This is a genomic window from Stenotrophomonas sp. YJH_SMC_54, assembly GCF_059368435.1.
Map to the genome: position 1 here is coordinate 226795 of NZ_JCAFRS010000003.1, position 57051 is coordinate 283845.

The 57051-nt window shown below is 67.4% G+C and carries 48 protein-coding genes (2 of these 48 cut by a window edge); 33 read left to right on the forward strand and 15 right to left on the reverse strand.

Annotated elements, in window-relative coordinates:
* Positions 1-206: the beginning of a penicillin-binding protein 1A gene (locus AC5P5S_RS05105; protein ID WP_012481143.1), read on the reverse strand. The gene continues 2218 nt to the left of window position 1, outside the view; the window shows 206 of its 2424 coding nt (coding positions 1-206); the start codon lies at positions 204-206; its stop codon lies off the left edge, out of view.
* Positions 207-425: 219 nt separating this feature from the next.
* On the opposite strand from AC5P5S_RS05105, the gene AC5P5S_RS05110 reads away from it, so the two are divergent.
* The 13 genes from AC5P5S_RS05110 (at position 426) to tkt (ending at position 16280) form a co-directional block, all read left to right on the forward strand.
* A complete protein-coding gene (locus tag AC5P5S_RS05110; protein WP_005410860.1) occupies positions 426-1484 on the forward strand; it encodes a pilus assembly protein PilM in 1059 nt (352 codons plus the stop codon).
* The gene (locus AC5P5S_RS05115; RefSeq protein ID WP_005414347.1) at positions 1484-2356 is read left to right on the forward strand and encodes a PilN domain-containing protein; all 873 of its coding nucleotides are present in this window, start codon (positions 1484-1486) and stop codon (positions 2354-2356) included. The genes AC5P5S_RS05110 and AC5P5S_RS05115 overlap by 1 nt, the downstream gene beginning before the upstream one ends.
* Positions 2353-3009 (forward strand): type IV pilus inner membrane component PilO, encoded by a 657-nt coding sequence (locus AC5P5S_RS05120; protein WP_005410857.1) that lies wholly within the window; start codon positions 2353-2355, stop codon positions 3007-3009. Before AC5P5S_RS05115 ends, AC5P5S_RS05120 begins: the two co-directional genes overlap by 4 nt.
* A 26-nt stretch (positions 3010-3035) precedes the next feature.
* Positions 3036-3539 (forward strand): pilus assembly protein PilP, encoded by a 504-nt coding sequence (locus AC5P5S_RS05125; protein WP_043035665.1) that lies wholly within the window; start codon positions 3036-3038, stop codon positions 3537-3539.
* Between the two features lie 21 nt (positions 3540-3560).
* On the forward strand, positions 3561-5528 hold the full coding sequence (locus AC5P5S_RS05130; protein WP_005410855.1) for a type IV pilus secretin PilQ: 1968 nt from the start codon (positions 3561-3563) through the stop codon (positions 5526-5528).
* Positions 5529-5726: 198 nt separating this feature from the next.
* Positions 5727-6752 carry an AAA family ATPase gene (locus tag AC5P5S_RS05135; RefSeq protein ID WP_005410854.1) on the forward strand — a complete coding sequence of 342 codons (1026 nt, stop codon included), beginning with the start codon at positions 5727-5729 and terminating at the stop codon, positions 6750-6752.
* 8 nt (positions 6753-6760) lie between these two features.
* Positions 6761-7690, forward strand: coding sequence for a DUF58 domain-containing protein (locus AC5P5S_RS05140; protein ID WP_005414346.1), 930 nt, complete (start codon positions 6761-6763; stop codon positions 7688-7690).
* A complete protein-coding gene (locus AC5P5S_RS05145; protein ID WP_076739771.1) occupies positions 7687-8136 on the forward strand; it encodes a DUF4381 family protein in 450 nt (149 codons plus the stop codon). The genes AC5P5S_RS05140 and AC5P5S_RS05145 overlap by 4 nt, the downstream gene beginning before the upstream one ends.
* A complete protein-coding gene (locus tag AC5P5S_RS05150) occupies positions 8133-9137 on the forward strand; it encodes a vWA domain-containing protein (protein WP_024958482.1) in 1005 nt (334 codons plus the stop codon). The genes AC5P5S_RS05145 and AC5P5S_RS05150 overlap by 4 nt, the downstream gene beginning before the upstream one ends.
* Positions 9134-10978 (forward strand): VWA domain-containing protein, encoded by a 1845-nt coding sequence (locus tag AC5P5S_RS05155; RefSeq protein ID WP_062605741.1) that lies wholly within the window; start codon positions 9134-9136, stop codon positions 10976-10978. The genes AC5P5S_RS05150 and AC5P5S_RS05155 overlap by 4 nt, the downstream gene beginning before the upstream one ends.
* On the forward strand, positions 10975-12690 hold the full coding sequence (locus AC5P5S_RS05160; RefSeq protein WP_099472649.1) for a BatD family protein: 1716 nt from the start codon (positions 10975-10977) through the stop codon (positions 12688-12690). The genes AC5P5S_RS05155 and AC5P5S_RS05160 overlap by 4 nt, the downstream gene beginning before the upstream one ends.
* Before the next feature lie 57 nt (positions 12691-12747).
* Positions 12748-14067, forward strand: coding sequence for a dicarboxylate/amino acid:cation symporter (locus AC5P5S_RS05165; RefSeq protein WP_005410848.1), 1320 nt, complete (start codon positions 12748-12750; stop codon positions 14065-14067).
* A gap of 215 nt (positions 14068-14282) precedes the next feature.
* The gene (gene tkt / locus AC5P5S_RS05170; protein ID WP_005410847.1) at positions 14283-16280 is read left to right on the forward strand and encodes a transketolase; all 1998 of its coding nucleotides are present in this window, start codon (positions 14283-14285) and stop codon (positions 16278-16280) included.
* Between the two features lie 125 nt (positions 16281-16405).
* Here the strand turns inward: tkt and AC5P5S_RS05175 are convergent, their stop codons facing one another.
* Together AC5P5S_RS05175 and AC5P5S_RS05180 are read right to left on the reverse strand one after the other, a co-directional pair.
* Positions 16406-18358 (reverse strand): acetyl-CoA hydrolase/transferase C-terminal domain-containing protein, encoded by a 1953-nt coding sequence (locus tag AC5P5S_RS05175; RefSeq protein ID WP_099562531.1) that lies wholly within the window; start codon positions 18356-18358, stop codon positions 16406-16408.
* A 34-nt stretch (positions 18359-18392) separates the two neighbouring features.
* Positions 18393-18950, reverse strand: a complete 558-nt coding sequence (locus AC5P5S_RS05180) for a flavin reductase family protein (protein ID WP_005414339.1) — start codon at positions 18948-18950, stop codon at positions 18393-18395.
* A gap of 118 nt (positions 18951-19068) precedes the next feature.
* Here AC5P5S_RS05180 and AC5P5S_RS05185 point away from each other — a divergent pair, with 118 nt between their 5' ends.
* Genes AC5P5S_RS05185 through AC5P5S_RS05195 form a run of 3 tightly spaced genes read left to right on the forward strand, consistent with a single transcriptional unit; the run spans position 19069 to position 21186 of the window.
* Positions 19069-19434 carry a BlaI/MecI/CopY family transcriptional regulator gene (locus AC5P5S_RS05185; RefSeq protein ID WP_012481135.1) on the forward strand — a complete coding sequence of 122 codons (366 nt, stop codon included), beginning with the start codon at positions 19069-19071 and terminating at the stop codon, positions 19432-19434.
* Positions 19427-20626: a M56 family metallopeptidase gene (locus AC5P5S_RS05190; protein WP_231336627.1), complete on the forward strand. Its 1200-nt coding sequence runs from the start codon at positions 19427-19429 to the stop codon at positions 20624-20626. The genes AC5P5S_RS05185 and AC5P5S_RS05190 overlap by 8 nt, the downstream gene beginning before the upstream one ends.
* The gene (locus AC5P5S_RS05195) at positions 20623-21186 is read left to right on the forward strand and encodes a hypothetical protein (protein ID WP_088431135.1); all 564 of its coding nucleotides are present in this window, start codon (positions 20623-20625) and stop codon (positions 21184-21186) included. The genes AC5P5S_RS05190 and AC5P5S_RS05195 overlap by 4 nt, the downstream gene beginning before the upstream one ends.
* A gap of 55 nt (positions 21187-21241) precedes the next feature.
* On the opposite strand, the gene AC5P5S_RS05200 is transcribed toward AC5P5S_RS05195, so the two are convergent.
* The 3 genes from AC5P5S_RS05200 to AC5P5S_RS05210 all read right to left on the reverse strand — a co-directional run bounded on the left by AC5P5S_RS05200 (position 21242) and on the right by AC5P5S_RS05210 (position 23733).
* Positions 21242-22042, reverse strand: a complete 801-nt coding sequence (locus tag AC5P5S_RS05200) for an MBL fold metallo-hydrolase (protein WP_165710954.1) — start codon at positions 22040-22042, stop codon at positions 21242-21244.
* 11 nt (positions 22043-22053) lie between these two features.
* Positions 22054-22872: a S1/P1 nuclease gene (locus AC5P5S_RS05205; RefSeq protein ID WP_165710952.1), complete on the reverse strand. Its 819-nt coding sequence runs from the start codon at positions 22870-22872 to the stop codon at positions 22054-22056.
* 231 nt (positions 22873-23103) lie between these two features.
* A complete protein-coding gene (locus tag AC5P5S_RS05210; RefSeq protein ID WP_005410839.1) occupies positions 23104-23733 on the reverse strand; it encodes an OmpW/AlkL family protein in 630 nt (209 codons plus the stop codon).
* Between the two features lie 191 nt (positions 23734-23924).
* On the opposite strand from AC5P5S_RS05210, the gene gap reads away from it, so the two are divergent.
* The 8 genes from gap (at position 23925) to AC5P5S_RS05250 (ending at position 35787) form a co-directional block, all read left to right on the forward strand.
* Positions 23925-24929 (forward strand): type I glyceraldehyde-3-phosphate dehydrogenase, encoded by a 1005-nt coding sequence (gene gap, locus AC5P5S_RS05215; protein WP_005414333.1) that lies wholly within the window; start codon positions 23925-23927, stop codon positions 24927-24929.
* Between the two features lie 125 nt (positions 24930-25054).
* On the forward strand, positions 25055-27718 hold the full coding sequence (locus AC5P5S_RS05220; protein ID WP_197596194.1) for a DUF2339 domain-containing protein: 2664 nt from the start codon (positions 25055-25057) through the stop codon (positions 27716-27718).
* Positions 27715-29091: a DUF3999 domain-containing protein gene (locus AC5P5S_RS05225; protein WP_062605756.1), complete on the forward strand. Its 1377-nt coding sequence runs from the start codon at positions 27715-27717 to the stop codon at positions 29089-29091. The genes AC5P5S_RS05220 and AC5P5S_RS05225 overlap by 4 nt, the downstream gene beginning before the upstream one ends.
* 710 nt (positions 29092-29801) lie before the next feature.
* On the forward strand, positions 29802-30977 hold the full coding sequence (locus AC5P5S_RS05230) for a phosphoglycerate kinase (protein ID WP_043034327.1): 1176 nt from the start codon (positions 29802-29804) through the stop codon (positions 30975-30977).
* The gene (locus AC5P5S_RS05235) at positions 30974-31627 is read left to right on the forward strand and encodes an HAD hydrolase-like protein (RefSeq protein WP_005410834.1); all 654 of its coding nucleotides are present in this window, start codon (positions 30974-30976) and stop codon (positions 31625-31627) included. Before AC5P5S_RS05230 ends, AC5P5S_RS05235 begins: the two co-directional genes overlap by 4 nt.
* 217 nt (positions 31628-31844) lie before the next feature.
* The gene (gene pyk, locus AC5P5S_RS05240) at positions 31845-33311 is read left to right on the forward strand and encodes a pyruvate kinase (RefSeq protein ID WP_005410833.1); all 1467 of its coding nucleotides are present in this window, start codon (positions 31845-31847) and stop codon (positions 33309-33311) included.
* A 196-nt stretch (positions 33312-33507) separates the two neighbouring features.
* On the forward strand, positions 33508-34512 hold the full coding sequence (locus AC5P5S_RS05245) for a class I fructose-bisphosphate aldolase (RefSeq protein ID WP_005410832.1): 1005 nt from the start codon (positions 33508-33510) through the stop codon (positions 34510-34512).
* A gap of 129 nt (positions 34513-34641) precedes the next feature.
* The gene (locus AC5P5S_RS05250; protein WP_043034326.1) at positions 34642-35787 is read left to right on the forward strand and encodes a hypothetical protein; all 1146 of its coding nucleotides are present in this window, start codon (positions 34642-34644) and stop codon (positions 35785-35787) included.
* Between the two features lie 92 nt (positions 35788-35879).
* Here AC5P5S_RS05250 and AC5P5S_RS05255 read toward each other — a convergent pair whose 3' ends face one another.
* Both AC5P5S_RS05255 and cysK read right to left on the reverse strand, forming a co-directional pair.
* Positions 35880-36479 carry an O-acetyl-ADP-ribose deacetylase gene (locus AC5P5S_RS05255; RefSeq protein WP_005410830.1) on the reverse strand — a complete coding sequence of 200 codons (600 nt, stop codon included), beginning with the start codon at positions 36477-36479 and terminating at the stop codon, positions 35880-35882.
* A gap of 268 nt (positions 36480-36747) precedes the next feature.
* Complete coding sequence (cysK, locus tag AC5P5S_RS05260; protein WP_062605758.1) at positions 36748-37707, reverse strand: cysteine synthase A; 960 nt, start codon at positions 37705-37707, stop codon at positions 36748-36750.
* Between the two features lie 207 nt (positions 37708-37914).
* On the opposite strand from cysK, the gene AC5P5S_RS05265 reads away from it, so the two are divergent.
* From AC5P5S_RS05265 to AC5P5S_RS05300, 8 genes are all read left to right on the forward strand, one after another.
* Entirely contained in the window at positions 37915-38898 is a 984-nt protein-coding gene (locus AC5P5S_RS05265; protein ID WP_024958695.1) for a LysR family transcriptional regulator, read from the forward strand.
* 599 nt (positions 38899-39497) lie between these two features.
* Entirely contained in the window at positions 39498-39929 is a 432-nt protein-coding gene (locus AC5P5S_RS05270) for a DUF2946 domain-containing protein (RefSeq protein ID WP_062605760.1), read from the forward strand.
* A gap of 71 nt (positions 39930-40000) precedes the next feature.
* Positions 40001-42064 (forward strand): TonB-dependent copper receptor, encoded by a 2064-nt coding sequence (locus AC5P5S_RS05275; RefSeq protein ID WP_062605762.1) that lies wholly within the window; start codon positions 40001-40003, stop codon positions 42062-42064.
* A 274-nt stretch (positions 42065-42338) separates the two neighbouring features.
* Positions 42339-43445, forward strand: coding sequence for an efflux RND transporter periplasmic adaptor subunit (locus AC5P5S_RS05280; RefSeq protein WP_049448774.1), 1107 nt, complete (start codon positions 42339-42341; stop codon positions 43443-43445).
* Entirely contained in the window at positions 43442-46567 is a 3126-nt protein-coding gene (locus AC5P5S_RS05285; RefSeq protein ID WP_099474759.1) for an efflux RND transporter permease subunit, read from the forward strand. Before AC5P5S_RS05280 ends, AC5P5S_RS05285 begins: the two co-directional genes overlap by 4 nt.
* The gene (locus AC5P5S_RS05290; protein WP_062605766.1) at positions 46560-47156 is read left to right on the forward strand and encodes a GNAT family N-acetyltransferase; all 597 of its coding nucleotides are present in this window, start codon (positions 46560-46562) and stop codon (positions 47154-47156) included. Before AC5P5S_RS05285 ends, AC5P5S_RS05290 begins: the two co-directional genes overlap by 8 nt.
* Before the next feature lie 168 nt (positions 47157-47324).
* Positions 47325-48845 (forward strand): alanine/glycine:cation symporter family protein, encoded by a 1521-nt coding sequence (locus AC5P5S_RS05295; RefSeq protein WP_005414320.1) that lies wholly within the window; start codon positions 47325-47327, stop codon positions 48843-48845.
* On the forward strand, positions 48838-49671 hold the full coding sequence (locus AC5P5S_RS05300; protein WP_062605768.1) for a TrmH family RNA methyltransferase: 834 nt from the start codon (positions 48838-48840) through the stop codon (positions 49669-49671). Before AC5P5S_RS05295 ends, AC5P5S_RS05300 begins: the two co-directional genes overlap by 8 nt.
* 161 nt (positions 49672-49832) lie before the next feature.
* On the opposite strand, the gene AC5P5S_RS05305 is transcribed toward AC5P5S_RS05300, so the two are convergent.
* The 4 genes from AC5P5S_RS05305 to AC5P5S_RS05320 all read right to left on the reverse strand — a co-directional run bounded on the left by AC5P5S_RS05305 (position 49833) and on the right by AC5P5S_RS05320 (position 53011).
* Positions 49833-51254: a M28 family peptidase gene (locus AC5P5S_RS05305; protein ID WP_012481115.1), complete on the reverse strand. Its 1422-nt coding sequence runs from the start codon at positions 51252-51254 to the stop codon at positions 49833-49835.
* 224 nt (positions 51255-51478) lie between these two features.
* The gene (gene mscL / locus AC5P5S_RS05310) at positions 51479-51883 is read right to left on the reverse strand and encodes a large-conductance mechanosensitive channel protein MscL (RefSeq protein WP_005410819.1); all 405 of its coding nucleotides are present in this window, start codon (positions 51881-51883) and stop codon (positions 51479-51481) included.
* A gap of 54 nt (positions 51884-51937) precedes the next feature.
* On the reverse strand, positions 51938-52654 hold the full coding sequence (locus AC5P5S_RS05315) for a fumarylacetoacetate hydrolase family protein (RefSeq protein ID WP_005410818.1): 717 nt from the start codon (positions 52652-52654) through the stop codon (positions 51938-51940).
* Between the two features lie 75 nt (positions 52655-52729).
* The gene (locus AC5P5S_RS05320; protein ID WP_005410817.1) at positions 52730-53011 is read right to left on the reverse strand and encodes a hypothetical protein; all 282 of its coding nucleotides are present in this window, start codon (positions 53009-53011) and stop codon (positions 52730-52732) included.
* Between the two features lie 178 nt (positions 53012-53189).
* On the opposite strand from AC5P5S_RS05320, the gene AC5P5S_RS05325 reads away from it, so the two are divergent.
* Complete coding sequence (locus AC5P5S_RS05325) at positions 53190-53525, forward strand: Rieske (2Fe-2S) protein (protein WP_062605770.1); 336 nt, start codon at positions 53190-53192, stop codon at positions 53523-53525.
* Between the two features lie 381 nt (positions 53526-53906).
* Here AC5P5S_RS05325 and AC5P5S_RS05330 read toward each other — a convergent pair whose 3' ends face one another.
* The 3 genes in view from AC5P5S_RS05330 to AC5P5S_RS05340 are tightly spaced (at most 27 nt apart) and all read right to left on the reverse strand, a layout consistent with a single transcriptional unit that may run on beyond the window.
* Positions 53907-55754: an SLC13 family permease gene (locus AC5P5S_RS05330; protein ID WP_005414317.1), complete on the reverse strand. Its 1848-nt coding sequence runs from the start codon at positions 55752-55754 to the stop codon at positions 53907-53909.
* Between the two features lie 27 nt (positions 55755-55781).
* Positions 55782-56516, reverse strand: a complete 735-nt coding sequence (gene trmB, locus AC5P5S_RS05335) for a tRNA (guanosine(46)-N7)-methyltransferase TrmB (protein WP_005410814.1) — start codon at positions 56514-56516, stop codon at positions 55782-55784.
* On the reverse strand, positions 56516-57051 hold the 3' portion of the coding sequence (locus AC5P5S_RS05340; protein ID WP_005410813.1) for a thiazole synthase. 259 nt of this gene lie beyond the right edge of the window; only the last 536 of its 795 coding nucleotides appear in the window; its start codon lies off the right edge, out of view; the stop codon is at positions 56516-56518. Before AC5P5S_RS05340 ends, trmB begins: the two co-directional genes overlap by 1 nt.

Below are 57051 nucleotides of genomic sequence, written 5' to 3' on the forward strand. Positions count from 1 at the left end.
CGGGTCTCGCCGAACACCGCCATCAGCTTGCCGTCGGCAGCATAGACGTACATCGGCTCCTGCATTTCCACGTCGCGCAGGGTCTGCACGTCGGGAAGCTTGGAGGACACAGCGTAGTACAGACCGCCCACGGCGGCCGCGCCGATCAGCGCCAGGACCAGGACAATCAGGAAGATCCAGCGCAGCCAGCGGCGGAGTCGAGTCATCGGGTTCAGATTCCGATTGCGAATTTCGTGGTCGCAGAGTATAGATTACGCAAGGTGGCGGCTGGGGTCGGCACCGGGGAGCGCAAGGGGAACAGTCAGGGGCTGCATCGTGAATCCGTGAGGAACTTCACAGCAGGGCCGTTGCCATTTGCTAAGAATACGTTATTAATGCTCGGGCGCAGGTCTTGCGTCCAAGTGCCCGTCGGCAGGGGAGAAACCGTGGGGCTCATCCCAAAAAGTCAGTCGCCGCTTGTAGGCGTCGACATCAGTTCGACTGCGGTAAAGCTTTTGCAGCTGTCCCGCAGCGGCAATCGTTTCCGTGTGGAACATTACGCTGTGGAACCTCTTCCGCCGAATGCGGTGGTAGAGAAGAACATCGTGGAAGTGGAGGCCGTGGGTGAGGCCATCCGCCGTGCGATGAACCGTTCAGGCAGCAAGGCCAAGCTGGCCGCTGCCGCCGTCGCCGGGTCGGCGGTGATCACCAAGGTGATCCCGATGCCGGCCGAGCTCGACGAGAACGACATGGAAGCCCAGATCGAGCTGGAAGCGGTCAACTACATTCCGTACCCGATCGAGGAAGTGAACCTGGACTTCGAGGTGATCGGGGCGATCCCGAACAACCCGGAGATGGTCCAGGTGCTGCTGGCCGCGTCGCGTTCGGAGAACGTGGAACTGCGCCAGTCGGCCCTGGAACTGGGTGGCCTGCAGGCCAAGGTGATGGACGTGGAGGCCTTCGCGGTCGAGAACGCCTACGCACTGGTCGCCAGCGAGCTGCCGGTGTCCATCGACGGCGTGGTCGCGCTGGTCGATATCGGCGCCACCATGACCACCCTCAACGTCCTGCGCGGCGGCCGCAGCCTGTACAGCCGCGAACAGGTGTTCGGTGGCAAGCAGCTGACCGACGAGATCATGCGCCGTTACGGCCTGAGCTACGAGGAGGCCGGCCTGGCCAAGCGTCAGGGCGGGCTGCCGGAAAGCTACGAGATGGAAGTGCTGGAGCCGTTCAAGGAAGCCACGGTCCAGCAGATCAGCCGCCTGCTGCAGTTCTTCTATGCAGGCAGTGAGTTCAACCGCGTTGATCACATCGTGCTGGCCGGCGGCTGCGCCGTGCTGGGCGGGCTGCCGGAAATGGTCGAGGAACAGCTGGGCGTGCCGACCGTGGTCGCCAACCCGCTGGCACAGATGACCCTGGGCCCGAAGGTGAACGCACATGCGCTGGCCCAGGATGCCCCCGCGCTGATGATCGCCACCGGTCTGGCGCTGAGGAGCTTCGACTGATGGCACGCATCAATCTATTGCCCTGGCGCGCCGAGCGGCGCAAGCAACGCCAGCGCGAGTTCTACGCAATGCTGGGCATGGCCGCGATCGGTGGCCTGCTGCTGTCGCTGCTGATCTGGTTCTATTACGACCGGCAGGTGAGCGGCCAGATGGACCGCAATGCCTATCTGGAAGCCGAGATCGAGAAGGTCAAGGAACAGAACAAGGAGATCGATCGCCTCGATGCGCAGAAGGACCGCCTGCTGGCCCGCAAGAAGGTGATCGAGGAACTGCAGGCCAAGCGCTCGCAGATGGTCCACCTGTTCGACGCGTTGGTGCGCACGATTCCCGACGGCGTGGTGCTGACCGCCCTGCAGCAGGAGGGGGACATGCTCACCCTCGAGGGACGCACCCAGTCCAATGCCCGCGTGTCGGCTTACATGCGCAACCTGGAAACCTCCGGCTGGATGACCAACCCGGAGCTGTCGATCATCCAGGCCAGCGCCGGAGACAAGAGTGCAGCCGGCCCGGTATCGGACATCAAGGCGCTGCCGTACATGTTCAAGGTCACGGTGAAGCTGCCGGCGCAGAGTGAAGAGACAGGCACTGCCGGTTTGAACGCGGATGGCAGCGTGGCGGCCGCCCCGGCTGCGACGCCCGCCGTGGCGCCGCTTGCCGCCGGCCCCGATGCGGCGGCCCCGGCTGCTGCACCAGCACCGGCCCCGGCCCAACCGGCGGCGGCCCCGGCCGCAGCACCCGCCAGCGCACCGGCGCCTGCACCGGCCAAGCCGAACCAGCCCGCCGCACCGGCCCCGGCCGCCAGGCCTGAGGGCAGCCGCCTGGCGCAGCCGCCGCAGGCCTCTTACGCCCCGCTGCAGGGGGACCGCGCATGAGCCAGAAAATCGATCTGAAGAACCTGGATTTCAACGACATCGGCAACTGGCCGCAGAAGGCCAAGATCGTCTTCTGTTCGTTGCTGGCCCTGGTCATCATGTTCGTTGCATGGATGCTGCTGATCAGCGGCAAGCGCGATGAACTGGCCAGCCTGGAATCGAAGGAAAGCGATCTGCGCACCGAGTTCTCCAAGCAGCAGGAACGCGCGGTGAACCTGGGGCCGCTGAAGCAGCAGCTGGCGCAGATGGAGCAGGTGCTGCAGCAGATGCTGCGGCAGCTGCCCAGCAAGACCGAAATGCCGGACCTGATCATCGACATTTCGCAGACCGCGCTGTCCAGCGGCCTGACCAGCCAGCTGTTCGAACCGGAACAGGAGCAGGTCAAGGAGTTCTACGCCGAGAAGCCGATCAAGCTGAAGATGGTGGGCAGCTACCACCAGTTCGGTGCGTTCGTCAGTGGCGTGGCCTCGCTGCCGCGCGTGGTGATCCTGACCATGCACGACATCAACCTGAAGCCGGCGGACAAGGCTGGCGGTGGTTCGCGTGCCGGTGCGCTGGAGTTGTCCGGCACGGTCAAGACCTACCGGTATCTCGACGAGACCGAGGTGCAGGAACAGCAGAAGGCTGAAGCCGGCAAGGAGGGCAGCAAGTGATCCGTTCCTTCTTTGCACGTTGCGGGATGGTCGCTGCCGTGTTGCTGCTGGCCGCCTGCGGCCGTGGCGTGACCAGCACGCCGGGCGACGCGCCGAATCTCGAGAAGTGGGTGGAAGGCGAACGTGCCCGGCCGGCGCAGCCGCTGGAACCGTTGCCTGTGATGCAGCAGTTCGAGACCTTCGAGTACTCCGCGCAGGGCCTGCGTGATCCGTTCACCGACGCCTGGACCAATCCGCAGGGGAATGGCGGATTGCGGCCGGATCCGAACCGGCGCAAGGAGCCCCTGGAGGGCTTCCCGCTGGACGCACTGGACATGGTCGGTACCATCGGCACCGGCGGCGGCACCGTCGCACTGGTGATGGGGCCGGACAAGGTGACCTACCGGGTGCGCCCGGGCGGTTACCTGGGGCAGAGCGACGGGCGGGTCACTGCGGTCTTCGAAGACCGTGTGGAGCTGATCGAACTGGTGCCGGATGGCGCGGGTGGCTGGCTGGAACGGCCGGCAACGCTCTCGCTTGAAGATCAATGATCGTTTACTGGGGATAGCACGATGACCTTTCACCAAGCCAAGGGGCTGCGTCCCAACCGGCGCTCTACCTTGAACCGTGTCAGCGCGTTGGGAGTCGCGCTGATGCTGGCCTGCGCTCCGGCGCTGGCCGCCGCACCGGCGGAGAAGCCGGTGGGCACCACCGTCGCACCGGCCGCGGCACCGGCCGGCCTGTCGGTGGCCAAGATCGATTTCAAGCGCGGCGATGATGGCGCGGGTCGCCTGATCGTGCAGTTTGACGGCCAGGGCGCGATCCCGGACCTGCGCACGCAGGGCAACAGCGTGGTGGTCGACGTGGGCAATGCCCGCCTGCCGGCCAACCTGCAGAAGCCGTTGAACGTCGTCGACTTCGCCACGCCGGTGCAGCGCATCGACGCCAAGCCGTCCGGCGCCGGCACCCAGCTGGTGCTGAGCACCGGCGGTGCGGTGGAGTCGCTGGCCTACCAGAGCGGCAACGAATACGTGGTGGAGATCAGCGCGCGGCAGGCTCCGGCCGCCGTCGGTGCAGTGACCGCCGGCAGCGTCACCCAGGCCGCAAAGGCCGTCGGCCAGCGTGGCTTCACCGGCAAGCCGGTGACCTTCAATTTCCAGGACGTGCCAGTGCGCACCGTGCTGCAGTTGATCGCCGAAGAGTCCAACCTCAACGTGGTGGCCTCCGACTCGGTGCAGGGCAATGTGACCCTGCGCCTGGTCAACGTGCCGTGGGACCAGGCACTGGACATCGTGCTGCGTGCCAAGGGCCTGGACAAGCGACGCGATGGCAGCGTGATCTGGGTCGGCCCGCAGGCCGAGCTGGCCAAGTTCGAGCAGGAGAAGGAAGACGCGCGCATCGCCATCGAGAACCGCGAAGACCTGGTGACCGATTACGTCCAGATCAACTACCACAGCGCCACCCAGATCTTCAAAGCCCTGACCGAAGCCAAGGGCATCGGCGGTGGTGGCGGTGGTGGCGCAGGTGGCGGTGGTGGTGGGTCGTCGCAGGAGGAGAGTGGCTTCCTGTCCGGCCGTGGCCGCATCGTTGCCGACGAGCGCACCAACACGCTGATGATCAGCGACATTCCGAAGAAGATCGCGCGCATGCGTGAGCTGATCAACGTGATCGACCGCCCGGTCGACCAGGTGCTGATCGAAAGCCGCATCGTGATCGCCACCGATACGTTCGCGCGTGAGCTGGGCGCGCGGTTCGGCATCAGTGGCAGCCGCGACAACGCCTACTTCAGCGGCAATCTGGAAGCCAACGAGGCAACCCGCAAGTCGCAGGTCGAAGCCAATGCGACCAACGCCAAGGCCTACCGCGACTGGCTGGCCGGTGGCAGTACGGGCCCGGCGCCGGTGCCGGTCGGCTCGGCAATCACCCGTGGCCTGAACTGGGCCATGCCGGCGGCGTCCACCAACCCGGCAGGCTCGCTTGCGCTGTCGATCCTCAATGCCGGCTACCTGCTGGACGTCGAGCTGTCGGCCATGCAGGAGGAGTCGCGTGGTGAAGTGATCTCCAACCCGCGCGTGGTCACCACCAACCAGCGCGAGGCCCTGATCAAGCAGGGTAAGGAAATCGGCTATGTGACCATCAGCGCCGGTGCGGGCGGTGTCGCTACGCCGAACGTGCAGTTCAAGGAAGTGGTGCTGGAACTGAAGGTCACCCCGACCATCACCAACGACAACCGCGTGTTCCTCAACATGCAGGTGAAGAAGGACGAAGTGGACCGGCTGATCCAGCTGGAAGGCTATGGCACCGTGCCGTCGATCAACCGCCGCGAAGTGAACACCGCAGTGCTGGTCGAGGACGGGCAGACCGTGGTCATCGGTGGTGTGTACGAGTTCACCGACCGCAACAGCATCAGCAAGGTTCCGTTCCTGGGCGATGTACCGTTCCTGGGCAACCTGTTCAAGAAGCGTGGCCGCAGCAAGGACAAGGCCGAGCTGCTGGTGTTCGTCACCCCGAAGGTGCTGCGCGTGGCCAGGCAGAACTGAGCCAGCGAACCCGCGACACGAACAAGGGCCGCCATGTGCGGCCCTTCTTCGTTCATGCCGGACGTAGTCCGCGGATGATCCGGTAGATCCACGCCATGCGTGGAGGAGAGGCCCGTTCAGCCGTTCTTGATGCCAATCGCAGGGCACCCTGCGATGATGTGGGGAACCCGTGCCGTCCCGCGCCGGTCAAAGGCCCCCATGAACCTGCCACCGCCGATGCCCGAAACCGTCTCGCCGCCGCCCGCGCCGGCCGCCTCCCGCCTGCATGGCGCCTTCAACCAGTTGCGCGACGCGCTGTCGGCCGAAATCGTCGGCCAGGCGGCTTTGGTCGAACGCCTGTTGATCGCATTGCTGGCCGACGGGCACCTGCTGGTGGAGGGCGCCCCGGGACTGGCCAAGACCACGGCCATCCGCGCACTGGCCTCGCGCCTGGAGGCGGATTTCGCCCGCGTGCAGTTCACCCCCGACCTGCTGCCGGCCGACCTGACCGGCACCGAGATCTGGCGCCCGCAGGAAGGGCGCTTCGAATTCGTACCTGGCCCGATCTTCCACCCGATCCTGCTGGCCGACGAGATCAACCGTGCGCCGGCCAAGGTGCAGTCGGCGCTGCTGGAGGCCATGGGCGAGCGCCAGGTCACGGTTGGCCGCCACACCTATGCGTTGCCGCCGCTGTTCCTGGTGATGGCCACGCAGAACCCGATCGAGCAGGAAGGTACCTTCCCGCTGCCGGAAGCGCAGCTGGACCGTTTCCTGATGCACGTACGCATCGGCTATCCGGACCAGGCCGCCGAATCGGAGATCCTGCGGCTCGCCCGCGAGCGTGCCCGTGGCGCCCTGGGCGAGGCGGCACCCGCACCGGAGAAGCTGCCGATGCAGGATGTGTTCGATGCCCGCCGCGAAGTGCTGGACCTGCACATGGCGCCGGCGCTGGAGCGCTACCTGGTCGAACTTGTGCTGGCCTCGCGTGATCCGTCGCGCTATGACGCCGGCCTCGGGCGCCGCATCGCCTGGGGCGCAAGCCCGCGTGGTTCCATTGCGTTGGAACGCTGCGCCCGTGCACGCGCCTGGTTGGCCGGCCGTGACTTCGTCACCCCCGACGATGTGCGTGCGGTTGCCGCCGACGTGCTGCGCCATCGCGTGCTGCCCAGCTACGAAGCCACCGCCGAAGGCTGGGATGGCGAACGCCTGGTGCAGGAGCTGCTGGCCCGGGTGCCGGCACCCTGAGCCCGCGCATGACCGATCCATCCCTGGAAGCCGCATCCACCGTCAGTGATGGCGACGGACTGCGCCCGCACCTGTCCGAACTGGTAGCCCTGCGCCGGCTGGCACAGCGGCCGCCGCCGCCACGCCGTGGCCGTGCCGGCAACGCCGGGCAGGCGCCGTCGCCGCTGCGTGGGCGTGGCATGGAGTACGCCGAGTCACGCGAGTACGTGGCCGGTGATGATGCACGGCATATCGACTGGCGCGTGACCGCGCGGACCGGCCGTGCCCATACCAAGCTTTTCCAGGCCGAACGCGAGCGGGTCAGCCTGATCGTGGCCGATACGTCGCCGGCGCTGTATTTCGGCACCCGCGTGCGATTCAAGTCGGTGCAGGCGGCACGCGCGGGCGCCGTCGCCGCGTGGTCGGCGCAGCGTCGCGGTGACCGCGTGGGTGCCCTGCGCGGCAGTGACCGCGAAGCGCCGATTGCACCTGCGGGTGGGCCGCGTGGTGTACTGCGTGTGCTCGACGCACTCACCCGCTGGTACACACAGCCGCCCGCCGACGATCTCGGCCTGGAACGCGCGCTGGACCATGCCGCCCGCGTGCTGCGCCCCGGGGCGCGCATGCTGGTGCTGGCCGATCCGCAGCAGGCCGCGCGGATTCCCGTCGTGCGCTGGAGCGCGCTGGCCCAGCACCATGACCTCAGCCTGGTGCTGCTGGTCGATCCCCTCGAACTGCAACCGCCCTCGGCGGCCCTGCAGTTCCAGACCGCGCAGCAGCGCATTGGCCTCGACCTGCGTCGCAGCGAGGTGCAGGCGCACTGGCAGGCGCACTTCGTCGAACCACTGCAGGCGCTGCGCCGCCAGCTCGGCGCACGCCGCGTTGACGTGCAGGTGTTGTCCACCGATGCGCCCAGCGACGCCTGGTTGGCACCACCGGTAACCGAGGTGCCGGCATGAGCGCCAACCTTCCGCTGCGCGATGTGCAGTTGCCGCCGGCACCGTCGTGGTGGCCGCCGGCCCCCGGCTATCTGATGGTCGGTGGCGCGGTGTTGCTGGTGATCCTGGCGCTGGCCCTGCTGTGGTGGCAGCGCCGCCGTCGTCGCCAACGCTGGTTGCAGGCGTTCGACCAGGAGCTGGCCACCACCGCCGATGCCACCGCGGAACTGGCGGCGATCGCCGGCCTGCTGCGTCGCGCCGCGCGACAGGCACAGCCCGGCAGTGAATCCCTGCGTGACGATGCCTGGTGGCAGCGCGTGGATCCGAAGGGCACGTTGCCGGATGCGCGCCGCAACCTCCTGGCCGAAGGTGCCTATCGTCCCCGCGTGGACGCCAGCGAAGTGGCGGCCGTGCGTAGCTGGGCGCGCGAGCGCTACCTGGCGATGCTGCTGGAGCGCCGCCGATGAACCTGCTGGCAAGTTACTGGCCATGGCCCGACCTGCAGCTGGCGTGGCCGCTGGCCCTGCTGGCGCTGCCGTTGCCGTTGCTGATGCGCTGGTGGAAGCGTCGTGCCGATCCCGGCGCTGCGCTGCGCGTGCCCTATGCGGCGACGGAACTGGAAGCGCTGGCCGGTGGCGGCCGCGTCGATGGGTCGTGGCTGCGTACGCTGCTGTTGTGGCTGGGCTGGTGCGCGCTGTGTGTCGCACTGGCTCGCCCGCAACAGCTGGGCGAAGCGATCACGCCACCGCAGCAGGGCCGGCAGATGATGCTGGCGATGGACGTGTCCGGCAGCATGGGCGAGGGCGACATGGTGCTGGGGGGGCAGGCGGTGGATCGCCTCACCGCAGCCAAGGCCGTGCTGGCCGATTTCCTGGATCGTCGTGCCGGCGATCGCATCGGCCTGCTGATCTTCGGGGACCGCGCTTATACGCTCACGCCACTCACTGCGGACCTGGCCAGTGTGCGCGACCAGCTGCGCGACAGCGTGGTCGGCCTGGCCGGGCGCGAGACGGCCATCGGTGATGCCATCGGCTTGGCGGTGAAGCGCCTGCGCAGCCAGCCGGAAGGGCAACGTGTACTGATCCTGCTGACCGACGGCGTCAGCAATGCCGGCGTGCTGGAACCGCTGCGTGCGGCCGAAGTCGCGCAAGCTGAAGGGGTGCGCATCCACACCGTCGCGTTCGGTGGCGATGGCAGCATGCGCTTCCTCGGTATTCCGATTTCCGCTGACCAGGACCCGGTCGACGAGGCCACGTTGAAGAAGATTGCCAGCCTGACCGGTGGCCAGTTCTTCCGCGCACGCGATACCGCGCAGCTGGCCGGCATCTACGCCGAACTGGATCGTCTGGAGCCGATCGCTGCGAAGGGGCCGAGCCTGCGCCCGCGCGAGGAGCGCTATGCGTGGCCATTGGGCCTGGCCTTGCTGCTGGGGGCATTGGCATGGGTGTGGCCGGAGCGCCGTCGATGATCGCGTTGGCATCCCATCTTCCCGACTGGAATGCACTGCACTTCCTGCGCCCGGAATGGCTGTGGGCCTTGCTGGCCTTGCCGGTGATTCTCGCCGTGGCGCTGTACCGGCAGCGGCGCAGCGATGCGTGGCGGCAGGCGGTGGATGCGCACCTGTTGCCGCATCTGCTGGCCGCCGGTGCTCGCCGTCGCGTGCGGCTGCCATTGGCAGTGCTGCTGGGTTGGACGCTGGCAGCACTGGCGATGGCGGGGCCGAGCTGGCGGCAGCAGGCACAGCCGATGTTCCAGCCCAGCGCGCCGCTGCTGATCGTGCTGGATCTGTCCAGCCGCATCACTGCCACCGACCTGCCACCGTCGCGCCTGCTGCAGGCAAGGGCCAAGGTCGGCGAGCTCCTGCGCGCACGCAAGGGTGGGCAGGTGGGGCTGGTGGTGTACGCCGAAGATGCCTACACCGTGGCGCCGCTGACCGATGACGGCAGCAACGTCGCGCTGTATCTGGATGCCTTGTCGCCGGATGTGATGCCGCGTGATGGCCAGCGTGCCGACCGTGGCATCGACTGGGCCACGCGGCTGATGCGGCAGATCGCTGCAGCGCAGGGACAGATCCTGCTGGTCACCGATCAAGCCGATGGTGAAGCTGCATTGGCGGCCTCGCAGGCACGTGGGCTCGGCCTGCAGGTGTCGGTGCTGGGGCTCGGTACACCGGCGGGTGCGGCGTATCGTGACGACAGCGGACAGATCCGCCAGGCTGCGCTGGACGAAGGTCGCCTGCGTGCGGTGGCCACGGCAGGTGGCGGTCGCTATGCGCGCATCACCGCCGATGGCAGTGACCTGCGCGCACTGGGTGTGCTTGATGCACGCGAAGGTACTGCGGCGCAGCGGCCCGGCGAGGGCAGGCAATGGCGCGATGAAGGATTCTGGCTGCTGCCACCGGTGATGCTGCTGGCGCTGCTCGCCTTCCGCCGCCGCGCGCTGCTGGCCGCAGTGCTGGCGGTGGGCCTGCTGCCATGGATGGGGGATGTGCGGGCGCAGGCAGCTCCAGCGCCCGCTTCGCCGCCATCGCAGGGCACGCTGTGGAAGCGGGCCGACCAGTTGCAGCACCAGCGCCTGGCCGACGGCGTGCAGGCCTATCGTGCGGGCGACTTCGCCACTGCGCGCAAGCAGTTCGAGGGCATCGACAGTGATGCGGGCTGGTACAACCTGGCCAACACGCTGGCGCGCCAGGGCAGCTACGACGAAGCCATCGCCGCCTACGACCGCGCGCTGGCGCTGCATCCCGGCATGGCCGATGCGGTCGCCAACCGTGCCGTGGTTGATGCCGCACGCAAGCGCAAGCAGTCGGGGGGGCAGGGCCAGGACCAGCAGAAACCGCAGCAGAACGGGCAGCAGAAGCAGCAGAACAATTCACAGGGCCAGCGGAACCCGCAGGGCCAGCAACCGCAGCAGGGCCAGAAGGATCCAGGACAGGGTCAGCCACCATCTCAGCAGGGCCAGCAGGGGCAGCCCCAGGCGGGTGACGACGACGCGCAGTCGGCGCCTCAGCCCGGCGAGCGTGGCCGCGATGGACAGCAGGCGCCACCACAGGTGGAGGATGCCAAGGCGCAGGCCCAGGCTGATGAGCAGCAGCGCCAGCGCATGCAGCAGGCGATGCAGCAGGCACGTGAGGGCAAGGGCGAACAGGATGGCAAACCCGTGCCAGGCAGTGACGGCACTACTCCGCGCCAACGCGAAGAGCAACAGGCGGTGGAGGCGTGGATGCGACGCGTGCCGGATGATCCGGGCGCATTGCTGCGGGCCAAGTTCCAGCTGGAAAATGAACGCAGGAAGAGGGAAGGGCGATGACGCGGGTGATCAACATGCACGGGCACTGGCCCCGACAGGTACTGGCGGCGCTGCTGCTGTGGCTGCCGCTGCTGGCCTGGGCGCAGCCGCGCGCGTGGCTGGACCGCGACCGCATCGCGATGGGCGACACGGTCACGCTCAATGTCGAGAGCGACCAGGGCGCCCCTGACTTCACACCGTTGCGCACCGACTTCGACCTCAGCGGGCAGACCAGCAGCCGCCAGGTGGAGTGGAGCAACGGCAGCATGCAGCAGCGCAACCTGTATGGCGTGGCGCTGACGCCACGGCGTAGTGGTGCACTGGTGGTGCCGGGCCTGCAGGTGGGCAGCGTCCGTACCGCGCCGCTGACCCTGCAGGTGGATGCCGCTGCCGTGGCCGGCCCCGACAGCAATGCGGTGGCATTCATCGAAACCGTTGTCGATGACGAAACGCCGTATGTGCAGCAGAGCGTAGGCGTGGTGGTGAGGCTGTTCTTCGCCTCTCAGCTGGCCTCTGGCGAACTGGTGCTGGATACCCCGGCGGGTGCGTCGCTGCAGCGGGTAGGCGATGACCGCACCGATGTGCGGCAGGTCAACGGCCGCCGCTACAACGTGGTCGAGCGCCGCTTCCTGCTGATCCCCGAGCGCAGCGGTGCACTTCGGCTGGCCGGTGCGCGCTTCAGTGGGCGCAGTGCCGGTGGCTTCTTCGACGACTTCTTCGGCGGCGGCGACGGCCGCATGAATGCCACCGGCGCCGACCGCACGTTGCAGGTGCAGGCGCAACCGGCACAGGCGCCGCAGCCATGGCTTCCGCTGCAGAGCCTTCAGCTGCGCTACACCGGTGCGCCGACCAGCGCCCGTACCGGTGAGGCCGCCACTGTGGTGGTCGAGGCGATTGCCGAAGGGGCAACCCGTGCACAGTTCACCGACCTGCCGGTGCCGGATCTGGGCACCCATGCGCAGGTATTCGCCGAACCTGCGCAGTACGAAGAATCGTTCAATGGCAGCACCCCGCGGCTGAAGATCACCCGCCGCTACTCGATCGTGCCGCGCCAGCCAGGCTCGCTGGTGGTGCCGGGGCCGCGCCTGCCGTGGTGGGATGTGCGCGCAGGCAAGGCGCAGGAAGCGAAGCTGCCGGACCTGACACTGGCTGTCGCAGCCGGCAGTGGCGGTGGCAGTGCTTCACCTGCGTCGCTACCGCCGATCGACACCGATGCTGCGCTGCCGGGTGGCGATGGCCAGGATAGCCGCATCGCCGCGACCGATCCGCGCGCCAGCGGCCTGGCCGAACGCCCGTGGCCGTGGATGGGCGCGGCCATCGGACTGGCGCTGCTGTGGCTGCTGACCCTGTTGTGGGGCTGGCAGCGAGGCCGCCGACCGCGTGCGGCGACGCCTGCAGCCGGCAAGCCCTCTGTGCCGACTGTGGCGCGCGGACGTGCCGGCCTGACCGAACTGCGCCGCACGCTGGATGGCGAAGGCTTCGATCAGGTGGAAGCGCAGCTGTGCGCGATGGCCGGGGTTGAGCGCATCGAGCAGGTCATCGCGCGGTTGGATGACCCTGGCCAGCGCCAGGTGCTGCAGGACCTGCAGCAGGCACGCTGGGGCGGGCAGGGCGACCTGGCATCGCTGCGCGCGCGTCTGCGCGAGGTCTTCCGTGACGGACCGCACTGGTCGGCGGCTACCGGCGCCGCTGACACTGGCCTGGCGCCGCTGTATCCAACGCGGCGAACCTGAACCGGCGCCGCTTGCGCGCTTTGTTAGAGTGCATTCATTTTTCGAGGAAACCCGCGCATGACAGCAGCTGCTGCCGACAAGAAGAAGTTGCCCCTGCATTGGAAGATGGGCATCGGCTTTGCGATCGGCCTGATCCTGGGACTGATCGTGCACGCCCTGGGCGGCAGCGTCGATGGTCTGCAGGCCGGTGCCAAGTGGGTAATGGACTACATCACCACCCCGGCGTCGGGCCTGTTCCTCAACCTGATCTTCATGCTGATCGTGCCGCTGATCTTCTCGGCGCTGATCATGGGCGTGTCGGAGATGGGCGACATCCGCGCCCTTGGCCGCATCGGCTGGAAGACCCTGGCGTATACCGTGCTGCTGTCCGGCATTGCCGTGGGCATCGGCCTGGTGCTGGTCAACCTGCTCAAGCCGGGTGCCGGCGTCGATCCGCAGGTCGCCGCGATGATGCTCTCGGAGAACGCCGAGCGCAGCAAGGAAATCGTTGCTGGCATCCATGGCACGCCGAAGGGCATGGACATGCTGCTGTCGATCGTGCCGAGCAACGTGCTGCAGGCCGCGTCCGACAACGGCGCAATCCTGTCGCTGATGTTCTTCGCGCTGATGTTCGGCATCGGCATGGTGCTGACCGACAACGAGAAGGTGGCCCCGCTGCGCCGCGCCATTGAAGGCGTGTTCGAAATCTCGATGACCCTGATCAACCTGGTCATCCGCCTGGCCCCGTATGCGGTGGCCTGCTTCATGTTCAACCTGGCCGCGCTGTTCGGCTTCGAGCTGATCATCCGCCTCGGTGCCTACGTGGGCGTGGTGGTGCTGGCACTCGGCCTGCACATGATCGTGACCTACGGTACCGCCGTGTGGCTGTCCGGCCGTTCGCCGCTGTCGTTCTTCCGCGATACCCAGGAAGCGACGGTGATGGCGTTCTCCACCGCCTCCAGCAACGCCACCCTGCCGACCGCGCTGCGCGTGGCCGACCAGATGGGCCTGCCGCAGCGCGTGTCGCGCTTCGTGCTGACCGTGGGCGCCACCGCCAACCAGAACGGCACCGCGCTGTTCGAGGGCGTGACGGTGATCTTCCTGGCCCAGTTCTTCGGCGTGGACCTGAGCATCGGCCAGCAGATCATGGTGATGGCGGTCTGCATCCTCGGTGGCATCGGCACCGCCGGCGTGCCGTCGGGCTCGCTGCCGGTGGTGGCGATGATCTGCGCGATGGTGGGCGTGAACCCGCTGGGCATTGGCCTGATCCTGGGCGTGAACCACTTCCTGGACATGTGCCGTACCGCGCTGAACGTGACCGGCGACCTGGCCCTGACCACCCTGGTGGCCAAGGGCGAATCGCACGACGGCCCGGCGCTGGGCCCGCAGCAGGACTGAGTCCAACGCCACTGCTGGCGACCTGATCGGGGTCGGATTCCTTTCCGCAAGGAAAGGGCTCCGACCCCGCTTCACATGCGGAATCCGGGGGAGATGACGACGTTGCCGGCCAGCGGCCGGCACGACCGGGCAAGGTGAACCGACCCCCCGCCCGGCGACTATGGGACAATAGGCCGCCCGCACGTCCGCGGCCGCCTCCCGATTCCGACAGAACCATGACGCAGCCTACCCGTCGCCAGTTGGCCAACGCCATCCGCTTCCTTGCCGCCGATGCGGTTGAAACCGCAAAGTCCGGCCACCCCGGCATGCCCATGGGCATGGCCGACATCGCCGAAGTCCTCTGGAACGACTACCTCCGCCATAACCCGAGCAACCCGCACTGGTTCAACCGCGACCGTTTCGTGCTGTCCAACGGCCACGGTTCGATGCTGCAGTACGCGCTGCTGCACCTGAGCGGTTACGACCTGCCGATCGAGCAGCTGAAGCTGTTCCGCCAGCTGGGCAGCCACACCGCCGGCCACCCGGAGCGCCACGAGACCCCGGGCGTGGAAACCACCACCGGCCCGCTGGGCCAGGGTTTCGCCAATGCCGTGGGCTTCGCCCTGGCCGAGAAGCTGCTGGCACAGCGCTTCAACCGCCCGGAGCTGGAAGTGGTCGACCACCGCACCTGGGTGTTCATGGGCGATGGCTGCCTGATGGAAGGCGTGTCGCATGAAGCCGCTTCGCTGGCCGGTACCTGGGGCCTGCACAAGCTGGTCTGCTTCTGGGACAACAACCACATCTCCATCGACGGCAACGTCGAGGGCTGGTTCACCGACAACACCCCGGAGCGTTTCGAGGCCTATGGCTGGAACGTGGTGCGCGATGTCGATGGTCATGACCCGGAGAGCATCAAGGCCGGCATCGAGGCCGCGCTGTCGCAGAGCGACAAGCCGACCCTGATCTGCTGCCGCACCACCATTGGCTTTGGTTCGCCGAACAAGGCGGGCAAGGAATCCAGCCACGGCGCACCGCTGGGCAAGGACGAACTGGAAGCCACCCGCAAGCAGCTGGGCTGGGAATACGGTCCGTTCGAGATCCCGCAGGCGATCTACGACGGCTGGCGCGCCAACGGCGCCGGCACGCTGCGCCAGGCCGAATGGGAACAGCTGTTCGACAAGTACGCCAGCCAGTACCCGGCTGAAGCGGCCGAACTGACCCGCCGCTCGCATGGCGAACTGCCGGCCGACTTCGTTGCCAAGGCCGATGCCTACATCGCCCAGGTGGCCGCCGAAGGCCCGACGATTGCCTCGCGCAAGGCGTCGCAGCTGGCCATCGAAGCCTATGCACCGCTGCTGCCGGAAATCGTCGGCGGCTCGGCTGACCTGGCGCACTCCAACCTGACCCTGTGGAAGGGCAGCAAATCGGTTGCCAGCGACGACGCCAACGCCAACTACGTGTACTACGGCGTGCGCGAGTTCGGCATGACCGCCATTGCCAACGGCCTGGCCCTGCACGGTGGCTTCATTCCGTTCGACGCCACCTTCCTGGTGTTCAGCGACTACGCCCGCAACGGCGTGCGCATGAGCGCGCTGATCCCGGCCCACGCCATCCACGTCTACACCCACGACTCGATCGGCCTGGGCGAAGACGGTCCGACCCACCAGCCGGTGGAGCACCTGGCCTCGCTGCGCTACATCCCGAACAACGACGTGTGGCGTCCGTGCGATGCGGTCGAGTCGGCGGTGAGCTGGAAGGCTGCGATCACCCGCCAGGATGGCCCGAGCTGCCTGGTGTTCAGCCGCCAGAACCTGCCGCACCAGCCGCGCAACGCCGAGCAGATCGCCCAGATCGAGCGCGGTGGCTACGTGCTGGCCGATGCTGCTGGTACCCCGGACGTGATCCTGATCGCCACCGGTTCGGAAGTCTCGCTGGCCACCGAAGCCAAGGCCCAGCTGGACGCGGCCGGCCTCAAGACCCGCGTGGTCTCGATGCCGTCCACCGACGTGTTCCTGCGCCAGGATGCGGCCTACCGTGAATCGGTGCTGCCGAACGCCGTGCGCAAGCGCGTGGCGGTGGAAGCCGGCGTCACCGGTTTCTGGCGCCAGTTCGTCGGCCTGGACGGTGCCGTGATCGGTATCGACACCTTCGGTGCCTCGGCCCCGGCCGACCAGCTGTACAAGCACTTCGGCATCACCACTGCCCACGTGGTGGAAGCGGCCAAGTCGCTGTAAACAGCTTCGCGGCGTAATGAGGAAAGGCCGGCGCACGCCGGCCTTTTCTTTGCCGCAGGAAAAAGGGGACGGAGGGGATTAAGTCGTTTGTGCACATGCGACTTAATCCCCTCCGTCCCCTTTTCTCAGGCGGTGCGCGCCAGTGCCAGCCGCAGGAGGCGCGCGTCCAGCCGTTCGGCGAAATCCTTCGGGGCCTGCAGGCCCATGCGCTGCAGGTACACCGCATCGCCGTCGCCGGCCGGTTGCCGCAGAGCCGCCCAGACCGTGCGCAGCTTGTCGCCGCGGGTCTGCGTGTTGGCCTTCAGCCAACCCAGCGCCTTCACCAGCACCTGCTCGACCTCGTTGAAGTCGCTGCCCAGCGGATAGTCCGGCAGGCTGCCGTCGGCGCGGAACGGTGCCAGTGCCGCGGCCAGTGCCTGCGGCGTATTGCGCTGCAGGCGCTGCGGGTCGGGCTGGGACGCCGCCAACAGCTTGCGCGAGGCCTGTGCCTGCTGCAGCAGGCCACCCTGGAACGGGGCCTCGGTGATCGCGGTCATCGCATGCACGCAGTCCTCGTCGGTCAGGCCGCGCAGATCGGCGATGCCGTATTCGTTGAGGTAGATGTCGCGCAGGTGGCGCGGGATGGTGGTGTGCCCGTAGTTCCAGCGCACGTTGGATTCGCGCTGGCCCTTGTCATCGCGCGCCGCGCGGAACATCAAGACGCTGCGCGCTTCCGGCAGGGCATGTGCCATCGCCACGAAGTTGTACTGGCCACCCACGCCGGACACCACACGTCCGTCGTCCAGCGCATCCGACACGGCCGCGCCCAGTGCAGTGGCCATCATGCAGGAGTTGAAGAAGCGCGCATGGCGGCGTTGCAGGCGCTCCAGCGTCTCGTTGCCGCCATACAGCTGGTTGATTTCGCTGATGCGGCGCATGCCGATCGCACGGCATTCGTCTTCCGGCAGCGTGCGCAGCCACTCGTAGAACTCCGGCGAGCCCAGGTAGAACGCGCCGTGCAGGTACTCGCCCTCGGCGGCCAGGGTGGCGTGGTCGATGGACAGCGTGCTGCCGTTCTCGATGCGCTGCATCAGCGCCAGGTCGTCGTGCACCTTGCGCTTGATCACCCCGGTCTGCACCAGCCGGCGGAAGCCTTCGTTGAGCATCTCGCTGCAGCCGTACAGGCCCACCTCGAACGGATCCAGTCCGCCGATCTCCTGCACCAGCGGGTGGCTGGCCAGGTGTGGATCCAGCGCATGCAGCACGCGGCGGTAGCGCGCGTTGTCGGTGTGGCGCAGCACCAGCGCATGGCTGAGCGCGTCGGCCAGCGTGCCGATGCCGATCTGCAGGGTGCCGCCGTCGCGCACCAGCGTGCTGGCGTACAGGCCGATGGCGTAGTCGGCATCGCCCACCGGCTGCCGCGGCAGCCCGAACAGCGCCGGATAGGGCGGCGGCGGGGTGATCACCAGATCGAAGAACGACACATCGACCGTGGCGGAGCCGCCCATGTAAGGCAGCTGCGGATCGATCTCGGCGATCAGCAACGGGCGCGGCAGCCCGCGCGCGGTCATCGCATCCAGCGTGTCCTGGGTGATGTCGTTGTTGCACGACAGCGAAAGCCGGCGATCGTTCGGCCGCATCGCCACCTTCTGCACGATCACCTGCGGCGCGCGCTGCGCGACCGCATCGGCGGCGTGGGTGTAGTTCAGGCTGGTATAGCTGGATTGCGCCTGGCGCGAACCGAGCAGGGCGCCGGACTGCATGTAGAACTCTTCCACCTGCACATGTGCCGGCAGCGCATCGCGCGCGATCGCATCGGCATAGGCCAGGCGCGGGAAATCGTCGCCGAAATGGCGCTGCGCGAACGGCGCCATGAAGCGCGCTTCCAGGCCGTTGCCGCGCGCCTTCGGCGGGTTCAGCGACAGCGCGGTATACAGCTGCAGCGGTCGCGACGGATCGTGCTCGACGCGTGCATAAAGGGCATTGAGCAGCCGATGCGGCTTGCCCAGTGCCAGCGGTGCCCCGATCCGCAGCGGCCCGTCCACGCGCGCAAACAACCAGTCGACGGCGGCGTCCAGGTCGGTGAGGTGTTCGGTCATGCGCGGCGGTCCTGCGTGTGGGGGAGTGCTGGCATTACAGCATGTCGGGCTTGAACCGCCGTCGACGCGAGACTTCGGCGCCGGACACCATGAACTGGCCATCGCCGCGGTAATGCACCGTGCGCGGCAGTTTCGGCCGGGGCGCGACGTGGGCGCGCACGATTTCCCAGATGAACAGGTTGCTCGATTGCACCTGGCTGTCGTCGTAGAGTCGGCATTCGAAGCACGAATGACATTGGCCGACCAGCGGCGCGCCGACCTCGCGCGCGGGCAGCGGATCGAGCTCGAAACGGGCGAATTTGTCGACCTCGCGGCCGCTGCAGTTGCCGATGTCCACCACGGTGTCGAGCAGCTCCACGCCGGGCACATTGATCACGCACTCGCCGCTGCCACGGGCCAGCGCGTGGCTGTGGTTCGCGTCCCACAGGTAGGTGGCGACCAGCGAGGGCGAGAAGCCCATCACCATGTGCCAGCCCATCGTCATCAGGTTGCGCTGGCCACGCCAGGCGGTACTGACCAGCACGATCGGGCCAGGTTCGAGGAAGCGGCGGGCCTGCTCGACCGGGAAATCCTTCTTGGGCAGCGCTTTCATCCGAATCCCGGGGCGGGTGGAATCGATGCTGGCGCAGCCAGGATGAACCTGGAGTCGAGGGGCTTGACAGGCGATTCGATTACGCGCGTAATCGGTTCATCGATTACGGACGTAAACAATGACTCCGATCAGCGAAGCCGAAGCCGTTGTGATGGAGGTGCTGTGGCAGCAGGCACCGCGTAGCGCCGATGAAGTGGTCGCCGCACTGGCCCACCGCGACTGGGCCGAACCGACCATCAAGACCCTGCTCAATCGTCTGCTGACCAAGGGCGCGATCGCCGCCGAGCGTGATGGCCGGCGCTACCTGTACCGGCCGCTGCTGCAGCGCCAGGCGTGGGTGGAGGCGCAGAGCCAGGACTTCATCGGCCGTGTCTTTGAAGGGCGCGTTGCGCCGTTGGTCGCGCACTTCAGCGAACGCGGCCAGTTGAGTGCGCAGGACATCGCCGAACTGAAGAAACTGATCCAGGAGCTGGACCATGACTGAGCTGCTCAACGGAGTGTGGCAGGCCAGCCTGTGGTTGGCGGTGGGCGCGGTCCTGCTGGCGGTGATGCGGCCGCTGCTGGTGCGATTGGGGGGCGCTGGTCTGGCATACCGCAGCTGGTGGCTGCTGCCGATGCTGCTGCTGGCACTGATGCTGCCGTTGCCGCAGGTTGCGTTGTTGCAGCAGGTACCCACGCTGCCGCTGAAAGTGCTGCCCGGTGCCATTGATGGCGCGGCCGGCCAGTCCTTGCCATGGGCCGGGTTGTTGCTGGCATTCTGGGCCGTGGGCACGGGCCTCTGCCTGCTGCGCGACCTGCGCGCGCAGCGTCGATTCGAACGGCGCATGGGTCCACTGACGCCGCGCACCGATGGCAGCTGGCAGGCCAGCGCCGACCCGGGCCTGCCAGCGCTGGTTGGCCTGTGGCGGCCGCGCATCGTGGTCGGCCCTGACTTCGACCAGCACTTCAGTGCACAGGAACAGCACCTGATCCTGCGGCACGAGCGCAGCCACCGTCGCAATGGCGACCACTGGGCCAACGGCGCGCTGCTGCTGGTGCGCGCGCTGTTCTGGTTCCACCCGCTGCTGCCATGGGCCGCACGCCGCTTCCTGCGCGACCAGGAACTGGCCTGCGATGCCCGCACCATCGGCCCGCAGCCTGCGCTGCGCGGCCTCTACGCCAGCACGCTGCTGAAGGCGCAGCTGGTCCACCCGGTTGCGCCCGCGGTCTGCCATTGGCGCAGCCAACCCGTGTTGAAGGAGCGCATCGCCATGTTGAAGCAGTCCAAGCGGAAGGCATTGCCGTGGGTGTCGGGACAGGTACTGGTGGTCGGGTTGTGCCTGGGAATGGGAGCGGTGGCGTGGGCCAGCCAGGGCGGAGGCGCGGGAGGCCCGGCAGGGTCCGTCATGGATCGGGAGATCCAGGTCGACAAGATGCCGCCGCCGTCCTATCCGAAATCTGCGGTCGAGCAGCGCCAGGTGGGCGTGGTGAACCTGCGCGTGGAAGTGGATGCCCAAGGCCATCCCACCGACGTCCAGGTGCTCAGCGCCACCAATCCGGGGGTGTTCGATGCTGTCTCGATTGCTGCGGCGCGCAGCTGGACCTATCGGCCCGCAGTGAAGAACGGCAAGCCGGTGCCCGGTGCCGTGCGCGTCCCGATTACCTACGCCATGGATGACACCGAGGACACGAAGTGAAGCGAGCGCCGCTGCTGATGATGGCGGTGCTGCTGGCGGCATGTGCAACCCAGGATCGCCTGACCACGGCCGATACCCGCAGCGAGAATGTCGGTCACCAGCGCCTGCGACCCGATGCGGGGGGAGGGACCGGCCAGATCCAGCCCTACGCACTGGCCGCCAGCGAAGGCTACCGCATGCCACAACTGCATACGGCACCGGACCCGGTAGTGGGCGAGCGTGATCCACGCACCTCGCTGCCGCCGACTACGGTCTGCCTGCAGGTGGTGGTGGATGCGCAGGGCAGCGTTGAGCGCAGCATCCCGCTGACCGACCGCAGCGAATGCAGCGCGGGTGAGGCACCGGAGAATGCGCCCTTGCTGCAGGCAGCGCAGGAGGCGGTTGCCATGTGGAAGTACTCCTCCGCCGCAGTCTGTCACTTCGCGGCAGGCAAAGTGCCGGCTGATCGCGGCGACTGCCGCAGTGCCGAGCGGGTCGAACCGGTGGCCGTCACCCTGCAGTACGCCTTCACCTTCGAGGTCGTGAAGGGCCGGCAGACGGTCCGCACGCAGGGAAAATGATCGCGCGTGATGCCGGGTGGCGCCGGACCATGCCCGGCCAATACAGCGGCGTCGATCAGGCCCCGCCCTGGATGTTGGCCTTCACTGCGGGCTGCATCAGTTTCGGTTCTTCCAGCGTGGCATCGCGGGCCTGTCGCACGCTGACGAACTCCGCCTCGGCTACGCCGTCATGCACGTGGATGTTGTGCGCGCGCTGTTCGCCGATGGTGGTTTCGTTGGCAAAGCCGCGTCCACCCGGGCCGTAGTCGTGGCAGACGAACACGCGCGTTGCATCGGGCAAGGCCAGCAGGCGCTGGATCGAGCGGTACAGCTGCGCGGCATCACCACCGGGGAAATCACAGCGGGCAGTGCCGCCGTCGGGCATGAACAGCGAGTCGCCGGTGAACAGCGCATCGTCGATCAGGTAGGCGATGCTGTCGCTGGTATGGCCAGGCACGGCGATCACCTGGCAGCGCAGTTCGCCCAGAGCGAAGGTTTCGCCGTCGCTGAACAGGTGATCGAAGATCTCATCTGCGGCAGGAAGCTGCAGGCCATAGCGTGGTGCAAACGTTGCCTGTACCGCGCGGATGCCTTCGCCGATGGCCAGCGTGGCCTGCGGGAAACGATGCTTCAGGCGGCGCCCGGCCGACACATGGTCAGCGTGGGCATGGGTTTCCAGCAGCCAGCGCAGCTGCAGGCCTTGTTGCTCGATGGCCTGCAACGCGGCATGCAGCGGCGCTTCACTGCTGGCGTCGGTATCCGGGTCGTAGTCCAGGACCGGGTCGATCAGCGCTGCCTCGCCACTGGCCGGGTCGCTGACCAGGTAGCTGAAGGTATTGCTGTCACGGTGGAAGAACGACTGCACCTGGACTGACATTGGAACCCTCCTCAGCGCGCGCCGAGCACGCGGTTCAGCAACTGCGCCAGGTTTTCACCGGCCAGCCGCAGCTGCGCTTCGGCCAGCGGCCGGTAGCGCTCGGTGTATTCGTCACCGATTTTACGCGTGGCCGGATAAACGCCAGCTTGCATGGAAATGCGGCAGCTGGCCTCGGCCCACGTCTGCGGGTCGCGCTGTGGGTTGGACTGGCGCGCCAGCTTCGGCGCGCGCTGGCTCTGCAGCAGCGGCAGGTAGTCCGCGTCGTCCAGCTTGCGGGTGTTGAGCATGCCGCTGTCCCACAGCGAGTGCAGGTTGGTACCGCGGTTGCCGAACTGCAGCTGGAAATCGTTGCCGCCCTTGTCGTGCGCGTAACCGGCGTGCATCGGCTGATGGATGTCGCCGACCAGGTGCACGACGAACTTCAGCGCCTGCAGGCGCTCGCCATCGGTCAGGCTGCGGTCGCCGAGGATGGTGCTCTGCGCCTTCAGGGCTTCGACGATGCAGTTGCCGTTCCTGCAGTGCTTCGGTGCTTCGTAATGGCAGTTGTCTTCGGCGATGTTGACGTAGTGCCAGCCGGCCGAGCGACGACCCAGGCCCGGGTCCTTGGCGCGCAACTGGTCGGCCCAGGGCGCGATGCTGGCCAGCGTGGCGTCCGGTTCGGTGGCCAGCAGGCGATCCACTTCGGCACGGGCGGTGGGATTGAGGCGGGCGTCGGCGACTTCGGCGACAAGGCGGTGGCCTTGCGCGCCCCAGGCATGGGCCGGGGCGGAAGCGGACAGCAGGGCCGGCGCCAGGGCGGCGGCGAGGAACAGGGAATGCAGGGCTTTCATGTGCACATTCTAGCGGGGTAGGTGGATTGAAGAGCGGCGCGTTCCTGTTCCGAAGCGGGAGCGCAGCGGGAGGCGCGGCGTGTCCCGGCTCTGCTCCCCGCCTCGCCCCAGCTCCGGAACCGCTTCAGTCCCAGGCACAAAAAAGCCCCGGTAATCACCGGGGCAACATGCTGCGAGGGTTTTGCGTATGGCGGGGGAGCGGGGGCGAAGCCCCCGCGCCCAACACACCGCTTAGAACTTGAAGACGTACGAAGCGCCGTAGACCAGCGGATCGATGTTGACCGTGCCGATCTTCTCGCCGTTCAACTTCACCTTGCTGTCGATGTCGATCCAGCGCATGTCCACACGCAGGGCGCCCTTCTCGCCGATCGCGAAGTCGATGCCCGCATGCGCGGCCAGACCCCACGAATCCTGCAGCTTCAGCTTGCTGCCGGCCAGCGCACCGGTGGTGTCTTCGCTGAAGAAGGTCGTGTAGTTCACGCCCGCGCCGACGAACGGCGAGACCTTGCCCTTGCTGTTGAAGTGGTACTGCAGGGTCACCACCGGCGGCAACTGCTTGGTGCTGCCGACGCGGCCGAGGCCATTGATGTTGATGTCGTGCTTGAACGGCAGCGCGGCCAGCACTTCGATGCCCAGGTTGTCGGCAATGAAGTACTCGCCGGTGATGGTCGGCTTGACGTCGTTGTCGACGTCGACCTTCAGCGTGTGGCCGGCCAGCCAGCCGTTGTTCGACTTCGGCGCCACCTGGTGGACGCCGGCCGAGACGGTCCAGTCGCCCTTGGACTGGGCCATGGCCGGGGCGGCGGCGAGGGACAGGGCGGCGGCCAGGCCGGCCAGGATCAGGGGGGAGGTCTTGCGCATGGGGGTGATCTCGTTGCTGGGTGGATGGCGACAGTCTCGGCCTCACGCCGTGCTAACGCTTTGATCCGGATCAAATCCTGTCCGCCGGCCCTCTGGCCCGGGCGCTGGCCCACGGTGGCCAGCCCCGGTTTGCTAGACTTGTGGGCCCTATCCATCCCGCCGCACCCGTAGCGGCCGCAGGAGCTTGAGAAATGGCAATCAAGGTTGGTATCAACGGTTTCGGTCGCATCGGGCGTAACGTCCTGCGCTCGGCGGTGCTGAACTTCGGCGACGACATCGAAATCGTGGCCATCAACGATCTGCTGGAGCCGGACTACCTGGCGTACATGCTCAAGTACGACTCCGTGCACGGCCGCTTCAAGGCCGACGTGGCAGTGCAGGGCAACGACCTGCTGGTCAACGGCAAGAAGATCCGCCTGACCCAGGAACGCGACCCGGCCAACCTGAAGTGGGATGAAGTCGGTGCCGACGTGGTGCTGGAAGCCACCGGCCTGTTCCTGACCAAGGAAACCGCGCAGAAGCACATCGATGCCGGCGCCAAGAAGGTCATCATGTCGGCGCCGTCGAAGGACGACACGCCGATGTTCGTCTACGGCGTGAACGACAAGACCTACGCCGGCCAGGCGATCATTTCCAACGCCTCGTGCACCACCAACTGCCTGGCCCCGCTGGCCAAGGTCATCAATGACAAGTGGGGCATCAAGCGCGGCCTGATGACCACCGTGCATGCGGCAACCGCCACCCAGAAGACCGTCGATGGCCCGTCCAACAAGGACTGGCGCGGTGGCCGTGGCATCCTGGAGAACATCATCCCGTCGTCCACCGGTGCGGCCAAGGCCGTCGGCGTGGTCATCCCGGAACTGAACAAGAAGCTGACCGGCATGAGCTTCCGCGTCCCGACCTCGGACGTGTCGGTGGTCGACCTGACCGTCGAACTGGAAAAGGAAGCCACCTACGCCGAGATCTGCGCGGAAGTGAAGGCACAGAGCGAAGGCCCGCTGAAGGGCATCCTGGGCTACACCGAAGACAAGGTGGTGGCCACCGATTTCCGCGGCGAAACCTGCACTTCGGTGTTCGACGCCGACGCTGGCATCGCCCTGGACGGCACCTTCGTCAAGCTGGTCACCTGGTACGACAACGAGTGGGGCTACTCGAACAAGTGCCTGGAAATGGCCAAGGTCATCGCCGCCAAGTAAGGCCGGCGAAGATCGCACACGGACCCCGGCCTGGCCGGGGTTCGTCGTTTATGGGGCCGGCCCTGTCGTAGCATGGGCCGGTCGACCGCTGCCGCTGGGGCGCGGGAACGCTATGGAAGCACGCAATGGAAGCACTGATTGCCCTGGTCGTACTGGTCCTGCTGGCCATCCCGCTGCTGCTGGGGGTGGCGCTGGTGATGATTGCCGGCCTGCGCCGCCGCGTCGCCGCGCTGGAAAGCGCCATGGCTGCCGCGCCGGTCGCCGCCATGCACGCGCCTGAACGGCCTGCGGCCCCCCCTGTGGCCAGTGCCGATCCACCGTTCCTGCGGCCGGTGGCGGCTGCTGCACCGCCTCCGCCTCCGCCTCAGCCAACGCCGGTGCGCGAAGCGGTGCCTGCGGCAACGGAGGCGCCGCGCGCGATCGCACCACCGCCGGTGCCACCCGCGCCGATGCAGCCACCGTTGCCTTCCGGACCGGCGCTGCCGAACTTCATCGAGCGCGGCATTGGCGCGGTCAAGCGCTGGTTCACCGAGGGCAACGTGCCGGTGAAGATCGGCATGCTGGTGCTGCTGGCCGGTGTCGCTGCGCTGCTGAAGTACGTCAGCGACCAGGGCTGGCTGGTGCTGCCGATCGAGCTGCGCCTGGCCGGTGTCACCGTCGGTGCACTGGGCCTGCTGGCGTTCGGCTGGCACCAGCGCGAGCGCCGGCGCCTGTTTGCGCTGGCCTTGCAGGGTGGTGCCATCGGCGTGCTGCTGCTGACCATCTTCGCGGCCTTCAAGCGTTTCGAGCTGATTCCGCCGGGCTTCGCCTTCGTCAGCTCCATTGCACTGGTGGCCGCGCTGTGCGTGCTGGCGGTGGTGCAGAACTCGCGCACGCTGGCGGTGCTGGGCATCCTCGCCGGCTTCATGGCACCGCTGTGGCTGTCCACCGGCAGCGGCAACCACGTGGGGTTGTTCAGCTACTACGCCGTGCTCAACGCCGGCATCTTCGCCATTGCCTGGTTCCGACCGTGGCGCGCGCTGAACCTGCTGGGCTTCGCCTTCACCTTCGGTATCGGCACGTTCTGGGGCGTGCTGCAGTACGCGCCTGACAAGTTCAGCAGCACCGAGCCGTTCCTGCTGCTGTTCTTCGCCTTCTACCTGCTGATCCCGTTGCTCTACGCACGCCGGCAGCCCGCCGGGCAGCGTGACCTGGTCGATGGCAGCCTGGTGTTCGGTACGCCGTTGGTCGCGTTCTCGTTGCAGGCGGGGATGCTGTACCAGCAGCCGATGACGCTGGCGCTGTGCGCACTTGGCCTGGCCGCGATCTACGCGGCGCTGGCGTGGGCGTTGATCAGGCGCGCGTCGTACACCGTGCTGGCGCAGTCGCACGCGGTGCTGGCGGTGGGCTTTGCCACGCTGGCGGTGCCGCTGGCCTTGTCGGCGCGGGCCACCGGCGCGGTGTTCGCGCTGGAAGGCGCCGGACTGGCCTGGTTGGGCCTGCGCCAGAAGCGCTGGCTGCCGCAGGTGTCCGGCGCGCTGCTGCAGATGGGCGCTGCGTTCGCCTTCGTGGCCGGTGGCGATCACTGGCATGAGGACCTGCGCTTCCTGATCAATCCGACTGCCATCGGGGCGCTGCTGCTGGCCCTGGCCGGCTTCGCGTCGGCCTGGAGCTACCAGCGCAGGTCACGCCACGAGATCGCCCTGGTCTACTACCTGTGGGGCCTGCTGTGGTGGCTGGGCGGCATGGTGCATGAGATCACCCGCTTCTTCCCGTACCGCACCGAAGTGGACGCGTTGCTGGTGCTGGCCGCCGTCACTGCCTGGCTGGCCGCCGAAATGCAGCGCCGTCAGCCGGCACGCGCACTGGGCGTGACCGCGCTGGCCATGCTGGCGCTGGGCTTCCCGCTGGCGCTGATGCAGAGCGACGCGCACCATCAGCCGTTCGCCGGCTACGGTGCGCTGGCCTGGGCGGTGTTCGCGGTGATGGGCGTGCGCACGCTGCTCTGCCTGCGCCAGGGGGGCGACAGCGTGGCGCGCATCGCGCAGTTCCTGTGGTGGCTGTTGTGGCCGTCTCTGCTTTCGCTGCTGGCCCTGTGGGGCGGTGGCGAGGCCGGTCTGGCACAGGGCTGGACCACGTTGCTGGTGACGGTGCCGTGGCTGTTGATGGCGGCGCTGTCGCTGTGGCGCTGGAATGCGCTGCGCTGGCCGCTGGGTGCAGCGTTCGATCGCGTGCGCCAGCCGCTGCAGTGCGTGCTGTTCGGCCTGTTGTCGATCGGCTGGCTGTTCGGACAGCTGCTGCCGGGCGATGCTGCGCCGCTGCTCTGGCTGCCGGTATTGAATCCGGCCGAGCTCGGACAGTGGCTGAGCCTGTTGCTGCTTGCACGCTGGCTGTACAGCGATCAGGCGCCGAAGACCCTGTCGGGAATCCGCATGCCGCTGCTGTCACTGGCAACGTTCGTCGCGCTGACCAGCGTGGTGCTGCATGGCGTGCATCAGTGGGGCGGCCTGTCGTGGAGTGCGTCGATGATGCGTTCCAGCCTGGCGCAGACCAGCCTGACCGTGCTGTGGAGCGTGCTCGGCGTGATTGCCTGGGTGTGGGGATCGCGCCGTGGCCAGCGCGTGTTGTGGATGGTCGGTGCCGTGCTGATGGGCGTGGTGCTGGCCAAGCTGGTCATCGTCGATCGCCAGCACCTGGGCAACCTGCTGGGCATCGCATCGTTCATCGCCTACGGCCTGCTGTGCACGGTCGTGGGTTATCTGGCACCGGCACCGCCCAGCGCGGCGCCGTCCGTGGAGGAAAAACAATGAGGAAGTGGAGCAGGGCGCTGCTGCCGGCGATGTTCGGCATGCTGGCCGCCGTCGCGGTGCAGGCCGCCGACTACCGCACGCAGTACGCCGAGCAGTGGCCGTTGACGCTGTCCAGCGCACAGTCCGGTGCGTACAGGGTGGTTCTGGAGCCGGCGATCTATCGCCGTGCAGGTGCCGCAGACCTGGGTGACCTGCAGGTGTTCAACGCCGCCGGCCAATCGTTGCCATCGGCATTGCTGGCGCCGGACCAGCCGCTGGCACAGCCGCCGGTGCAGCGTGAGCTGCCGTGGTTCGCGCTGCCGCCGCTGGCCGAAGCACAGCGCAACGATCTGCAGTTGCTGACCGAGCGCGATACCGATGGCCGTGTCCGTCGCGTCGAAGCACGCGTGAGCGGCGGTGCGGCAGCGAACGGGCAGGGTGGTTGGCTGATCGATGCCAGCGTGCTCGGCCAGCAACCGTTGGCGGCACTGGTGCTGGACTGGGCTGACAGCGGACAGCCGTTGCAGGCGCAGGTGCAGCTGGATGCCAGCGACGACCTGCAGCACTGGCGTCCGATCGGGCGTGACATCCCGCTGGTCGACCTGCAGCGTGCTGGCAAGCGCCTGCTGCAGCGCCGCCTGCAGGTGGACGGCGAGGCGCGCTATCTGCGCGTGCTGGCGCAGGGCGATGCGCGCCTGCCGACGCTGCGCAGCGTGCTGGCCGAGCTGCCGCCGGCGCCGGCCACGCTGCCGTGGGAGTGGCTGTCGCTGGAACCGACCTCGAAGGGCAAGGGTGAATACACCTTCGAACTCGACGGCCGTTTCCCGGTAGCGCGCGCGGATGTGGCCAGCACCGACAACAGCCTGGTGCAGTGGACGTTGTTCAGCCGCGATGACGAGAGTGCGGAATGGCAGCGCCGCAGTGCGCCATGGATTGCGTACCAACTGCAGCAGGGCGCGCAGGGCCAGCGCCAGCAATCAGCGGCCCAGCCGCTGGGGGGCGTGCATCGTGACCGCTACTGGAAGCTGGTGGCGAACCCGGCGGAAACTGCGACCGCACCGACCCTGCGCTTGGGCTACCAGCCGGAAGTACTGGTGTTCCTGAGCCAGGGGGCAGCACCGTATGCACTGGCAGTGGGCAGCGCGACCGCGCGCCGCATGGAAGCGCCGATTGGTGTGTTGATCGAGGAACTGCGGCAGCGCAATGATCCGTCGTGGCAGCCGACGCTGGCGCGCCTGGAGGGCAGCCCGGAGCCGCTGGCCGGTGACGCGGCGCTGAAGCCGCAGCACGATTGGAAGGCGTGGTTGCTGTGGGCGTTGCTGGGGCTGGGTGTGTTGGTTGTTGGCGGCCTGGCGGTCAGCCTGCTTCGGCAGAAGCCGGCGCCTTCGGCGTAGGTTGCGGCGAACGGCGCAGCCCCTCGTGGGTGGGGGTGGTCGTGCAAAGCAAAAGCAGCGCTTGGCCGGGCGGGGCGGGTTCGCGGGGGACGCCGCAAGTACGTCCTTGTAGGCTTGGCAGCCGCATCCATGCGGCTGACACCCCCGCGAACCCACCCCGCCCGGCCTCTGACAGTTTCCGGTTGCTTCCACCCACGGAAGAGAAAGAAGAAGAGCAAGAGCAAAGCAGCTTCGCTGGGCGCTTCTTGTAGAGCCGAGCCCACGCTCGGCTGCTCTCCGCGAAATCTCCAGCCGAGCATGGGCTCGGCTCTACAGAACAGCGGGGCCCTCGGGGTCAGATCCGTTTTCCGCAGGAAAACGGATCTGACCCCTTCTTTCTCCATCCGACATCAGAAACCGCTCTTGCCTTTGCCATCCGCTCCGTCACATGAACCTGTCGAGGCCGGGGCGGTGTGGGTTGGCAGGGGTGTCAGCCGCATGGATGCGGCTGCCAAGCCTCCATGGACGGATTCACGGCGCCCCCTGCCAGCCCACACCGCCCCGGCCCACCCCCAGCATCATGAAGCGTCAGCGCTTTGGCAGTTGCTGTTGCCGTTGCTGTTGCTGTGCGCCTCTGCCTGCCGCAGGCATCGGCCCTCCCTCCACCCGCACCCGATACAATGGCCGCCTGCCGCATCCCGGCATCCTGTCCCCGAGCCAAAGAGTTGCCCATGTCCATCGTCCGCATGACCGACCTCGACCTCTCCGGCAAGCGCGTGCTGATCCGCCAGGATCTGAACGTGCCGATCGAGAATGGCCGCATCACTTCCGAACAGCGCATCACCGCTTCGCTGCCGACGCTCAAGCGCGCGCTGGAGCAGGGCGCGGCGGTGATGGTCACCTCGCACCTGGGGCGCCCGAAGGAAGGTGTGTGGAGCGAAGCCGATTCGCTGGCGCCGGTGGCCCAGCGCCTGTCCGAGCTGCTCGGTCGCGAGGTTCCGCTGGTGCGCGACTGGGTCGACGGCGTCGAGGTCCAGCCGGGCCAGCTGGTGCTGCTGGAAAACTGCCGCATGAACGTCGGCGAGGGCAAGGACGATGAAGCCCTGTCGAAGAAGTACGCCGCCCTGTGCGATGTGTTCGTGATGGACGCCTTCGGCACCGCGCACCGTGCGCAGGCCTCCACACACGGTGTCATCCGCTTCGCCCCGGTTGCTGCCGGTGGCCCGCTGCTGATGGCCGAACTGGACGCGCTGGCGCAGGCGCTGGATGCACCGGCCAAGCCGCTGCTGGCCATCGTGGCCGGCAGCAAGGTCAGCACCAAGCTGGAACTGCTGGCCAACCTGGTCGGCAAGGTCGATCAGCTGATCGTCGGTGGCGGCATCGCCAACACCTTCATCGCCGCCGCCGGCTACAACGTCGGCAAGTCGCTGTACGAACCGGACCTGCTGGACACCGCGAAGAAGATCGTCGCCGATGCCAAGGCGCGCGGCGCCGACATCCCGCTGCCGGTGGACGTGGTCACCGCCAAGCAGTTCATGCCCGACGCGGTCGCCGAGGTGAAGGCGGTCGACGCCGTTGCCGAAGATGATCTGATCCTGGACATCGGCCCGCAGACCGCGGCGCAGTACGCGCAGCTGATCGAGAAGGCTGGCACCGTGGTCTGGAACGGCCCGGTCGGTGTGTTCGAGTTCGAAGCCTTCAGCAAGGGCACCGAAGCGCTGGCCCGCGCCATCGCCAGCTCCAGGGCGTTCTCCATCGCCGGTGGCGGCGACACCCTGGCGGCGGTCGACAAGTTCGATATCGCCCAGCAGGTCAGCTACATCTCCACCGGCGGTGGTGCGTTCCTGGAGTTCCTGGAGGGCAAGACCCTGCCGGCGGTGGCCGCACTCGACGCGCGCGGCGCATGAGTGCCGGGCACGGCAAGGATGTCCTGTTCTTCGACCTGGACGGCACGCTGATCGACTCGCAGGTGGGCATCACCGCCTGCATCGCCTATGCGCTGCAGAAGATGGACCATCCGGTGCCGCCGCAGGAGACGCTGCTGGGATGGATCGGTCCTTCGCTGCGTACCACCTTCACGCCACTGTTCGTCGAACCAGCGCGGGTGGAGCAGGCGGTGGGCTATTACCGCGAGCGCTTCGATGCCGAAGGCTGGCGCGAACACACGGTGTACCCGCAGGTGGAAGACACCCTGCGCACGCTGCATGGCCGAGGCCACCGCCTGGCGGTGGTCACCGCCAAGAACGAGCCGCATGCGCGCCGCATCCTTGCGCACCTGCCGTTTGGCGGGCTGTTCGAGGAGATCGTCGGTTCGACCCTGGACGGCTCGCGCAGCCACAAGCCCGAGCTGGTCGGGGAGGCACTGCGCCGCCTGCAGCTGCAGCCCGCACAGTGCTGGATGATCGGCGACCGCCGCATGGACATCGAGGGCGCACGCCACCACGGCCTGCGCAGCGTGGGGGTGCTGTGGGGCTTTGGCGGTGAGGCCGAACTGACCGAAGCCGGTGCGGGCCAGCTGGCTCGCGAGCCGGCACAGCTGACGACGCTGTTGGCCTAGCCGCCCCGCCTGGAGAGCTGGCCCCACGCTCGGCTGATTGCGGCCAACGGCGCAGCCGGGCATGGGCCCGGCTCTACAGAACGCCCTGCGCCAGCGTATGTCCGGGTGATGTCCGATCCATGACCCGCGAAGTCAGGCAGCACAAGGCTGTAACCGTATACATGCGGCGTGAAGGATGTGCTAATTTCCGTTCTTTATCGGGAGAGGCCCATTCACCATGTTCGAGCGTCAGCGTCGCACCAAGATCCTTGCCACCCTCGGTCCGGCCACTGATCCGCCGGGCGTGCTGGAGGATCTGTTCCGCGCCGGCGTCAACGTGGTGCGCCTCAACTTCAGCCATGGTGACCCGTCCGGCCAGGCCAAGCGTGCCGCCGAAGTGCGTGCCGCCGCCGCCCGCGTCGGCGTGGAAGTGGGCATCCTGGCCGACCTGCCGGGCCCGAAGATCCGCATCGAGCGCTTCGCAGAAGGCAAGGTGCAGCTGAAGGCGGGCAACCGCTTCGACCTGATCGCCAGCACCAGCGCCGGCCCGGGTGATGCCACCCAGGTGGGTGTGAGCTACCTCGGCCTGCCGCAGGACGTGGGTCCGGGCGACGTCCTGCTGCTCGACGACGGCCTGATGCAGCTGCAGGTGGTGGAGGTGCAGGGCGAACGCATCATCAATACCGTACTGAACGACGGTGTGCTGTCCGACCGCAAGGGCCTGAACAAGCAGGGCGGCGGCCTCTCGCTGGGCGCGCTGACCGAGCGCGACAAGGAGCTGATCGGCATCGTCGCCAAGATCGGTGTCGACTTCATCGCCGTGTCGTTCTGCCGCAACGCACAGGACATGAACGATGCGCGTGACATCGCCCGCTCGCATGGCTGTGATGCTGCGCTGGTGTCGAAGATCGAGCGCACCGAGGCCATCGAGAACCTGGAAGAAATCGTCGAGGCCAGCGACGTGGTGATGGTCGCCCGTGGCGACCTTGGCGTGGAGATCGGCGATGCCGAACTGCCGGGCCTGCAGAAGAAGATCATCAAGGCCTCGCTGGCACAGAACAAGGTGGTGATCACCGCCACGCAGATGCTGCAGTCGATGGTGGAAAGCCCGATTCCGACCCGTGCCGAAGTGCTGGACGTGGCCAACTCGGTCATCGACGGCACCGATGCGGTGATGCTGTCGGCCGAGACCGCTGCAGGTGCCTGGCCGGTCAAGGCGGTCGAAGCAATGGCGCGCATCTGCCTGGGGGCCGAGCGCCAGTTCCAGACCGAGACCGACTTCAACGCTTCGCCGCGCAACCTCGAGCGTGCCGACCAGGCCATTGCCATGGCCACCATGTTCTTGTCCCAGCACGTGGGCGTGCGCGCGATCGTGGCAATGACCGAGTCCGGTGGCACCGCGCGTTACCTGTCGCGTTTCCGCGCCAAGGCGCCGGTGTTCGCGGTGACCCGCCATGACGGCGCGCGCCGGCAGATGGCGCTGATGCGCGATGTGTTCCCGATCAACTTCGACAGCCGCGGCCTGACCCCGCGCGAAGCCGCGCGCGGCAGCATCCGCCTGCTGGTGGAAGCCGAACTGCTGCAGGCCGGTGACCGCGTCGTGTTCACCAGCGGCGAGCACATGGAAACCCACGGTGCCACCAATACCCTGCGCCTGCTGGAAGTGGGTGAAGACGGCCGCGCCATTGGGCTGGGCGATCTGTAAACCCAGTCGGCCTCGGGTCGGAGCCGCTGCGCGCATCCGACCCGGGGTCAGATCCCCAAAGGGGCTCTGACCCCATGCCGCAGGACATCCCTTGTCCTGCGTGGACATTGGAATCGTTTCCATCCTGGCCTCGACACCGGGGCAACGGGCGGCGGGGCTATACTTACGTTTTTCCCGCACCCGCCACAGGAAATACATGAGCATCGAACAGCTGGCCGAAACCGCCCAGGCCATGGTCGCCCCGGGCAAGGGCATCATCGCGATCGACGAATCCACCGCTACCATCGCCAAGCGTTTCGCCGGCGTCGGTATCGAGAACACCGAGGAGAACCGTCGTGCCTACCGCGAGCTGCTGCTGACCACGCCGAAGCTCAACGAGCACATTTCCGGCGCCATCCTGTACGACGAAACCATCCGCCAGTCGACCAGGGACGGCGTGCCGTTCGCCAAGTACATGGCCGACCACGGCATGATTCCGGGCATCAAGGTGGACAAGGGTGCGCACCCGCTGGCCGGCTGCCCGGGCGAGCTGGTCACCGAAGGCCTGGACGGCCTGCGCGAGCGCCTGCAGGAGTACTACAAGCTGGGTGCGCGCTTCGCCAAGTGGCGTGCGGTCATCAACATCGGCGAGAGCATTCCGTCGGGCACCTGCATCGAGTCCAACGCCCATGCGCTGGCCCGTTATGCCGCCCTGTGCCAGGAATGCGGCCTGGTGCCGATGGTCGAGCCGGAAGTGATCATGGACGGCGACCACGACATCGAGACCTGCTACGAAGTCACCGAAGCCACCCTGCGTTCGCTGTTCGACGCGCTGTACCAGCAGAACGTGCTGCTGGAAGGCACCATCCTGAAGGCGTCCATGGTCATCTCCGGCAAGAACTGCGATGAGCAGGCCGACGTCGAGGAAGTGGCCGAGTCGACCGTGATGTGCCTGAAGAGCACCGTGCCGGCCATCCTGCCGGGCGTGGTGTTCCTGTCCGGTGGCCAGAGCGACGAGCAGTCCACCGAGCACCTGAACGCGATGAACCAGCTGGGCAACCTGCCGTGGCCGCTGAGCTTCTCCTACGGTCGCGCCATGCAGCAGGCCGCGCTGAAGCTGTGGGCCAAGGACATGAAGGGCAACTACGCAGCCGCCCAGAAGACCGTGTACGAGCGTGCCAAGGACAACGGCCTGGCTGCGCTGGGCAAGTGGAACGGTTGATCCGTCCCATCGCTGGATGAACAAGGCAGCGCCGGCATCACGCCGGCGTTTGCTTTTGCGGGTATCTTTTCCGCCCCCGCGTGCCCGGCCGGTACGCGGGAACCACATGGAAGGCCAAGGAGAAACAACATGCGTTTGGCAGCAATCACACTGGCCGTAGCCACGGTCCTGGTCGCCGGCGGGTGCAACCGCATCGGCGGCGGCGCAGAGGCAGGCAAGGCCGCGTCGCTCGATTTCGACAAGCCGGTGTCCGGCGAGATCACCTCGCGCAGCGGCATCAACTTCAATGATGGCAGCCATCACCAGCTCTACCAGATCAAGCTGGAAGACAAGGATCTGGTCGGCCTGAAACTTACTGGTGCCCTCAGCGGCTCGATCGCCGTGTTCAACAACGGCAGTCTTGTTTCCACCAGCAACACCGGTTACGAACGCGAAGGCGACGTCTCGCTGGCGTTCCGTGCCAATGGCGGCGGCACCTACCAGGTGGCGGTCAATGCCGATGGCCCGACCGCCTTTGGTCCGTATCGCCTGCGAGCCGAGAAGCTGAAACCTTACGACGGCAAGCCGTTGGCGGGCAGTGGCGAAATCGTGGACATGCTGGCCAGTGATTCGCAGGACTACACCCTGCAGGTGGACAAGGCCGGCCTGTACGAAATCCGCCTGGTGTCGGATGTCTTCGATCCGGTGCTGAAGCTGTCGGGCCAGGGCGTTGAAGCCGAAAACGACGATGGCAACGACAGCACCAACTCGCGGCTGACCCTGTCGCTGAAGCCGGGCAAGTACACCCTGACCGCGCGCGGCCTCGGCAGCGGTGTCAATGGCATGTTCACCCTGTCTGCCACCCGCATCGAACTGCCGGGGAATCTGGTCGAGCGCGATGGCACCGCCCTGCCGAAGTCGGGCAGCGTGTACACCATGCTGGACAACGAAGGCCGTCGCCGCTTCCTGCTGACCCTGGACCGGCCGGCCGACGTGCGCCTGGACGCGATTTCCAGCCAGGTCGATACCGTGCTGCGCGTGGTCGGTGGCGATGTCGAGCTGACCGACGACGACGGTGGCAACGGTACCAACTCGCGCCTGGAGGAGACTCTGCCGGCCGGTCATTACACCGTCGACGTGTCCAGCCTGAACAATGGCGCAGGCATGGTCGAGGTGCGCGTGCAGGTGGAAGGGGCCAGCGCCGAGGGTGCTGCGGCATCGGCTGCACGTGCCGCTGCCGACGCTGCAGCCGCCGTGGCCGATGACGCCGCTGCGGTGGAAGCTGCCAGTCGTTGAGCGTGATCCACGCCATGCGTGGATGACATCAATGGTGTAACTGAGAAGGCCGGGCAATGCCCGGCCTTTTCCTTTTCGCGCTGCATCGCGATTCAATGCGCGGCGGCAAAACCCGCGTCACCCAGGGGCGGCAGCATCGACCCGCGCGGTTCGCTGTCGGCGCTTTGCCCGGCGGCACTCAACGCCTGCTGGTAGGCCTTGGCCGTAGCGGTATTGAACGCCACCAGCACGATGCGCATCGGTTGCGCATGGCTGCGCTGCCAGGCCAGTGTTTCGGTCACTGCGATCTGCGCGGCCTGGTACAGCGGATAGCCGTATACGCCGCAGCTGATGGCTGGGAATGCGATCGACTGCACGCCCAGCGATTCGGCCAGCTGCAGCGACTTCCAGTAGCAGTTGGCGAGCAACGCCGGTTCATCGCGCTGGCCGTCGTGCCAGACCGGGCCCACCGTGTGCAGTACGTAGCGTGCAGGCAAAGCGTAAGCACTGGTGGCGCGCACTTCGCCGGTCGGGCAACGTACGCCCGGGCGCAGCTCCGGCAGCTGCTCGCATTCGGCCAGCAACGCGGGCCCGGCCGCACGATGGATCGCGCCGTCGACACCGCCACCACCGAGCAGCGTTTCATTGGCCGCGTTGACGATCGCATCCACCGCCAGGGTCGTGATGTCGCCCTGCCAAACTTCGATCTTCATGCGTCCGTCTCCTGCCTGTGAGGTGATCCGCGCAGCATCTGCGCCGGCTGTTCCCACGGTAGGGGACAGGGCATCGATACTGCGTCATGACCGTCTCACGCGCTGCGATCCGACGGCCTTCACGCACGATGGCGGGCGACGCCTTCATGCAGGCTGAAGCAGAAGGGGGTCGGAGCCCTTTCCCTGCGGAAAAGGGATCCGCCCCCGGGCATGTAACAGGATGGGGTCGGATCCTTTTCCGGATGGAAGAGGCTCTGACCCCCGGGTGTCACGGCAGGCCGGCCAGCCAGTCGTCGTCAGAACCCTCGTTCACATCGGCAAACAGCGGTGTGGAGAAGTAGCGTTCACCGGTGTCCGGCAGCATCGCCAGGATCACTGAACCCGGTTCGGCACGTGCGGCCACGTCCAGTGCGCTGGCCACGGTAGCGCCGGCGGAGATGCCGACGAAGATGCCTTCCTCGGCGGCCAGTCGGCGCGCGGTGGCGATCGCGCGGTCATCTTCCACCGTCAGCAGTTCATCCACCACATCACGGTTGAGCACGTCGGGCACGAAGTCCGGGGTCCAGCCCTGGATCTTGTGCGGCTTCCAGTCATCGCCCTTCAGCAGTGCGGTGCCGGCTGGCTCGGTGGCGATGATGCGGGTCTGCGGACGCGCGACCTTCAGCACTTCGCCCACGCCGGTGAGCGTGCCGCCCGTGCCCCAGCCGCTGACGAAGTAGTCCAGCCGCTTGCCGGCGAAGTCGCGCAGGATCTCGGCGGCGGTGGTGTTGCGGTGATACGCCGGATTGGCCGGGTTGGCGAACTGGCTGGCCAGGAACCAGCCGTGCTGCTCGGCTAGTTCGCGCGCCTTGCGCACCATGCCGCTGCCGCGTTCGGCGGCCGGGGTCAGGATCACCTTGGCGCCATAGGCGCGCATCAGCTTGCGGCGCTCCACCGAGAAGGTCTCGACCATGGTCGCCACGAACTTGTAGCCGCGCGCGGCGGCGACCATCGCCAGCGCCACGCCGGTGTTGCCAGAAGTGGCTTCGACGATGGTGTCGCCCGGCTTGAGCAGGCCACGTGCTTCGGCGTCGAGGATGATCGCCAGCGCCAGGCGGTCCTTGACCGAGCCGCCCGGGTTGAACGACTCGACCTTGGCGTAGACGCTGACCTGCGGCGGCGCCAGGCGCTGCAGCTTGACGATGGGGGTGTTGCCGACGGTATCGAGGATGGAGTCGTACAGGGCCATGGAAGCGCTCCGGAAACAGGGCCGCGCCGGACGCCGGCGGGCAGAAGGGGAGGGCTGGCTGTTCAGGCCAGCGGCTGCCGGCTGACCGTAGCGCCGGCATATGACGCCCGGAAATGACCAGATACCTTTCTTAAACAACCTTTGGTTATAAGCTGGTGACGGCAATTGACCCTAGAGTGGACCTCCGCCCCACGCCGCCCGCCTCCCATGACGCTGACCCAGCTGCGCTACCTGGTCGCCATCGCCGACGCCGAGCTGAACATCACGCTGGCCGCCTCGCGCGTGCACGCCACCCAGCCCGGCCTGTCCAAGCAGCTCAAGCAGCTGGAAGACGAGCTCGGCTTCCTGTTGTTCGTGCGCAAGGGCCGCAGCCTGGAGTCGGTCACCCCGGCCGGCACCGAGGTCATCGCCCGCGCCCGCGCGGTGCTGGCCGAGGCCAACAACATCCGCACCTACGCGGCCAACCAGCGCCGCGAGAGCCAGGGCCAGCTGATCCTGACCACCACCCACACCCAGGCGCGCTTCGTGCTGCCGCCGGCGGTGGCAGCGATCAAGCAGGCCTATCCCCAGGTGAGCGTGCACCTGCAGCAGGCCGGTGAAACCGACGCACTGGACCGCTTGAACCAAGGTGACGCGGATATCGCGATCATCAGCACCGCCGGCAGTGAGCCCACCGATGGCATCGCGGTGCCGCTGTTCCGCTGGCGACGCCTGGTGGTGGTACCCAAGGGGCACCCGCTGGACCGCGCCGGCCGCGCACCGGACCTGGCCGCGTTGGCCCGGCAGCCGCTGATCAGCTACGAATCCTCGACCCGCCCGAATTCCTCGTTGCAGCGCGCCTTCGCTGCAAACGGCCTGGCGCCGGACCTGGCGCTGACCGCGCTCGATGCGGACCTGATCAAGACCTATGTGCGTACCGGGCTGGGCGTGGGCCTGCTGGCCGAGATGGCGGTCAGTTCCAACGACGAAGACCTGCGCTCGTGGCCGGCGCCGGACCCGATCAGCGAGTGCATTGCCTGGGCGGTGTTGCCGCGCGACCGGGTGCTGCGCGATTACGCGCTGGAGTTGGTGCACGTGCTGGCACCGCAGATTGATCCGCGCGATCTGCGCAGGGTGCTGGATGGCAACCAGGCCGCCGCGTGGCCGGTGCCCCCGACGTGGGAGTCACTGACCCAGACCATCACGGTGTGAGGGGGTGGTCGAGCAGGGCTTGCAGCCCTGCACCTGCTGCGGACAAAGGCAACAGCAACAGCAGAAGCGGCATTCCGTGGGTTGGCGGGGCGGTGTCGGAGTGCGGGGACGCTGCAAGTACGTCCCTGTAAGCTTGGCAGCCGCATCCATGCGGCTGACACCCCGCACTCCGACACCGCCCCACCTCTGACAGATTCCGGCGGCTGTTGGTAGGTGTCGACCTTGGTCGACACGATAGATCCACGCCATGCGTGGATGCTTTTCGATTCCAGTTCGAAATATTCGATTCCGATGGAGATTCATCCACGCATGGCGTGGATCTACTGCAGATCGCAGAGATCTGTCGATGGCGGGGTGGGTCCGGTTGCGGGGGCGTGAGCCGCATGGATGCGGCGACCGAGCTTACATGGACGTACTTGCAGCGCCCCCCGCAACCGGACCCACCCCGCCTAACTCACAGGAAGCCAGCTTTTGATGTTGCTTCGGCTCTTGCTGTTGCTCCAGCTCGCAGCGGGTGCAGGGCGCAGCCCTGCCGATAAACCCCCTCCTGCGACGGTTCGTCGCACGGGTAACCCAGGACCCGGCTCTACACTAGCGGGGTGACCCGCCTGTCCCGCCCGCAGCGTCTTCTGCTCCAGCTCGCCATCCTGGCGACGCTGCTGATGGTGCTTGCGCCGCTGGTCAGCCGTGCGCTGCAGGCGCCGCCGATGGACCACGCCGCAATGGCGGGCATGGACCACGCCGCCATGGGCCACGACATGCACGACATGGCCATGGCCGGGCACGATCAGCACGGCGCCGCGCCGGCAGCGCCCCGCCCCGCGGCCGATCCCCACGCCATGCATGGCGAAGCCTGCGAATACTGTGTACTGGCCATGCGCCTGCTGCCATGGCTGGCGGTGCTGGTGCTGCTGTTGCCGCTGCTGTGGCGGCCGCGCCTGGTGTTCCCGTGGTCGCAACAGGTGCTGCCCGCACCGCACTGGCCCGCACATGCCGCACGTGGGCCACCGCGCGTCTCCATCGTCCGCTGATATCCCTGTGAATCTGCCGCACGACGCCTGACCGGGCGCCGTGCGCGCGTGCGTACCTTGGAGCTGTTCCGATGAAAATGACTTCCCGCCCCGCGGGCGCCTGCGCGCGCCTGCCGGTTGCCCTTGGCCTGGCCGTGACCACGTCACTGGCCTACGCTGCGCCTGCCGAAGAGGCGCGTACCCTCGATACGATGGTGGTCACCGCCGCCGCACCGTCCTCGCCGTTGCACTGGGTGACCGACCCACGCCTGCCGCGGCAGCCGGTGCCGGCCAGTGATGGTGCCGATTACCTGAAAACCGTTCCCGGATTCTCTGCCATCCGCAACGGCGGCACCAACGGCGACCCGGTGCTGCGCGGCATGTTCGGTTCGCGCCTGAACATCCTCAGCAACGACGGCAACCTGATCGGTGCCTGCCCGTCGCGCATGGACAATCCGCTGTCCTACATCGCGCCGGAAAGCTTCGACCGGTTGACCATCATCAAGGGCCCGCAGAGCGTGCGCTGGGGCGCAGGTGCCTCGGCCGGTACCGTGCGCTTCGAGCGCGACACGCCGCGCTTCGATGAACCCGGCCTGCGTGCCGATGCCAGTGCGCTGGTCGGCTCGCGCAACCGCAATGACCAGGTGCTGGACCTGACCCTGGGCAATCCAACCGGCTATGTACGCGCCAGCGGCAACCGCTCCGAGGCCGATGACTACAAGGACGGCCACGGTGACGTGGTGCCGTCGAAGTGGCGCAAGTGGAACGGTGACGTGGCCATCGGCTGGACGCCGGATGCCGACACGCTGCTGGAGATTTCCGCCGGTGCCGGCGATGCCATCGCGCGTTACGCCGGGCGCGGCATGGACGGTGCCGCGTTCGAACGCACCAGCTATGCCGCGCGCTTCGAAAAACGAAACCTGCCCGGTGCGTGGGACACGTTGCAGGCCAACGTGTACTACAACGAAGCCGACCATGTGATGGACAACTACACGCTGCGCACGCCGAATCCCAACAGCATGATGCCGATGCCGATGGCGTCGAACGTGGACCGCCGTACCCAGGGCGGCCGGGTCAGTTCCGAGTGGCACTGGCAGGACGTGCACCTGGTGGCGGGTGTGGACGGCGAAGACAGCCGCCATCGTGGCCGCATGGGCATGGGCCGCAACACCTACCGCCAGGCCGCCTGGGAGACCGATGCCAAGTTCCGCCGCTACGGCGTGTTCACCGAGTTGACCCTCGGCGCCGGCACCGATCAGCGGTGGATCAGTGGCCTGCGCATCGACCGCGCCAGCGTCCGCGATGAGCGGCAATCGATCCGCGGAATGATGGGGAACAGGCCCAATCCGACTGCGGGCCAGCGCCGCAAGGAATGGCTCGGCAGTGGTTTCCTGCGTTACGAGCAGGACCTGGCCGACGGCCTGACCTGGTACGCCGGGCTCGGCCACAGTGAACGCATGCCCGACTACTGGGAGCTGTTCTCGCCCAACCATGGCCCGGCCGGCGCAGTGAACGCGTTCACCGGCGTGCAGCCCGAACGCACCACCCAGCTCGACGTCGGCCTGCAGTACAAGGGACCGCGCGTGCAGACGTGGGTTTCGGCGTACGCCGGGCAGATCCAGGACTACATCCTGTTCACGTACCACGGCAGCGGCATGATGGGCATGAGCCAGGCCCGCAATGTCGACGCGCGCATCGCCGGTGCCGAGGCGGGCCTGGAAGTGAGCCTGGCCGGGCAGTGGAAGCTGGGCGGCACGCTGGCCTATGCCTGGGGCGAGAACCGCGACCAGCAGCGTCCGCTGCCGCAGATGCCACCACTGGAAGCACGCCTGAGCGCGAACTGGGAAGGCCAGCGCTGGAGTGCCGGGGCACTGCTGCGTGCGGTGACCCACCAGCACCGCGTGGCCGAGGGCCAGGGCAACGTGGTCGCACAGGACCTCGGGCCGAGTGCAGGTTTCGCCACGTTCGCGCTCAACGCCGCGTACCGTTTCAGTTCGCAGCTGCAGCTCAGCGCGGGCGTCGACAACCTGTTCGACCGCGCCTACAGCGAGCACCTGAACCTGGCAGGCAGTGCCGACTTCGGCTTCCCGGCCGACCCGGTGCGCATCAACGAGCCCGGGCGCAGCCTGTGGATGAAGGTGAACTACCGGTACTGATCCGCCGGGTGAAAAAAAACCGGGGCCGGATCCCCGCCAGGATCCGTCCCCGCCCGACGCCCTCTGTCGGGCAGCTTCGACTCTACGATGGCAACGCCCGTGGTGCACGGCTGGATACAACCCGACACACGCCGACACCGCCAAGGGCAGCCTTGCACGGAACGGGTTCAAGGCGCTATCACGGCTTCGGTTCCACGATGGTAAACGCTTGGCACATACCGCTTTTGCGGGGCCTTGCCTACACTCGGCGGCCGTGGATCAATCAGGACCATTCATGTTGGCTCGTATCGCTTCGACCCTGGCCCTTGGCCTCAGCCTGGCCGTGTTGGCCGGGTGCGCAGGCAAACAGGAGGCCGCCGCGCGTCGGCAGGGCGAAGCAGTGCCGGTCACGGCGCAGGTGGTGCAGCCCATGCAGTGGAACGACACCCTGCAGGCGCTGGGCACGGCCAAGGCGCGCGAGTCGATCAGCGTCACCGCCAAGGTCAGCGAAATCGTCGAGAAGGTGCATTTCGAAAGCGGCCAGCACATCGCCGCCGGCGCACCGATCGTGACGCTGCGCGGGCAGGCCCAGGAAGCGGCGCTGGTGCAGGCGCAGGCCACCTTCCACGAGGCCGACCAGTTGTACAAGCGCCAGCGCGAGCTGGCCTCCCAGCGGCTGGTGTCCAGCGCCACGCTGGATACGCAGAAGTCGATCCGTGATGCCGCCGAGGCGCGCGTGATGCAGATGCAGGCCGACATCGGTGATCGCCGTGTGCGCGCACCGTTCGCCGGCGTGCTCGGCATCCGCCAGGTCAGCCCAGGCTCGCTGGTGACCCCGACCACGGTCATCGCTACGCTCGACGACATCGAGCACATGCACATCGATTTCCAGGTGCCGGAAGTGGAACTGGCCGCACTGGGCGTCGGTGACAAGGTCAGCGCCACCAGCGTGGCGTGGCCGGGCCGCACCTTCGAGGGCGTGGTCAGCACCATCGACGCACGCATCGACCCGGCGACCCGTGCGGTGACCGTGCGCGGCGATTTCGCCAACAGCGACCACGCGCTGCGCCCGGGCATGCTGCTGGACGTGCGCCTGTTCCGCCCCGAGCGCCCGGCGCTGGTGGTGCCGGAAATTGCCGTGGTGCAGGTGGGCCGCGACACGTTCGTGTACCGCATCAAGAGCGACGACAGCGTCGAGCGCGTGGACGTGGTGACCGGTGCGCGCCGTGCCGGCGTGGTTGAGATCAAGCAGGGCCTGGAAGCCGGCCAGCGCATCGTGGTCGATGGCACCGGCAAGCTGCGCCCGGGCCTGAAGGTCGCGGCCAAGGATGCGGCGCCGGCCAGCGGTGCCAAGCCGGCGGATGCACCGGCGCCGGTCGCGGCCGAGGGCCACGGCGGATGAAGCTGTCCGACATCTCCATCCAGCGGCCGGTGTTCGCCGTGGTGATGAGCCTGTTGCTGCTGGTGCTGGGCGTGATGTCCTTCACCCGCCTGACCCTGCGCGAACTGCCCGCCATCGATCCGCCGATCGTGTCGGTGTCGGTGGACTACACCGGCGCCTCGGCGGCGGTCATCGAAAGCCGCATCACCCAGGTGCTGGAAGATGCGCTGGCCGGCATCGAAGGCATCGATACGATCAATGCGCGCAGCACCAACGGCCGCTCGCAGGTCAGCATCGAGTTCACCTCCAACCGCGATATCGAAGCGGCGGCCAATGACGTGCGCGATGCGGTCAGCCGCGTCGCCGACCGCATGCCGGAGGAAGCGCGTCCGCCGGAGATCGCCAAGGTCGAGAGCGATGCCGACCCGATCATCTGGTTCAACATGGTGTCCTCGACCATGGACACGCTGGAGCTGAGCGACTACGCCGACCGCTACGTGGTCGATCGTTTCTCCAGCCTCGATGGCGTGGCCCAGGTCCGCATCGGTGGCCGCCAGCGCTATGCGATGCGCATCTGGCTGGACCGTGACCAGCTGGCCGCGCGCGGGCTGACCACTGGCGATGTGGAAACCGCACTGCGCAACGAGAACGTGGAATTGCCGGCCGGCCGCATCGAGTCGACCGACCGTGACTTCACCCTGCGCGTGGAGCGCAACTACATCAAGCCGGAAGACTTTGCGACCATCCCGCTGGGCAAGGGCCGCGACGGTTACGTGGTGCGCATGGGCGACGTGGCGAAGATCGAACTGGCTTCGGCCGAGCGTCGCGCGTTCTACCGCAGCAACGGCGAGCCGGGCATCGGCCTGGGCATCGTCAAGACCTCCACTGCCAACTCGCTGGACGTGGCGCGTACCGCGCGCGCTGAAGCCGAGCGGGTGGCGCTGACCCTGCCCAAGGGCACGCAGATCTTCGTCGCCTTCGACAACACCACCTTCATCGAAGCGGCGGTGGATCGCGTCTACGCCACGCTGGTGGAAGCGATGATCCTGGTGCTGGCGGTGATCTGGCTGTTCCTTGGCAGTTTCCGCGCTGCGCTGATTCCGGCCGTGACCGTGCCGGTCTGCCTGGTCGCGGCGTTCATCGCGCTGTATGCGTTCGATTTCTCGATCAACCTGCTGACCCTGCTGGCCCTGGTGCTGTGCATCGGCCTGGTGGTGGACGATGCGATCGTGGTGGTGGAAAACGTGCAGCGCCGCATCGACCTGGGCGAGCCCCCGCTGGTGGCCTCCAAGCGCGGTACCACGCAGGTCGCCTTCGCGGTGATCGCCACCACCGCCGTGCTGGTGGCGGTGTTCCTGCCGGTCGGTTTCCTGGAAGGCAATACCGGCCGCCTGTTCCGCGAACTGGCGGTGGCGCTGGCGGCAGCGGTTGCGTTGTCCGCGTTCGTGGCGCTGACGCTGACGCCGATGATGGCCTCCAAACTGCTCAAGCCGCACACCGGGCAGGCACCGCGCGGCCTGCATGGCTTCGTCAACCGCAACCTGGAGCGCCTGGCCTCCGGCTATGGTCGCGTGCTCGACCATCACGTGGACCGCACCTGGATCTACCTGCTGGTGATGGTGGCCGCGCTGGCCGCCAGCTGGGGCCTGCTGAAACTGCTGCCGTCGGAGCTGGCGCCGGCCGAAGACCGCGGTTCGTTCCAGATCATGATCGACGGCCCGGAAGGCGCCGGCTACGACTACACCGTGCAGCAGGTACAGCAGGTGGAAGCGCTGCTGGCCCCTCACGTCGGCCCGGACAAGCCGATCGTGCGTGCCAACCCCCGCGTGCCCGGCGGCTTCGGTGCCAGCGAGGAAATGCACACCGGCCGCGTCAGCATCTTCCTGCAGCCGTGGCGCCAGCGCAGCGAGGCCACGCCGGACGTGGCCAACGCACTGCAGAAGGAACTGGACACCATCCGCGGCGTGCGCGTGCGTACGCAGGTGGGCGGCGGGCTGGTGCGCAGTGGTGGCCAGCCATTCCAGATCGTGCTGGGCGGCCCGGAATACGCCGAGATCGCGCAGTGGCGTGACCGCATCCTGCTGCGCATGGCCGACAATCCGGGCCTGGTCGGCCCGGATTCGGACTACAAGGAAACCCGGCCGCAGATGCGGGTGAACATCGACCGCCAGCGTGCGGCGGATCTCGGCGTGCCGGTCACCGCGATCGGTTCGGCGCTGGAAACCATGATGGGTTCGCGTCGCGTTACCACCTTCGTCGACAACGGCGAAGAGTACGACGTGCTGGTGCAGGCCGGTCGCGATGGCCGTGCCAGCCCGGCCGACCTGGCTGCGATCCGTGTGCGTGCCACCTCCGGCGAACTGGTGCCGCTGTCCAACCTGGTCACGCTCAGCGAAGTGGCCGAGGCGGGCACGCTGAACCGCTTCAACCGCCTGCGCTCGATCACCATCACCGCCGGCCTGGCACCGGGCTATCCGCTGGGTGAGGCCATCGCCTGGGCGCAGAACGTGGCCCGCGAGGAACTGCCGCAGTACGCGCAGGTGAACTGGAAGGGCGAATCGCGCGAGTACCAGAGTGCGGGTGGCGCGGTGCTGCTGACCTTCGCGATGGCCCTGCTGGTGGTTTACCTGGTGCTGGCCGCGCAGTTCGAGAGCTTCATCCACCCGCTCACCATCATGCTGACCGTGCCGCTGGGCGTGCTCGGTGCCTTGGTCGGGTTGTGGGTGAGCGGCGGCACGGTGAACCTGTTCAGCCAGATCGGCATCGTCATGCTGGTCGGCCTGGCAGCGAAGAACGGCATCCTCATCGTCGAATTCGCCAACCAGCTGCGCGACGACGGAAGAACCGTGCGCGAGGCGATCATCGAATCGGCGATGGTGCGCCTGCGCCCGATCCTGATGACCTCGATCGCCACCGTGGTCGGCGCGATTCCACTGGTGGTGGCCGGTGGCCCCGGCTCGGCCAGCCGTGGCACGATCGGCATCGTGATCATCTTCGGCGTAACCCTCTCGACCTTCCTGTCGCTGTTCGTGGTGCCGGCGTTCTACGCGCGGCTGGCCCCGTACACCCGCTCGCCGGAAGCGGTGAAGCGCGAGCTGGAGAAGCAGGAAGCCGAATCGCCCTCGGTGGGCGGGCATGCCTGACCGGCCTGCCGGCGGGGTCGGACCAGGGGTCGGATCCCTTTCCGGAACGGAAAGGGCTCTGACCCCGCCACTACAGGGAGAAGGTTTCCGCCTGCGCCCCTGGCGCCCGGAAGACCTGGAATCCCTGCTGCGCCATGCCAACGACGCCGAGGTATCGCGGGGCCTGCGTGATCGCTTTCCGTACCCGTACACGCGCGAGGATGGCGAGGCCTTCCTGGCGGGCCGCGTGCTGGCCCCTGGCACGCTGAACCTGGCCATCGAGATCGACGGCCAGGCCTGCGGCAGCGTCGGTGCCCAGCAGGGCGTGGCCGAGCGTGGGCATACCGCCGAACTGGGTTACTGGCTCGGCCAGGCCTACTGGGGCCAGGGCGTGATGACCCGCGTGGTTGGCCTGTTCGCACCGTGGGTGATGGACGAACTGCGCCTGTTCAGGCTGCAGGCTAGCGTGGTCGACTTCAACCTCGGCTCGGCCCGTGTACTGGAGAAGAACGGCTTCCAGGAAGAGGGCGTGGAGCGCTGTGCGGTCTACAAGCGCGGCGTCCTGCACGACCTGCGCCGCTTCGCCCGGGTACGCACCCGGCTGCCCTGACCCCAACCTGCCACACGGGCGAACTGGGGTCGGAGCCCTTGCGCGGCGCGCAAGGGATCCGACCCCATCCTCTTGGCGCTACCGCAGCGGCCTTCGATCAGGGAGAATCGACCGGTCCCTTCCAGCCGACGGGACGTCCTTACAACCCGCCGACTGGAGAGAGCGCGCGTGGAAGCAACCGTACATTTCATCAACAGCATCATCTGGAGCAAGGCACTGATCTTCGTGTGCCTGGGCGCCGGCCTGTTCTTCAGCCTGCGCACGCGCTTCATGCAGATCCGCGGCTTCCTCGAGATGTGCCGCCTCACCGTCAAGGGTGAGAAATCCGACGCCGGCGTGTCCTCGTTCCAGGCCCTGGCCATGTCGATGGCCGGCCGCATGGGTATCGGCAACATCGCCGGCGTGGCCACCGCCATCGCCTTCGGCGGCCCCGGTGCGATCTTCTGGATGTGGGTGATGGGCTTCCTCGGCGCGTCCACCTCGTACGTGGAATGCACCCTGGCGCAGATCTACAAGACCAAGGACGCTGAAGGCCGCTACCGCGGTGGCCCGGCCTACTACATCGAAAAGGCCATGGGCCTGAAGTGGTACGCGCTGGCCTTCGCCATCGCCACGATCATCGCCGCCGGCTTCCTGATGCCGGGCGTGCAGGCCAACGCGATCGCCGACAGCATCATCAACGCCTGCCGCGGTACTGCCCTGTGCGGTCCGCTCGATGGCCAGGCCTTCGGCATGGAGTCGGTGCAGGCGCTGAAGCTGGGCATCGGCATCGTGGTCGCGCTGCTGCTGGGCGTGGTGATCTTCGGTGGCGTCAAGCGCATCGCCAACTTCGCCGAAGTGGTGGTGCCGTTCATGGCCGCCGGCTTCATCCTGATGGCCATCGTCATCATGATCATCAACTACGACCGCGTGCCGGAGATGTTCAACATCATCTTCAGCAGCGCCTTCGGCACCCACGCCGCGTTCGGCGCGATGATGGGCCTGGCAGTGGAGTGGGGCATCAAGCGCGGCATCTACGCCAACGAAGCCGGCCAGGGTTCGGGCCCGCATGCAGCGGCCGCCTCGGAAGTCTCGCACCCGGCCAAGCAGGGCTACGTGCAGGCCTTCGCCATCTACTTCGACACCATGATGGTGTGCACCGCCACCGCCTTCCTGATCCTGGCCAGCGGCACCTACAACGTGTACTCGCCGGCAGGTGCCGGCGCCCCGCCGATCTTCCAGGGTCTGGCCGGCATTCCCGAAGGCGCGGGCTATGCCCAGGCCGGTGTGGAAGCCGTGCTGCCGGGCTGGGGTTCGGCGTTCGTGTCCATCGCCATCTTCTTCTTCGCCTTCACCACCATCATGGCGTACTACTACATGGCCGAGACCAACCTCAGCTATGTGAACCACAACAGGAAGCGCCCGCTGACCGTGCTGGTGCTGCGCCTGGGCATCATCGGCATGGTGGTGTTCGGCGCGTTCCATAATGCGACCCTGGCCTGGGCGCTGGGTGACATCGGCGTCGGCCTGATGGCCTGGCTGAACATCATTGCCATCCTCATCATCCAGAAGCCGGCCATGCTCGCCCTGCGTGATTACGAACGACAGAAGAAGCTCGGCCTCGATCCAATCTTCGACCCCGATGCCCTGGGCATCAAGAACGCCGATTTCTGGCGTCAACGCAAGCTGGAGTTGTCCCGTAGTGAATGATCCCTGGAAGAATGCCCGCCGCCCGTCGTCGCGACCGCCGCGGGCCACCCCGCTGCCACCGCGTGAGGGCGGCACCCCGCCGCCGCCGGGGCGCGGCAACGACGAACTGCGCCTGTATGGCTGGAACGCCGTACAGGCGCTGTTCGCCAAGCGCCCGCAGGCGCTGCGCAAGCTGTACCTGGTGGACGCGCTGATTCCGCGCATGCAGCCGGTGCTGAAGTGGTGCGTGGCCAACCGCGTGGGCTATCGCGTGGTGGAGGAAGGCGATCTCAACAAGCTGGCTGCCACGACCCATCACGAGGGCCTGGTGGCCGACGTGCTGCGTGCGCCGGTCGTGCCGCTGGCGCAGTGGCTGGCCGATCTGGAGCAGGGCCCGGTGCTGGCGTTGTGGCTGGATGGTGTCGGCAACCCGCACAACTTCGGCGCGATCCTGCGCTCGGCCGCGCATTTCGGCGTCAAGGCGCTGCTGCTGCCGGCCGGCAGCACGCTGGCGCTGTCCGGTGCTGCCGCACGCGTGGCCGAAGGCGGGGCGGAGTCGGTGCCGCTGGTGCAGCTGCCGGAGACTGCAGAGGCGATGGCGCAGCTGCGCAGTGCCGGTTTCGGCCTGGCCGCAACCCTGGTCGAGGGCGGTGATGACGTGTTCCGCGCGTCGCTGCCGTCGCGCCTTGTGTACGTGATGGGCGCTGAAGGCGAGGGCATGGACCGCGGCCTGGCCAGCGAATGCGACATGCGGGTCTCGATTCCCGGCAGCGGCGCGGTGGAGAGCCTGAACGTGGCCTCGGCCACGGCCGTGCTGCTGGCGCAGTGGGCAAGTCGCCGCGGGTGATCCCGTATCCGGGGTCGCATGATCGGGGTCGGATTCCTCGCCGAAGGCGAGGGCTCTGACCCTGCCGGGTTCCTGATTCAGGACCCGCCTTGGTGGGTGCGAACCTTGGTTCGCACCGCTCCTGCCGCTGCGCTCGCCGGGCATGGCCCGGCACTACCGCATCACTCGTTCGGTGGCGTGGTCGCCTTGGCTTCGCTGCCGAAACTGCCATCGGCTTCCGCCGCCAGGTACGCGAACACCGTATACGCGGCCACGTTCTGTGCCAGTGCCTTCGGGTCGATCTTGTCCAGCGTGTCGTCGGCGGTGTGGTGCAGGTGGAAGTAGTCCGAGCCGTCCTGCGCCAGCCACGCCCACGCACCGCCCTTGGCGGCCAGCGGGCCGACGTCCGGGCCCGGGCCACCCTTGTCGGCCTGGTACTCGATGCCCAGCGGCTTCATCACTTCGGCAATCTGCTTCGTCGCTTCACGTGAGCCTTCCGGATTCGGTGAACCGGTATTGAAGGCGTAGATGCGGCCTGCGCCGAAGTCGCTCTCGGCGGCCAGCTGGTGCAGGGCCACGTCCTTGGCGTGTGCCTCGGCATAGGCCTTGCCGCCGTAGAGGCCCTGTTCCTCGTTGGCGAAGGCGATCACGCGGATGGTGCGCTTCGGTGCCTGCTTGAGCTGGCCGATCAGGTGGCCGGCGGCCATGGTGATGCCCACGCCCGCGCCGTCATCGACCGCGCCGGTGCCCAGGTCCCACGAATCCAGATGGCCGCCGATCACCACCACTTCCTTCGGCAGGCTGCGGCCGGTGATCTCGCCGATCACGTTGTACGAGGTGGCGGTGCCGTCCCAGCCGCAATCCAGTGCCACCTTCACCGTGGTGCTGCCACGGGCCAGCAGGCGCGCCAGCTGGTCGGCATCGGGCACCGACAGTGCCGCCGACGGCACCGGGGTCAGGCCATCATCGAAACGGGTGATGCCGGTGTGCGGCACGCGGTGGGAGTCGGTACCGGCCGAGCGCATCAGGAAGCCCACCGCGCCCTTGCGGATCGCTTCTGACGGTCCCTTGCTGCGGATTGCACCGCCGCGGCCGTAGTCGCGGCCATCGCGGAACGGCAGCATCTGGTAATCGACGAAGGCGATCTTGCCCTTCAGCGAACCGGCCGGTGCCGCCTGCAGGGCGGCCAGATCGGCGAAGCGCACCACCTCCGCTTCCACCGTGCCGCCCGGGCTGCCGCCCAGCGCAGTGATCTGCAGCGGCTGCGGGTTCCTGCCGGTCACGGCAGCGTGTTCACTGCGCCGCTCCCATTTCGGGAAGGTCACCGGTTCCTTCCACACCTTGTCGAAGCCCAGTGCCTTGAACTTGGCTTCGGCCCAGGCCACGGCGCGGGCGTCGGCCTCGCTGCCGGCGATGCGCGGGCCGATTTCGGTGGTGAGCGATTCGACCACCTTCCAGCCGGTGTCATCGGCCAGCGCCTGGTCACGCAGCTGTGCGGCGGTCGCCAGCGACGCCGGGGGCAGGGTGGTGGTATGCGGCGCCGCGAAGGCCGGGGCGGCCAGCAGGGCGAGGGAGGATGCGATGGCAAGGACGCGGCGACGCATGGACAGCTCCGGGAAGGGACCAAGCCTTGGAGCTTAACAGTCGTTCAGCCCGGCGCATGGGCGGGAGGTCATGGCTGGCGCGAACGCTGTTTTCCGCCATGTCCGGCAAAGCGAAAGCCCCGCCGGAGCGGGGCTTTCGCGCAGTCGCGGTAGTGCCGGCCGCTGGCCGGCTTCCGCATGTTCCGATATTGCCGGCCAGCGGCCGGCACTACCGTTCTGCCGCCTTATTTCTTCAGGCTGTCGCGGATCTCGCGCAGCAGCACCACTTCCTCGGCCGGTGCGGCCGGTGCAGCCTCCTGCTTGCGCGACAGGCGGTTGATCGCCTTGACCACGATGAAGATGGCGAAGGCCACGATCACGAACTGGATCAGCGTATTGATGAAGTCACCATAGCCGATCACCACGGCCGGAATCTCCTTGCCGTCCGGCCCGATGCGGGCCGGTGACAGCGTCCACGCCAGCTGCGAGAAATCCACCTTGCCGATCAGCAGGCCCAGCGGCGGCATGATGATCTTCTCGACCAGCGCCGTCACGATCTTGCCGAAGGCCGCGCCGATCACCACGCCGACGGCGAGGTCGATGACGTTGCCGCGCATCGCGAATTCCTTGAACTCGGTGAGCATTCCCATTGTTGTTTTTCTCCGGTGGGGAAGTGGACAGCGCGCAGGGTAGCGCAGCTGATGTCAGCCGGCGATCACGCCGTGGCGCTCGGCCACATTTTCCAGGCGCGCGCTGAAGCGGTCGCCGGGCTTCAGTGCAGCCACGCCTGACGGGGTGCCCATGAACACCAGGTCGCCGGCACGCAGCTGCCACAGCTTGGACAGCTCGTGCAGGATCTCCGGCACGTTCCAGATCATCTGGTCCAGCAGCGCCTGCTGGCGCACCTCGCCGTTGACCTCCAGCGACAGGTTGAGCGCGGCCAGATCGCCGACCTCTTCGGCGTGGACGATTTCGCTTATCGGCGCGGAAGCATCGAAGCCCTTGGCCGCATCCCACGGGTGGCCCTTGTCCTTGGCCGCAGCCTGCAGGTCGCGGCGGGTCAGGTCCAGGCCGACGGCGTAGCCGTAGACCAGTGCTTCGGCATCGGCCACGGCCAGTTCGCCTGCGGGCGCATCACGGCCGATCGCCACCACCAGCTCCACTTCGTGGTGCAGGTTGGCGGTCGCCGGCGGGTAGGGGATGACGTCGTCATGGCCGATCACGATCGCATCGGCCGGCTTGCTGAAGAACATCGGGCGGCCACGGTCATCGGCCGCCGGCACCGCCGCGCCCATTTCGCGGGCGTGGTCGGCGAAGTTGCGGCCGACGCAGTAGATGCGGTGCACGGGGAAACTGCCACCGCCCACTACCGGGACACGCGGCAGGGCTACGGCAGGGATCACATCGGAGACATCGGACATTCGGGCATCCAGGAAGGGCGTGCCCGCAGTCTAGAACGCATGGCGCCCGCCGTCAGCGGGCGCGGAAGACCTGGATCAGCGCGAGGCCGGCAGCACCGGCTTGCGCACTACACGGTACTCGCCTTCGACCACGGTCGGATCGACCGGACGGGCAACGCCCGGCTTGCGCGAGGCCAGCAGCTTCCACGCCAGGCCGACCAGGATCATCGCTGCACCGACGAACACGCCGATGAACACCATCGCGGCCAGGATCGCCAGGCCAAGCAGGCCCACGGCAACGCGCACCAGCGGATGGCGCGGCTTGCGCGGCGCGAACAGGGTGCGGAACTGGTTGAAGGCGGATGCGCGATTGAACATGGCGGCTCGATAGGCTGGGATCAGCGAAACCAGAGTATCGGGACGCGCCACTGTCATTGAGTGAAAAACTCGTTAAATATAGCCTGTGCTTATTACGGATCAATGACTTGTGTTCATGTCGCAGCCAGTCACCTGAGTGGGCGTGCGACAATGCGGGTTTACTGTCCGAGCCTTCGCCATGACTGCCCCTGCCGCCCTGATCGCCCTTGATGCCATTGCCGATGGCGCGTTTGCCGAGGTCGAAGCGGTGGTTGATGGCGATGCCGAATCGCTGGTGCTGTACCGCGACGGTGCGCAGGTGCGTGCGTTCCTGAACATCTGCCCGCACGCCGGCCGCCGCCTGGACTGGGCCCCGGGCCAGTTCCTGAAGAGCCGTGAAGGCCACCTGGTCTGCGCCGCGCATGGCGCCTCGTTCGCGCTGGACAGCGGCGACTGCGTCGCCGGCCCCTGCAAGGGCGACCGCCTGCGCGCGGTGCCGGTGGACGTGCGCGACGGGCAGGTTTACCTGGCTTGAGGCAACCGGTGTGCGAACCAAGGTTCGCACCCACAGGCTCAATGGGTATCCACATCAATGGGTATCCAGAGATTCATCCACGCATGGCGTGGATCTACGGTGTCGACCAAGTCGACAGCTACCAGAGCGAGATCGGTGCCGACCAACGGTCGGCACCCACCACCAGCCTCGTGAAACTGTCGAAGGCGGGGTGGGTCCGGTTGCGGGGGTGTCCGCGGCATGGATGCCGCGGCCAAGCCCCCACGGACGGGTTTACGGCGTCCCCCGCAACCGGACCCACCCCGCCATCCCACGGAATGCACGCTTTTGCCGTTGATGTTGCCGGCCAGCGGCCGGCACTACCGGGGTGCAGGGCCCAGCCCTGCCAACAAACCCCAACCCTCAGAACATCAGGTTGATCATCAACACCACCACGCAGGTGTAGATCAGCGACAGCGGGCCGCCGACCCGCCACATCTCGCGCGGGGTGTAGTTGGCCGGGCCGGTGATCATCGAGATCACCGGGTTGGAGGCCGTCATCAGATTGTTGGACGCCGACAGCGCCACAATCAGCGCGAACGCGGTCGGGTTGCCGCCCGCCGCCAGTGCCAGGTTCACCGCGATCGGCACCATCACGATGGTCGCGCCCACGTGGCTGATCACCAGCGAGAACGCCGTGGTCAGCAGCGCCAGCGCCACCTCCAGCACCCACACCGGGATGCCGGTGGGCAGCTTGTCGATGGTGTGGCCGGCCACCCATGCCGCCGCACCACTGGAGTCCATCGCCCAGCCGAGCGGAATCAGCCCGGCCATCATGAACACCGTTTTCCAGTTGATCGAGGCATAGGCCTCGTCCATGCGCAGCACGCCGGTCAGCAGCATGCCGGCCACGCCGGTCATCAGCGTCAGCGCCACCGGCAGCTTGCTGGTCAGCGCGATCAGGATGGTCAACGCGAAGATCGCCATGGCGATCTTGAATTTGTGCGGGCGTTGTTCGCCGGTCGGGTAGTCGGTCACCACCACGAAGTCGCGGCTCTTGGCCGCCTGTGCCAGGTCGGTCCAGATGCTGTGGAAGACCAGCATGTCGCCTGCACGCAACTGCACGTCGCGCGCGTCCTCGCGGATCACCTGCTTGTCGCGGTTGATCGCCAGCAGGCTGATGCCGCGCTCCTTGCGCAGGCGCAGGTCGGCCGCGCTCTTGCCGATCACGTTCGAGGTCGGCGGTACCACCGCCTCGGAAATACCGGCGCGGCTCGGGTTGAACAGGTCACCCAGGTGCTTCAGGCGCGAAGACATGCGCAGGAACTGGTTCTGCGCGAAGTCGTTGATCTGCTCGCGCGGACCCATTGCGCCGAGCACGCTGCCCACCCAGATGCGCATCTCCGCCGGCGGCGCCAGGCGCGTGTCATTGCCGGTCTTCAGGGCCAGCAGCAGCGGGGCATCGTGCAGGTTCTCGGCCTCGCCCAGGGTCATGCCGACCAGCGGGCTTTCGGCACTGACCACCAGCTCGAACACATCGCCTTCGATGCCATAGGTCTTGGCGAAGTAGCTTTCGGTGCGCGCCGGGGTGACCCCGTCGTTGGCCAGGTTCTCTTCCTCGATCAGCTTGCGGTCGCCGTAGTAGCGGAAGTACAGCAGCGAGGCGATCAGCAGCGCCACGCCGATCGGCAGCGGCGCGAACATGCGCAGCGGCTCGATGGTAGCCAGGCCCGAGGGCAGGTTGTTGTTGGCCGAGGCCAGCAGATCGTTCAGCAGGATCAGCGGTGAATTGCCGACCATGGTCAGCGCACCGCCCATCACGATCGCCGCCGAAATCGGCAGCAGCAGGCGCTGCAGGGTCAGGCCGGTGCGCGCTGCCAGTCGCGAAGCCACCGGCAGGTACAGCGCCATCACCGACGGGTTCTGCATGAAGGACGAGTTCAGGCCGGCAATGGCCGTGGTCATCATCAGCAGCCGCTGCTCGACGCCATGACCGCGTCGCAGCAGCCACGCGGCCAGCCGGTTCAGCGCCCCGGTGCGGTCCAGGCCTGCACCGAGGATGGTGGTGGCGATGATGCTCATCACCGCGTTACCGGAGAAGCCGCCGAAGATTTCCTCCGGCGCGATCAGCCCGGTGACACCGAGCACCACCAGCACCACCAGCGCGACCACGTCGGCGCGGATGCGCTCGAACAGGAACATCGCCATCGTGAAGCCGACCAGCCCGAGCACGAGCTTCATGTCGTTGGTCAGCGTCAGCGCGGTATCCATGTGGGGCGCGGCGTCCTCAGGCGATCGTCAGGTGCGGTCGTACAGCAGGTCCCAGACGCCATGGCCGAGTTTCTGGCCGCGGGTCTCGAAGTGGGTCTGCGGGCGCCAGTCCGGGCGCGGCACGCTGCCACGCGGGCCGGCACGGTTGACCAGGCCGGCGGTGGCATCGAGCACGTCCCACATCTGCTCGGCGTAGTCCTCCCAGTCGGTGGCACAGTGCAGGCGACCGCCCGGGCGCAGCTTGCGCACCAGCAGTTCGGCGAACGCCGGCTGCAGCAGGCGGCGCTTGTTGTGGCGCTTCTTGTGCCACGGGTCCGGGAAGTAGATGCGCACTTCATCGAGCGCGCCATCGGCGATCTCGTTCTGCAGCACTTCAACCGCGTCGTGGTGGTACAGGCGCACGTGGTCGGCGTTGTCGTCGGCCAGCGCGTTCAGCAACCTGCCCACACCCGGGGCGTGCACTTCGATGCCGATGTAATCGCGCGACGGGTCGTGCTGGGCGGCGAAGCGCAGCGCGGCACCGTTGCCGAAGCCGATTTCCAGCACCTTGTGTGCCGGGCGGCCGAAGGTGGCGTCCAGGTCACGCGGTTGGCCGGTGTAGTCGAGGCCGAAGCGCGGCCAGCGTTCATCGAACGCGCGCTGCTGGGCGGGGGTGAAGCGGCCTTGGCGCAACACGAAGCTGCGCACCTCGCGGCGGCCCTCGCTTACGGTGAAGGGCTTGGGCGGAGCCTTGGAACCGGCGCTGTCGAAAGGATTGGTCATCAGCCGATCAGCCCATCCACCGGGGAGGAGGCGCTGGCGTAGCGCTTGCGCGGGATGCGCCCGGCCAGGAAGGCCTCGCGGCCGGCCTCGACCGCCTTGCGCATGGCACTGGCCATCAGCACCGGGTGGCGCGCACCGGCAATGGCCGTGTTCATCAGCACGCCGTCGCAGCCCAGCTCCATCGCAATCGCGGCATCCGACGCGGTACCGACGCCGGCGTCGACGATGATCGGCACCTTGGCGTCTTCGATGATCTGCAGCAGGTTGTACTTGTTCTGGATGCCCAGGCCCGAACCGATCGGCGCGGCCAGCGGCATCACCGCAGCGCAGCCGATCTCTTCCAAGCGCTTGGCCAGGATCGGATCGTCAGAGGTGTAGACCATCACCTCGAAGCCGTCCTTGACCAGCTGCTCGGCAGCCTTGAGGGTCTGCACCACGTCCGGGTACAGCGACTTCTGATCGCCCAGCACTTCCAGCTTGGTCAGGTTATGGCCGTCCAGCAGCTCACGGGCCAGGCGGCAGGTGCGCACGGCGT

Excerpts from the sequence above, each read along its gene's own strand:
- AC5P5S_RS05210 (WP_005410839.1), bottom strand. The coding sequence starts at position 23,733 with ATGCGCAAGACCTCCCCCCTGATCCTGGCCGGCCTGGCCGCCGCCCTG.
- AC5P5S_RS05185 (WP_012481135.1), top strand. The coding sequence starts at position 19,069 with ATGACTCCGATCAGCGAAGCCGAAGCCGTTGTGATGGAGGTGCTGTGG.
- AC5P5S_RS05330 (WP_005414317.1), bottom strand. The coding sequence starts at position 55,754 with ATGGATACCGCGCTGACGCTGACCAACGACATGAAGCTCGTGCTCGGG.
- AC5P5S_RS05205 (WP_165710952.1), bottom strand. The coding sequence starts at position 22,872 with ATGAAAGCCCTGCATTCCCTGTTCCTCGCCGCCGCCCTGGCGCCGGCC.
- pyk (WP_005410833.1), top strand. The coding sequence starts at position 31,845 with ATGTTCGAGCGTCAGCGTCGCACCAAGATCCTTGCCACCCTCGGTCCG.
- mscL (WP_005410819.1), bottom strand. The coding sequence starts at position 51,883 with ATGGGAATGCTCACCGAGTTCAAGGAATTCGCGATGCGCGGCAACGTC.
- AC5P5S_RS05190 (WP_231336627.1), top strand. The coding sequence starts at position 19,427 with ATGACTGAGCTGCTCAACGGAGTGTGGCAGGCCAGCCTGTGGTTGGCG.
- AC5P5S_RS05235 (WP_005410834.1), top strand. The coding sequence starts at position 30,974 with ATGAGTGCCGGGCACGGCAAGGATGTCCTGTTCTTCGACCTGGACGGC.
- AC5P5S_RS05280 (WP_049448774.1), top strand. The coding sequence starts at position 42,339 with ATGTTGGCTCGTATCGCTTCGACCCTGGCCCTTGGCCTCAGCCTGGCC.
- AC5P5S_RS05160 (WP_099472649.1), top strand. The coding sequence starts at position 10,975 with ATGACGCGGGTGATCAACATGCACGGGCACTGGCCCCGACAGGTACTG.
- AC5P5S_RS05145 (WP_076739771.1), top strand. The coding sequence starts at position 7,687 with ATGAGCGCCAACCTTCCGCTGCGCGATGTGCAGTTGCCGCCGGCACCG.
- AC5P5S_RS05180 (WP_005414339.1), bottom strand. The coding sequence starts at position 18,950 with ATGAAAGCGCTGCCCAAGAAGGATTTCCCGGTCGAGCAGGCCCGCCGC.
- AC5P5S_RS05275 (WP_062605762.1), top strand. The coding sequence starts at position 40,001 with ATGAAAATGACTTCCCGCCCCGCGGGCGCCTGCGCGCGCCTGCCGGTT.
- tkt (WP_005410847.1), top strand. The coding sequence starts at position 14,283 with ATGACGCAGCCTACCCGTCGCCAGTTGGCCAACGCCATCCGCTTCCTT.
- AC5P5S_RS05150 (WP_024958482.1), top strand. The coding sequence starts at position 8,133 with ATGAACCTGCTGGCAAGTTACTGGCCATGGCCCGACCTGCAGCTGGCG.
- AC5P5S_RS05230 (WP_043034327.1), top strand. The coding sequence starts at position 29,802 with ATGTCCATCGTCCGCATGACCGACCTCGACCTCTCCGGCAAGCGCGTG.
- AC5P5S_RS05245 (WP_005410832.1), top strand. The coding sequence starts at position 33,508 with ATGAGCATCGAACAGCTGGCCGAAACCGCCCAGGCCATGGTCGCCCCG.
- AC5P5S_RS05290 (WP_062605766.1), top strand. The coding sequence starts at position 46,560 with ATGCCTGACCGGCCTGCCGGCGGGGTCGGACCAGGGGTCGGATCCCTT.
- AC5P5S_RS05155 (WP_062605741.1), top strand. The coding sequence starts at position 9,134 with ATGATCGCGTTGGCATCCCATCTTCCCGACTGGAATGCACTGCACTTC.
- AC5P5S_RS05140 (WP_005414346.1), top strand. The coding sequence starts at position 6,761 with ATGACCGATCCATCCCTGGAAGCCGCATCCACCGTCAGTGATGGCGAC.
- trmB (WP_005410814.1), bottom strand. The coding sequence starts at position 56,516 with ATGACCAATCCTTTCGACAGCGCCGGTTCCAAGGCTCCGCCCAAGCCC.
- AC5P5S_RS05220 (WP_197596194.1), top strand. The coding sequence starts at position 25,055 with ATGGAAGCACTGATTGCCCTGGTCGTACTGGTCCTGCTGGCCATCCCG.
- AC5P5S_RS05265 (WP_024958695.1), top strand. The coding sequence starts at position 37,915 with ATGACGCTGACCCAGCTGCGCTACCTGGTCGCCATCGCCGACGCCGAG.
- AC5P5S_RS05125 (WP_043035665.1), top strand. The coding sequence starts at position 3,036 with ATGGTCGCTGCCGTGTTGCTGCTGGCCGCCTGCGGCCGTGGCGTGACC.
- AC5P5S_RS05285 (WP_099474759.1), top strand. The coding sequence starts at position 43,442 with ATGAAGCTGTCCGACATCTCCATCCAGCGGCCGGTGTTCGCCGTGGTG.
- AC5P5S_RS05135 (WP_005410854.1), top strand. The coding sequence starts at position 5,727 with ATGAACCTGCCACCGCCGATGCCCGAAACCGTCTCGCCGCCGCCCGCG.
- AC5P5S_RS05165 (WP_005410848.1), top strand. The coding sequence starts at position 12,748 with ATGACAGCAGCTGCTGCCGACAAGAAGAAGTTGCCCCTGCATTGGAAG.
- AC5P5S_RS05200 (WP_165710954.1), bottom strand. The coding sequence starts at position 22,042 with ATGTCAGTCCAGGTGCAGTCGTTCTTCCACCGTGACAGCAATACCTTC.
- AC5P5S_RS05115 (WP_005414347.1), top strand. The coding sequence starts at position 1,484 with ATGGCACGCATCAATCTATTGCCCTGGCGCGCCGAGCGGCGCAAGCAA.
- cysK (WP_062605758.1), bottom strand. The coding sequence starts at position 37,707 with ATGGCCCTGTACGACTCCATCCTCGATACCGTCGGCAACACCCCCATC.
- AC5P5S_RS05315 (WP_005410818.1), bottom strand. The coding sequence starts at position 52,654 with ATGTCCGATGTCTCCGATGTGATCCCTGCCGTAGCCCTGCCGCGTGTC.
- AC5P5S_RS05130 (WP_005410855.1), top strand. The coding sequence starts at position 3,561 with ATGACCTTTCACCAAGCCAAGGGGCTGCGTCCCAACCGGCGCTCTACC.
- AC5P5S_RS05305 (WP_012481115.1), bottom strand. The coding sequence starts at position 51,254 with ATGCGTCGCCGCGTCCTTGCCATCGCATCCTCCCTCGCCCTGCTGGCC.
- AC5P5S_RS05320 (WP_005410817.1), bottom strand. The coding sequence starts at position 53,011 with ATGTTCAATCGCGCATCCGCCTTCAACCAGTTCCGCACCCTGTTCGCG.
- gap (WP_005414333.1), top strand. The coding sequence starts at position 23,925 with ATGGCAATCAAGGTTGGTATCAACGGTTTCGGTCGCATCGGGCGTAAC.
- AC5P5S_RS05175 (WP_099562531.1), bottom strand. The coding sequence starts at position 18,358 with ATGACCGAACACCTCACCGACCTGGACGCCGCCGTCGACTGGTTGTTT.
- AC5P5S_RS05120 (WP_005410857.1), top strand. The coding sequence starts at position 2,353 with ATGAGCCAGAAAATCGATCTGAAGAACCTGGATTTCAACGACATCGGC.
- AC5P5S_RS05225 (WP_062605756.1), top strand. The coding sequence starts at position 27,715 with ATGAGGAAGTGGAGCAGGGCGCTGCTGCCGGCGATGTTCGGCATGCTG.
- AC5P5S_RS05325 (WP_062605770.1), top strand. The coding sequence starts at position 53,190 with ATGACTGCCCCTGCCGCCCTGATCGCCCTTGATGCCATTGCCGATGGC.
- AC5P5S_RS05250 (WP_043034326.1), top strand. The coding sequence starts at position 34,642 with ATGCGTTTGGCAGCAATCACACTGGCCGTAGCCACGGTCCTGGTCGCC.
- AC5P5S_RS05255 (WP_005410830.1), bottom strand. The coding sequence starts at position 36,479 with ATGAAGATCGAAGTTTGGCAGGGCGACATCACGACCCTGGCGGTGGAT.